The sequence below is a fragment of the Streptomyces sp. NPDC025833 genome, assembly GCF_055558055.1.
Window position 1 is genome coordinate 532294 of sequence record NZ_JBVHNF010000001.1, and the last position, 57204, is coordinate 589497.

At 73.3% G+C, this 57204-nt stretch carries 46 protein-coding genes and 2 pseudogenes (1 of these 48 only partly in view); 15 read left to right on the plus strand and 33 right to left on the minus strand.

The genetic code is table 11. From position 1 onward, the window contains the following. Window positions 1-141 precede the first annotated feature (141 nt). The gene (locus ACZ4K2_RS02310) at window positions 142-927 is read right to left on the minus strand and encodes an SGNH/GDSL hydrolase family protein (protein ID WP_467472819.1); all 786 of its coding nucleotides are present in this window, start codon (window positions 925-927) and stop codon (window positions 142-144) included. A 352-nt stretch (window positions 928-1279) separates the two neighbouring features. Here ACZ4K2_RS02310 and ACZ4K2_RS02315 point away from each other — a divergent pair, with 352 nt between their 5' ends. Continuing rightward, window positions 1280-2077: a tyrosine-protein phosphatase gene (locus tag ACZ4K2_RS02315; RefSeq protein WP_467472233.1), complete on the plus strand. Its 798-nt coding sequence runs from the start codon at window positions 1280-1282 to the stop codon at window positions 2075-2077. An 85-nt stretch (window positions 2078-2162) separates the two neighbouring features. Here the strand turns inward: ACZ4K2_RS02315 and ACZ4K2_RS02320 are convergent, their stop codons facing one another. The 21 genes and pseudogenes from ACZ4K2_RS02320 to ACZ4K2_RS02420 all read right to left on the minus strand — a co-directional run bounded on the left by ACZ4K2_RS02320 (window position 2163) and on the right by ACZ4K2_RS02420 (window position 24397). Continuing rightward, window positions 2163-3380, minus strand: a complete 1218-nt coding sequence (locus ACZ4K2_RS02320; RefSeq protein ID WP_467472230.1) for an IS110 family RNA-guided transposase — start codon at window positions 3378-3380, stop codon at window positions 2163-2165. A 273-nt stretch (window positions 3381-3653) separates the two neighbouring features. Then, window positions 3654-3776, minus strand: a complete 123-nt coding sequence (locus ACZ4K2_RS02325) for a DUF6126 family protein (protein WP_467472228.1) — start codon at window positions 3774-3776, stop codon at window positions 3654-3656. Beyond that, a complete protein-coding gene (locus ACZ4K2_RS02330) occupies window positions 3773-4396 on the minus strand; it encodes a helix-turn-helix domain-containing protein (RefSeq protein WP_467472225.1) in 624 nt (207 codons plus the stop codon). Before ACZ4K2_RS02330 ends, ACZ4K2_RS02325 begins: the two co-directional genes overlap by 4 nt. Before the next feature lie 59 nt (window positions 4397-4455). Beyond that, window positions 4456-5841 carry an aspartate aminotransferase family protein gene (locus tag ACZ4K2_RS02335; RefSeq protein WP_467472223.1) on the minus strand — a complete coding sequence of 462 codons (1386 nt, stop codon included), beginning with the start codon at window positions 5839-5841 and terminating at the stop codon, window positions 4456-4458. Beyond that, window positions 5838-7733, minus strand: a complete 1896-nt coding sequence (dxs, locus tag ACZ4K2_RS02340) for a 1-deoxy-D-xylulose-5-phosphate synthase (protein WP_467472220.1) — start codon at window positions 7731-7733, stop codon at window positions 5838-5840. The genes ACZ4K2_RS02335 and dxs overlap by 4 nt, the downstream gene beginning before the upstream one ends. A gap of 76 nt (window positions 7734-7809) precedes the next feature. After that, window positions 7810-8607 (minus strand): annotated as a pseudogene (locus ACZ4K2_RS02345) (flavodoxin-dependent (E)-4-hydroxy-3-methylbut-2-enyl-diphosphate synthase); the annotation flags it as partial. A gap of 4 nt (window positions 8608-8611) precedes the next feature. Beyond that, window positions 8612-9634 (minus strand): adenosyl-hopene transferase HpnH, encoded by a 1023-nt coding sequence (gene hpnH, locus ACZ4K2_RS02350; RefSeq protein ID WP_467472216.1) that lies wholly within the window; start codon window positions 9632-9634, stop codon window positions 8612-8614. A gap of 5 nt (window positions 9635-9639) precedes the next feature. Then, complete coding sequence (locus tag ACZ4K2_RS02355; protein ID WP_467472212.1) at window positions 9640-10281, minus strand: phosphorylase family protein; 642 nt, start codon at window positions 10279-10281, stop codon at window positions 9640-9642. A 1-nt stretch (window position 10282) separates the two neighbouring features. Next, on the minus strand, window positions 10283-12313 hold the full coding sequence (gene shc / locus ACZ4K2_RS02360) for a squalene--hopene cyclase (RefSeq protein ID WP_467472209.1): 2031 nt from the start codon (window positions 12311-12313) through the stop codon (window positions 10283-10285). A 117-nt stretch (window positions 12314-12430) separates the two neighbouring features. Beyond that, complete coding sequence (locus tag ACZ4K2_RS02365) at window positions 12431-13495, minus strand: polyprenyl synthetase family protein (RefSeq protein ID WP_467472817.1); 1065 nt, start codon at window positions 13493-13495, stop codon at window positions 12431-12433. Window positions 13496-13563: 68 nt separating this feature from the next. After that, window positions 13564-14988, minus strand: a complete 1425-nt coding sequence (gene hpnE / locus ACZ4K2_RS02370; protein ID WP_467472206.1) for a hydroxysqualene dehydroxylase HpnE — start codon at window positions 14986-14988, stop codon at window positions 13564-13566. Next, the gene (locus ACZ4K2_RS02375; RefSeq protein WP_467472204.1) at window positions 14985-15113 is read right to left on the minus strand and encodes a DUF6380 family protein; all 129 of its coding nucleotides are present in this window, start codon (window positions 15111-15113) and stop codon (window positions 14985-14987) included. Before ACZ4K2_RS02375 ends, hpnE begins: the two co-directional genes overlap by 4 nt. Next, window positions 15113-16075: a presqualene diphosphate synthase HpnD gene (hpnD, locus tag ACZ4K2_RS02380; protein ID WP_467472202.1), complete on the minus strand. Its 963-nt coding sequence runs from the start codon at window positions 16073-16075 to the stop codon at window positions 15113-15115. The genes ACZ4K2_RS02375 and hpnD overlap by 1 nt, the downstream gene beginning before the upstream one ends. Next, entirely contained in the window at window positions 16072-16968 is an 897-nt protein-coding gene (hpnC, locus tag ACZ4K2_RS02385; RefSeq protein ID WP_467472199.1) for a squalene synthase HpnC, read from the minus strand. The genes hpnD and hpnC overlap by 4 nt, the downstream gene beginning before the upstream one ends. A 361-nt stretch (window positions 16969-17329) precedes the next feature. Further along, window positions 17330-18109 carry an ABC transporter ATP-binding protein gene (locus tag ACZ4K2_RS02390; protein WP_467472196.1) on the minus strand — a complete coding sequence of 260 codons (780 nt, stop codon included), beginning with the start codon at window positions 18107-18109 and terminating at the stop codon, window positions 17330-17332. Beyond that, entirely contained in the window at window positions 18102-19031 is a 930-nt protein-coding gene (locus ACZ4K2_RS02395; protein ID WP_467472194.1) for an ABC transporter permease, read from the minus strand. The genes ACZ4K2_RS02390 and ACZ4K2_RS02395 overlap by 8 nt, the downstream gene beginning before the upstream one ends. Before the next feature lie 103 nt (window positions 19032-19134). Further along, window positions 19135-20007, minus strand: coding sequence for a glycosyltransferase family 2 protein (locus ACZ4K2_RS02400; protein ID WP_467472815.1), 873 nt, complete (start codon window positions 20005-20007; stop codon window positions 19135-19137). Window positions 20008-20015: 8 nt separating this feature from the next. Further along, on the minus strand, window positions 20016-20795 hold the full coding sequence (locus ACZ4K2_RS02405; protein WP_467472191.1) for a CDP-alcohol phosphatidyltransferase family protein: 780 nt from the start codon (window positions 20793-20795) through the stop codon (window positions 20016-20018). Further along, a complete protein-coding gene (locus ACZ4K2_RS02410; protein WP_467472188.1) occupies window positions 20773-21834 on the minus strand; it encodes an iron-containing alcohol dehydrogenase family protein in 1062 nt (353 codons plus the stop codon). The genes ACZ4K2_RS02405 and ACZ4K2_RS02410 overlap by 23 nt, the downstream gene beginning before the upstream one ends. Beyond that, window positions 21822-22574 carry a phosphocholine cytidylyltransferase family protein gene (locus ACZ4K2_RS02415; protein WP_467472186.1) on the minus strand — a complete coding sequence of 251 codons (753 nt, stop codon included), beginning with the start codon at window positions 22572-22574 and terminating at the stop codon, window positions 21822-21824. The genes ACZ4K2_RS02410 and ACZ4K2_RS02415 overlap by 13 nt, the downstream gene beginning before the upstream one ends. Beyond that, the gene (locus tag ACZ4K2_RS02420; protein WP_467472183.1) at window positions 22571-24397 is read right to left on the minus strand and encodes a DUF5941 domain-containing protein; all 1827 of its coding nucleotides are present in this window, start codon (window positions 24395-24397) and stop codon (window positions 22571-22573) included. Before ACZ4K2_RS02420 ends, ACZ4K2_RS02415 begins: the two co-directional genes overlap by 4 nt. A 265-nt stretch (window positions 24398-24662) precedes the next feature. Here ACZ4K2_RS02420 and galE point away from each other — a divergent pair, with 265 nt between their 5' ends. The 3 genes and pseudogenes from galE to idi all read left to right on the plus strand — a co-directional run bounded on the left by galE (window position 24663) and on the right by idi (window position 27062). Beyond that, entirely contained in the window at window positions 24663-25634 is a 972-nt protein-coding gene (galE, locus tag ACZ4K2_RS02425) for a UDP-glucose 4-epimerase GalE (protein ID WP_467472181.1), read from the plus strand. Between the two features lie 88 nt (window positions 25635-25722). Further along, a pseudogene (locus ACZ4K2_RS02430) lies at window positions 25723-26293 on the plus strand (cation diffusion facilitator family transporter). 175 nt (window positions 26294-26468) lie between these two features. Beyond that, window positions 26469-27062: an isopentenyl-diphosphate Delta-isomerase gene (gene idi, locus ACZ4K2_RS02435; RefSeq protein ID WP_467472179.1), complete on the plus strand. Its 594-nt coding sequence runs from the start codon at window positions 26469-26471 to the stop codon at window positions 27060-27062. A 15-nt stretch (window positions 27063-27077) separates the two neighbouring features. Here idi and ACZ4K2_RS02440 read toward each other — a convergent pair whose 3' ends face one another. Beyond that, window positions 27078-27608: an ATP-binding protein gene (locus tag ACZ4K2_RS02440; protein ID WP_467472177.1), complete on the minus strand. Its 531-nt coding sequence runs from the start codon at window positions 27606-27608 to the stop codon at window positions 27078-27080. Window positions 27609-27816: 208 nt separating this feature from the next. Between ACZ4K2_RS02440 and ACZ4K2_RS02445 the strand changes: the two genes are divergently transcribed. Both ACZ4K2_RS02445 and ACZ4K2_RS02450 read left to right on the plus strand, forming a co-directional pair. Further along, entirely contained in the window at window positions 27817-28572 is a 756-nt protein-coding gene (locus ACZ4K2_RS02445; protein ID WP_467472175.1) for an enoyl-CoA hydratase/isomerase family protein, read from the plus strand. A 115-nt stretch (window positions 28573-28687) separates the two neighbouring features. Then, window positions 28688-31120 carry a Tex family protein gene (locus ACZ4K2_RS02450; protein WP_467472173.1) on the plus strand — a complete coding sequence of 811 codons (2433 nt, stop codon included), beginning with the start codon at window positions 28688-28690 and terminating at the stop codon, window positions 31118-31120. Window positions 31121-31202: 82 nt separating this feature from the next. Here ACZ4K2_RS02450 and ACZ4K2_RS02455 read toward each other — a convergent pair whose 3' ends face one another. Continuing rightward, window positions 31203-32843 (minus strand): ABC-F family ATP-binding cassette domain-containing protein, encoded by a 1641-nt coding sequence (locus ACZ4K2_RS02455; protein WP_467472171.1) that lies wholly within the window; start codon window positions 32841-32843, stop codon window positions 31203-31205. Between the two features lie 195 nt (window positions 32844-33038). On the opposite strand from ACZ4K2_RS02455, the gene ACZ4K2_RS02460 reads away from it, so the two are divergent. Further along, window positions 33039-33953: an FAD-dependent oxidoreductase gene (locus tag ACZ4K2_RS02460; protein WP_467472814.1), complete on the plus strand. Its 915-nt coding sequence runs from the start codon at window positions 33039-33041 to the stop codon at window positions 33951-33953. A 1007-nt stretch (window positions 33954-34960) separates the two neighbouring features. Here ACZ4K2_RS02460 and ACZ4K2_RS02465 read toward each other — a convergent pair. Then, window positions 34961-36907 (minus strand): Xaa-Pro dipeptidyl-peptidase, encoded by a 1947-nt coding sequence (locus ACZ4K2_RS02465; RefSeq protein ID WP_467472169.1) that lies wholly within the window; start codon window positions 36905-36907, stop codon window positions 34961-34963. A 177-nt stretch (window positions 36908-37084) separates the two neighbouring features. Here ACZ4K2_RS02465 and ACZ4K2_RS02470 point away from each other — a divergent pair, with 177 nt between their 5' ends. After that, complete coding sequence (locus ACZ4K2_RS02470; protein ID WP_467472166.1) at window positions 37085-38572, plus strand: M1 family metallopeptidase; 1488 nt, start codon at window positions 37085-37087, stop codon at window positions 38570-38572. A 211-nt stretch (window positions 38573-38783) separates the two neighbouring features. On the opposite strand, the gene ACZ4K2_RS02475 is transcribed toward ACZ4K2_RS02470, so the two are convergent. Then, window positions 38784-40250 (minus strand): amino acid permease, encoded by a 1467-nt coding sequence (locus tag ACZ4K2_RS02475; protein ID WP_467472163.1) that lies wholly within the window; start codon window positions 40248-40250, stop codon window positions 38784-38786. A 233-nt stretch (window positions 40251-40483) separates the two neighbouring features. Here ACZ4K2_RS02475 and ACZ4K2_RS02480 point away from each other — a divergent pair, with 233 nt between their 5' ends. Beyond that, window positions 40484-41194 carry a helix-turn-helix domain-containing protein gene (locus ACZ4K2_RS02480; RefSeq protein ID WP_467472160.1) on the plus strand — a complete coding sequence of 237 codons (711 nt, stop codon included), beginning with the start codon at window positions 40484-40486 and terminating at the stop codon, window positions 41192-41194. On the opposite strand, the gene ACZ4K2_RS02485 is transcribed toward ACZ4K2_RS02480, so the two are convergent. Genes ACZ4K2_RS02485 through ACZ4K2_RS02495 form a run of 3 tightly spaced genes read right to left on the minus strand, consistent with a single transcriptional unit; the run spans window position 41180 to window position 45829 of the window. Continuing rightward, a complete protein-coding gene (locus tag ACZ4K2_RS02485; protein ID WP_467472158.1) occupies window positions 41180-43363 on the minus strand; it encodes a 3-hydroxyacyl-CoA dehydrogenase NAD-binding domain-containing protein in 2184 nt (727 codons plus the stop codon). The genes ACZ4K2_RS02480 and ACZ4K2_RS02485 overlap by 15 nt on opposite strands. A gap of 40 nt (window positions 43364-43403) precedes the next feature. Further along, window positions 43404-44618 (minus strand): acetyl-CoA C-acetyltransferase, encoded by a 1215-nt coding sequence (locus tag ACZ4K2_RS02490; RefSeq protein WP_467472156.1) that lies wholly within the window; start codon window positions 44616-44618, stop codon window positions 43404-43406. After that, entirely contained in the window at window positions 44615-45829 is a 1215-nt protein-coding gene (locus ACZ4K2_RS02495; RefSeq protein WP_467472154.1) for a CaiB/BaiF CoA transferase family protein, read from the minus strand. Before ACZ4K2_RS02495 ends, ACZ4K2_RS02490 begins: the two co-directional genes overlap by 4 nt. 324 nt (window positions 45830-46153) lie before the next feature. On the opposite strand from ACZ4K2_RS02495, the gene ACZ4K2_RS02500 reads away from it, so the two are divergent. After that, on the plus strand, window positions 46154-47335 hold the full coding sequence (locus tag ACZ4K2_RS02500) for a saccharopine dehydrogenase family protein (RefSeq protein ID WP_467472152.1): 1182 nt from the start codon (window positions 46154-46156) through the stop codon (window positions 47333-47335). Window positions 47336-47381: 46 nt separating this feature from the next. Here ACZ4K2_RS02500 and ACZ4K2_RS02505 read toward each other — a convergent pair whose 3' ends face one another. Next, the gene (locus tag ACZ4K2_RS02505; protein ID WP_467472150.1) at window positions 47382-48128 is read right to left on the minus strand and encodes an endonuclease V; all 747 of its coding nucleotides are present in this window, start codon (window positions 48126-48128) and stop codon (window positions 47382-47384) included. Window positions 48129-48728: 600 nt separating this feature from the next. Continuing rightward, entirely contained in the window at window positions 48729-49874 is a 1146-nt protein-coding gene (locus tag ACZ4K2_RS02510; RefSeq protein WP_467472148.1) for an FAD-dependent monooxygenase, read from the minus strand. Window positions 49875-50044: 170 nt separating this feature from the next. Between ACZ4K2_RS02510 and ACZ4K2_RS02515 the strand changes: the two genes are divergently transcribed. Further along, window positions 50045-50380: an ArsR/SmtB family transcription factor gene (locus ACZ4K2_RS02515; RefSeq protein ID WP_467472146.1), complete on the plus strand. Its 336-nt coding sequence runs from the start codon at window positions 50045-50047 to the stop codon at window positions 50378-50380. A 765-nt stretch (window positions 50381-51145) separates the two neighbouring features. On the opposite strand, the gene ACZ4K2_RS02520 is transcribed toward ACZ4K2_RS02515, so the two are convergent. Beyond that, on the minus strand, window positions 51146-51484 hold the full coding sequence (locus tag ACZ4K2_RS02520; protein ID WP_467472144.1) for a plasmid stabilization protein: 339 nt from the start codon (window positions 51482-51484) through the stop codon (window positions 51146-51148). A gap of 76 nt (window positions 51485-51560) precedes the next feature. Beyond that, the gene (locus tag ACZ4K2_RS02525; protein ID WP_467472141.1) at window positions 51561-52643 is read right to left on the minus strand and encodes a WD40/YVTN/BNR-like repeat-containing protein; all 1083 of its coding nucleotides are present in this window, start codon (window positions 52641-52643) and stop codon (window positions 51561-51563) included. Between the two features lie 257 nt (window positions 52644-52900). Between ACZ4K2_RS02525 and ssgD the strand changes: the two genes are divergently transcribed. The 4 genes from ssgD to ACZ4K2_RS02545 all read left to right on the plus strand — a co-directional run. Further along, window positions 52901-53317 (plus strand): spore wall synthesis regulator SsgD, encoded by a 417-nt coding sequence (ssgD, locus tag ACZ4K2_RS02530; RefSeq protein WP_467472139.1) that lies wholly within the window; start codon window positions 52901-52903, stop codon window positions 53315-53317. A 333-nt stretch (window positions 53318-53650) separates the two neighbouring features. Next, window positions 53651-55276 carry an ABC-F family ATP-binding cassette domain-containing protein gene (locus ACZ4K2_RS02535; protein WP_467472137.1) on the plus strand — a complete coding sequence of 542 codons (1626 nt, stop codon included), beginning with the start codon at window positions 53651-53653 and terminating at the stop codon, window positions 55274-55276. Between the two features lie 155 nt (window positions 55277-55431). Next, window positions 55432-56208 carry a dimethylargininase gene (gene ddaH / locus ACZ4K2_RS02540; protein ID WP_467472135.1) on the plus strand — a complete coding sequence of 259 codons (777 nt, stop codon included), beginning with the start codon at window positions 55432-55434 and terminating at the stop codon, window positions 56206-56208. A gap of 229 nt (window positions 56209-56437) precedes the next feature. Further along, on the plus strand, window positions 56438-57204 hold the 5' portion of the coding sequence (locus ACZ4K2_RS02545) for an acyl-ACP desaturase (protein WP_467472133.1). 208 nt of this gene lie beyond the right edge of the window; the window shows 767 of its 975 coding nt (coding positions 1-767); it begins with the start codon at window positions 56438-56440; the stop codon falls past the right edge of the window.

Below are 57204 nucleotides of genomic sequence, written 5' to 3' on the forward strand. Positions count from 1 at the left end.
CGTACCCCCCCCCCCCCCCCCCCCCCCCCGCCCGCCGCCCCCCCCCCGGGGGCCCCGCCCCCCCCCCCCCCGGGGGGGGGCCGGGGCGGGGGGGGGGGGCGCCCGGCCCCACGGCCGGCGGTGTCGGCGCTGTCGGAGGTGTCAGGCGACGGAGGCGATCCGCAGCTTGATGGCGTCCGGCGAGAGGGCGCCCTTGGCGATCACGTGGTCGCCGGAGGACTCGCCGCGCAGCCTCCGTCCGATCCAGGGGACGAGGAATTCGCGCGCCCACTGGACGTCATCGCGGCGGATCTCCAGGGTCCCCCTCGGCGGCAGCGGCGGCCACGCCTGCTCCGGGTCGGCCGGGACGTCCAGGCCGAGGGCCTGCCCGGCCCGCAGCGCCACGCGCGTGTGCCCCTCGGGCGAGAGGTGCAGCCGGTCGCTGTCCCAGGCCCTGCGGTCCTGCACGGACTTCAGGGACCACAGGTCGAGCACCGGGCAGCCGTACCGGTCGGCGATGGCACGTACGTGTCCGTTGTACGTGGCGATCTTGCCGCGCAGGTGCTTGAGCACCGGGACGCCGCGGGTGTCGAAGCCGGTCGTCACCAGCACGGTGCCGGCGGCCTCGGTCAGCCGGGCCACGGCGCGTTCGAAGCGCTCGGCCACTTCGTCGGGGTCGGTTCCGGGGCGGATGATGTCGTTGCCGCCCGCGCAGAAGGAGACCAGGTCCGGGGCCATCTCGATGGCCCGCGGGAGCTGGCCGGCCACGATCTGGTCCAGCAGCTTCCCGCGCACGGCGAGATTGGTGTACTGGAAGTCGCCCTCGGGGCGCCGGTCGGCGAGCAGGACCGCGAACCGGTCGGCCCAGCCGACGAAGGCCCCGTCGGGCCCGGGGTCGCCGACGCCCTCGGTGAAGCTGTCCCCCACCGCCACGTACGACCCGATCACTGATCTGTTGTCATTCTTCGAATCGTCTGCCACGTCGGGCCATGATTCACCTTGGGATGTGACCTACGCGACCGTAGGCGGGGGTTGACGAGCGGTGAGATGAGCCACTCGGGAGAATTCCCGGTTTCAGGAATACGGCCGTGCGCGGGGCTGTTGGAGCCGCGAACACCGGAGGCCGTTCCTCCGGGGCCACGGGGCCCGGGCGGCGCTTTCGGGCACCGGCTCCGGCGCCGGCCGCGGACCGGCCGGCCGTGCCCGTGGACGACTCGCCGTCTGCGGAAATCGATGTCGTATGGTCGACGGAGCGCCCGCCGGCGAGCCGCGCCGACGGGGCCGACCGGGAGGAGCCCCCGTGACGCAGCAGGTCCCGTCGACCGAGCCGGAGCTGGCAGGAGTCCGCAATTTCCGTGACGTGGGCGGGCTGCCCACCGTGGACGGGCGGCGGGTGCGCCACGGAGTGCTGTTCCGCAGCGGTCACCTCGCGCACGCCACCGCGCGGGACGCCGCCTTCCTCGCCTCCCTGGGCCTGCACACGATCTTCGACTTCCGCAACGCCGCCGACCAGAGACTCGAGGGGCCCGACATCGAACTGCCCGGCGTGCGCAATGTGAACCTGCCGCTGAGCGACCCGGCCGACGGCGCCGAGTTCTGGAAGATGGTGCGTGACGGCGATCTCGACCAGCTGCGCGTCCTCCTCGACGACGGCAGGGCGGCGGCCCGGATGACCGCCTCCTACCGGACGATCGTCAGGGAGCGGACCGGCGAGCACTCCCGGGTGCTGCGGGCGCTCGCCGAGGACAGCGTGCCCGCGCTCATGCACTGCGCGGCCGGCAAGGACCGCGCGGGCATCTCCGTCGCCGTGACCCTCCTCGCGCTGGGCGTGGAGCGGGACGCGATCGTCGCCGACTACCTGGAGTCCAACGCCAAGCACCGCCGCTACAAGGTCAGCCGCAGCGGCAGCGCGGACACCGCGTACACCCCCGAGGTGATGGAGCTGCTCGACCCGCTCTTCGACGCCCGCGCCGAGTACCTGGAGGCGGCCTTCGCGAGCATCGAGGAGACCTGGGGTGACACCGAGACCTATCTGACCCGGGGGCTCGGCCTCACGTCCGGGTCCCGCGAGCGGCTGCGCGAGCGCCTGCTGGACTGACGGCGGCGGGCCGCGGGGGGGGGTGCCTCTATGTCTTCCGTCAAGGCGCCCCTGTCGGGTTTGGTGTGGTTCGGTGTTGCTGGGGTTATGCGGCGAGCTCGACGTCTGTCGGTGTCCGGGATTCGTAGAAGGTGCCGTCGCGGAGCAGGGCGAACAGGACGCTGATGCGTTGACGGGCGAGGCGGAGGAGGGCTTGGGTGTGGGTCTTGCCGCGGGCTCGTTGCTTGTCGTAGTAGGCGCGGGAGGCGGGGTCGGCGTTCATGCAGGCGAAGGCGGACAGGAACATGGCCCGTTTGAGTTGCCGGTTGCCGCCTCGGGGTGCGTGTTCGCCGTGGATCGAGGTGCCCGACGACTTCGTGGTCGGGGCGAGACCGGCGTAGGAGGCGAGGTGGGCGGCGGTGGGGAAGCTGGTGCCGTCGCCGACGGTCACCAGCAGGACGGCGGCGGTCCTGACGCCGACGCCGGGCATCGACGTCAGGACCGGGGAAAGAGGGTGAGCCTCCAGCAGGGTGTTGATCTGGGCTTCCATCGCCCGGCGCTGGGTGTGGACGGCGGCAAGGGAGGCGGCCAGAGAGGGGATGACGATGTCGAGGGTGCCGGTGCCGGGGACGACGACGGTCTGCTCGTCCAGGGCGGTGAAGACGTCGTCGATGAGCCGGGATGCCATGCGCGGGGCCTTGGGCCGGATCACCTCCACCAGTCGGCGGCGCCCGGCCTTGCGTAGGGCGGCCGGGGAGCCGTAACGCTCCAGGAGCCACGTGACGGCCTGGTGGTCGAGCCGTGGGCCGAGGACGCGTTCGAGGCTGGGATGGAACTGGGTGAGCAGGCCGCGTATGCGGTTGGAGGTGCGGGTGGCCTCGGCCGCGAGGTCCTGGTCGAAGCCGACGAGCACGGTCAGCTCGGCGGTGATCTCGTCGGTCAGCTCCAGCGAGCGCAGGGTGTGCGGCATGGTGCGGGCCGCGTCCGCGATCACGGCGGCGTCCTTCGCGTCGGTTTTCGCCTCGCCCGGATACAGGTCGGCGATCCGGCGCATGGCCAGGCCGGGCAGGTAGGCGACCTTGCAGCCGGCGTCCCGGGCGACGGTCAGCGGGAGGGCGCCGATGGAGGCGGGCTGGTCCACGATCACCAGGACGGTGCCGAACTTGGCAGTCAGCTTGTCGAAAACGGCCCGCAGTTTCGGCTCGCTGTTGGGCAGCTGCTTGTCGAGGACCTTCTTCCCGGCCGGGGTCAGCCCGTGGCCGTGATGGGCGCTCTTGCCGACGTCCAGGCCGAGGAACACTCCCACGTCTTCGGTGTAGAACATCGCGTCCTTTCCGGGGTGTTGCAGGTGCCGGCCTCGGCGTCGGTGTCGTACTGGCGCATCCACGTTATGCAGACCTGCCATCCGCGAGCTGTCCGGCGTTGCGCCGGACCGGGTGGCGGTCGGACCTCTGATCAGCGTCTCCGACGGCACCTGCCGGACCCGGTGACACCACCCCCCAGGTCATCCGTTCGACAGGGGGACACAGTCATGCCGGGCCCGGAGGCCAGCGGCCCCATTGCGGAACCGCGAAGAACATAACGGGGGGCAGGGCCGTCAGTTCTTGGCGCCGACCGCGAACAGCAGGTAGAGGAACGCGGCCAGGACGTGCCCGAGGGCGATGTAGATGAGCAGCCGGACCCACAGGGCGCGGGGGAACTTCGTCTCGAAGTTGCTCATGGCAGTTCTCCGGTCAACGGGCCCAGGCACAGCGTGGCCGTGGGACTCTGCAGCAGGGTGTGGACGAACAGCAGCTCCACGCCGTCGTGGTCCTCGGCGGCGAGGCGGTGCGGGGTGAGGGAGTCGAAGTGCGCGCTGTCACCGGCGGCGAGCAGGTGCGCGGCGTCCCCGAGCCGCAGGCGCAGGCGGCCCTTGAGGACGTAGAGCCACTCCTCGCCGGGGTGGACGCGCACGATGTCGCCCTGGGAGCCGTAGGGCACGCGCACCCGCAGCGCCTGCATGCCGCGGCCCGGCGCCCCGGCCTGGAGGTAGGTCCAGCCGCCCGCGCGGGTCGGCTCCATGTCGGCGGAGCGGATGATCGCGTCGCGGTCGGTGACCCGCTCGCCCAGCAGTTCGGAGACGGTCGTACCGTAGATGCGGGCGAGCGCGAGGAGCATCGGCAGCGACGGCTGACGGTGCCCGGTCTCCAGCCGGGAGAGGTGGGCCGGGGAGAGGCCGGCGGTACGGGCCGCGGCCTCCAGGGTGAGGCCGGCCCGCCGCCGCAGTGCCCGCAGCTGCGGCGCGACGGCGGGAAGGCCGTCGTCCGGAGCTGCGGGCGGCGCGGGATCTGAGGCGTTCATGCCTCCATTAAGGCCGAAACTTGCCTCACTGGCAATTTTCTTGCCTCCCAGGCAAAACGTCAGCGGTTCGCCACCGCCTGCTTGATCAGCGTCTTGCCGAAGTCCCACATCAGACCGCCGCCGTTGTGCGCGTCGTCCATCACGGCCGTGAAGGCGCCCACGAAGCGGTCCACGTCGGCCTCGTCGACGACCAGCGGCGGAATGAGCTTGATCACCTCCAGGTGGTCGCCGGAGACCTGGGTGAGGATGCGGTGCTTCTGGAGCAGCGGTACGACGACCATCTGGGCGAACAGTCCCTTGCGGGCCGTCTGGAGCATGGTCCACCGGCCCCGCAGCTTCAGCGAGGACGGTCTGCCGAACTCGATGCCGATCATCAGGCCCCGGCCGCGGACGTCGGCGAGCAGCTCGTACCTGTCGATCAGCGCGGTGAGCCGGGACTTCAGCAGCTCACCGGTCCTGCGGACACCGGCGACGATCTGCTCGTTCTCCATGACGGAGAGCACGGCGAGTCCGCACGCCATCGCCTGGGCGTTGGCGCCGAAGCTCGCCGAGTGCACCAGCACGCGGTCCATCGACGAGTAGACCTTCTTGAAGATCCACTCGCGGCCGAGGGTGGCACCGACCGGCACGTAGCCCCCGGACAGCGCCTTGGCCACGCAGACCAGGTCCGGCTCCACGCCCTCCTCGTGCTGGTAGGCGTAGAAGTCGCCGGTGCGGCCGAGACCGGTCTGCACCTCGTCGGCGATGAGCAGCGCCTTGTGCCGGTGCAGCAGCTCCTGGGCCGCGCGCAGGTAACCGGGCGGCGCCTCGTGGACGCCCTTGCCCTGGATCGGCTCCACGATCAGGGCGGCCACGTCTCCCTTCTTCAACTCCCGGGCCAGGGCGTCCAGATCACCGAGGGGCACGGCGGTGTCGGGCAGCAGCGGCGCGAACCCGTCGCGGAAGCCGCTCTCGCCGTTGACCGAGAGGGAGCCGGTGGTCAGCCCGTGGAAGGCGTGGTCGCAGTACAGGACGCGGGGCCGGCCGGTGGCGTACCGGGCGAACTTCAGGGCCGTCTCGACCGCCTCGGTGCCGCTGTTGCCGAAGAACACCCGGTCCAGGTGCGGGCTGTGCGTGAGGAGCCGCTCCGCGAGGAGGCCCGGGAGCGGCTGGCAGTCGAAGCGGGTGAGGTCGGCGAGGTCCAGGTCCAGCACGTCGTGCAGCGCCTTGCGGACGACCGGGTGGTGCCGGCCGAGGCCCATCACCCCGAACCCGGCGAGCATGTCGAGGTGGTCGTTGCCGTCCGCGTCGAAGAAGTGCGCCCCCTCGGCGCGCTCGTAGACCCGGTCGAAGCCGATGGTGTGGAGCATGCGCGGGAGCTGCGGGTTGAGGTGCTTCGCGTGCAGCTCGTAGCGTTCGGCTCCGCGCTCGGCGAGCAGGGCGCCGAGGTCGAACTCGGTGGTCATTCACTCTCCTTGGCTGGGCCCGCGTCCTTGACGGCCAGACTGCCGCTGATCCGTCCGGCGATCTCGACGGGCGTGAGGCCGATGTCGGCCAGCACCTCGCTGCGCTTGGCGTGCGCCAGGAACTGCTCCGGGATGCCGAACCGCCGTACCGGCACGTCCACGTCGGCGTCGCCGAGGGCCAGCGCCACGGCCGAACCCACGCCCCCGGCCCGGCTGTTGTCCTCGACGACGGCCACCAGCCGGTGCCGGGAGGCGAGCTCGGGCAGGGCGGGGTCCACGGGCTTGACCCAGCGCGGGTCCACCACGGTGCAGCCGATGCCCCGGGCGGCCAGCAGGTCCGCGGCCTGGAGGCAGACCGGGGCCATGACGCCGACGGCCACCAGCAGGACCTCGGGATGGTCGGCGCGGTGCAGGACGTCCATGCCGCCGACGTGGCCGACGGCCGGGATGTCCGGGCCCACGGACTCCTTGGGGAACCGGACCAGGGTGGGCGCGTCGTCCACGGCGACCGCCTCGCGCAGCTGGGCCCGCAACTGGCCGGCGTCGCGCGGCGCGGCGATCCGCAGGCCGGGGACGACCTGGAGGATCGACATGTCCCACATGCCGTTGTGCGAGGCGCCGTCGGTGCCGGTGACGCCGGCCCGGTCCAGTACGAAGGTCACCCCGCAGCGGTGCAGGGCGACGTCCATGAGCAGTTGGTCGAAGGCGCGGTTGAGGAAGGTGGCGTAGACGGCGACGACCGGGTGCAGCCCGCCGGTGGCGAGGCCGGCCGCGGAGACGGCCGCGTGCTGCTCGGCGATGCCCACGTCCCACACCCGGTCCGGGAAGCGCTCGGCGAACCCGCCGAGCCCGACGGGTTGCAGCATGGCGGCCGTGATGGCGACCACGTCGTCCCGCTCCTCGCCGATCCGCACCATCTCGTCGCCGAACACCGAGGTCCAGGAGGGCCCCGCGGACGGCGTCAGCGGCGCGCAGGTCAGCGGGTCCATGACGCCGACGCTGTGGAAGTGGTCCTCCTCGTGCGCGAGGGCGGGCTCGTAGCCGCGGCCCTTGACGGTGAGGCAGTGGACCACGACGGGACCGTGGAAGCGCTTCGCGCGGCGCAGCGCCGACTCGACGGCCCTGATGTCGTGGCCGTCGATCGGTCCGACGTACTTCAGCCCCAGGTCCTCGAACATGCCCTGCGGCGCGAAGGCGTCCTTGAAGCCCTTCTTCGCGCCGTGCAGGGACTCGTAGAGGGTGCCGCCGACGACCGGGGTGCGCTGGAGCACCTCCTTGCCCCAGGCGAGCATCTTCTCGTAGCCGTCGGTGGTGCGCAGGGTGGCCAGGTGGTTGGCGAGGCCGCCGATGGTGGGGGCGTACGAGCGTTCGTTGTCGTTGACGACGATGATCAGCGGCCGGTCCTTGGCCGCGGCGATGTTGTTCAGCGCCTCCCAGGCCATGCCGCCGGTCAGCGCGCCGTCGCCGATGACCGCGACCACGTGGCCCCGCTCGCCCCGCACCCGGTTGGCCTTGGCGAGGCCGTCGGCCCAGCCGAGCGCGGTGGAGGCGTGGCTGTTCTCGATGACGTCGTGCTCGGACTCCTCGCGGGAGGGGTAGCCGGACAGGCCGCCCTTGCCGCGCAGCTTGGAGAAGTCCTGACGTCCCGTCAGCAGTTTGTGGACGTAACTCTGGTGGCCGGTGTCCCACAGGATGCGGTCGACCGGGGACTCGAAGACCCGGTGGAGCGCGAGTGCGAGTTCCACCACGCCCAGGTTGGGTCCGAGGTGCCCGCCGGTCCGCGACACCGCCTGCACCAGGAACTCACGTATCTCTCCGGACAGTTCGCCGAGTTCCGCCTCGGACAGCGCCTTCAGGTCACGTGGTCCCCGGATGCTTTCCAGAATCGTCACGCTCGGGCCCCCTCTCGGTCCGTGCCTTGCCTCAACTCGACTGTTCCGCCGGGCTCGTCCGCTCGGCGAGCTTCATGGCCTCCTCGATCAGGGTCTCCACGATCTTCGACTCGGGGACGGTCTTGACGACCTCGCCCTTGACGAAGATCTGGCCCTTGCCGTTGCCCGAGGCGACGCCGAGGTCGGCCTCGCGGGCCTCGCCGGGGCCGTTGACGACGCACCCCATCACCGCCACCCGGAGCGGGACCTCCATGCCGTCCAGGCCCGCAGTGACCTCTTCGGCGAGCTTGTACACGTCCACCTGGGCCCGGCCGCAGGACGGGCAGTCGTGCTCCTCGAAGAGCGACGCCTCCCACAGGGCGGACTCCACCAGGGCCTCGGGGGTGGCCCTGCCGTACTTCCGCAGCAGACGGCGGTCCAGGGAACCGGCGTTCACACCGATGCGGATCGGGGTGCCGTGGTCCTTCGCGACGCGCGCGATCTCCTTCACCTTGTCGTCGAACTGCTTGATGTTGCCCGGGTTCACCCGGACCGCGGCGCAGCCCGCCTCGATGGCGGCGAAGACGTACTTCGGCTGGAAGTGGATGTCCGCGACGACCGGGATCCGCGACTTGCCCGCGATGGTGGCCAACGCGTCCGCGTCGTCCTGCGTGGGGCAGGCGACGCGGACGATCTGGCACCCGGAGGCGGTCAGCTCGGCGATCTGCTGGAGGGTGGCCCCGATGTCGGACGTACGGGTCGTGGTCATCGACTGGACCGAGACCGGCGCGTCACCGCCGACCGCCACCGGCCCGACCTGGATCCGCCGCGACACCCGCCGCGGCGCGACCGGGCGGGCCGGCACCTCCGGAACACCCAGGGGAACGGCGGTCACCGCCTCACTCCCGGTTCCCGGACACGGTCTCCCGCATGGCCCGCAGCGACTCCTTCAGCGAGCCCATGGTGGCGAGGACCGCGGTGGGCTCGTACCCGCAGTGCGCCATGCAGTTGTCGCAGCGCGGGTCCTTGCCCCGGCCGTACTTGTCCCAGTCGGTCTTCTCCACGAGTTCCCGGTACGTCGGCACGTAGCCGTCGCTCATCAGGTAGCAGGGGCGCTGCCAGCCGAAGAGCGAGTAGTTCGGGATGGCCCACGCGGTGCACGGGAAGTCGACCTTGCCCTCCAGGAAGTCCAGGAAGAGCGGGGAGTGGTTGAGCCGCCACTTCTGGCGGTTGCCGCCCGCGAACGCCTTCCGGAACAGCTCGCGGGTCTGCTCGACGCCGAGGAAGTGCTCCTGGTCGGGTGCCTTCTCGTAGGCGTAGGCGGGCGAGATCATCATCTCGTCGACCTGGAGGTCGTCGTTGAGGAAGTTGAGCACCTCGACGATGGTCTGCGGGGTGTCGGTGTTGAAGAAGGTCGAGTTGGTGGTCACCCGGAAGCCGCGCCGCTTGGCCTCCTTGATGGCCTCCACCGCCTCGTCGAACACGCCCTCCTTCGCGACGGACTCGTCGTGCCGCTCCCGCAGCCCGTCGATGTGCACCGCGAACGCGAAGTACGGGGAGGGTGTGAACTTGTCCATCTTCTTGCGCAGCAGCATCGCGTTGGTGCACAGGAAGACGTACTTCCGCCTGGCCACCAACTGGCGGACGATCTCGTCGATGTGAGGGTGCATCAGGGGCTCGCCGCCCGCGATGGACACCATCGGCGCACCGGACTCCAGCACCGCGCCCACGGCCTGGGCCACCGGCATGCGCTGCTTGAGCACACCGGCCGGGTGCTGGATCTTGCCGCAGCCCTCGCACTTCAGGTTGCAGGCGAAGAGCGGTTCCAGCTCCACGATGAGCGGGAACTTGTCCCGCCTGCGCAGCTTCTGTTCAGCCAGGTACGTAGCGACCTTGATGGACTGGCGCAGCGGCATGGCCATCTGGCTCACCTCCGAGGGAGCAACAGGGAACGGTGCCATTCGAAAAATGCGGGAAGGATGGACCGGAGGACGCGGAAGGCCGTTATCCCACCGCGCACCGTGCCGATCCGGACGAGTTCGTGTTCGGGAGCGTCCACGACGACGCGGACGGCCGCGACCGGGCGCTCGCCCGTGCGGACGGCGGCCAGGAGCGTGGCCGCCGACTCCATGTCCACCGCGATCGCTCCGGTGGCGAGCAGGTCGGACCGCTCGGGACCCCGGACCACGTGGTCGGAGCCGGTGAGCGGACCGGTGTGGACGGTGCGCCCGGGCAGCAGGCGCACCAGTTCCTTGACGAGCAGTTCGGTACCCAGGCACGGGACGGTCCCGCGCGGGTCCCGGGTCTCCTCGGCGACGACCAGGTCGCCGGGGTGCATGCCGGGGGCCAGACCGGCGCAGAAGCCGGTGGCCAGCACGGCCGTGTCGGCCGGTGCCGGGCCGGTGAGCAGCCGGCTGACGGAGCGCTCCGCCGCGCGGGGCCCCATGCCCGTGCGGACGAAGGTCACCGGCCCGCCCGCACCGCCGCGGTCGCCGGTGCGCAGGGCGAGGTGCTCGATGCCGAGGGCGCAGGCGATCAGCAGGGGTGCCGGGGCGGGCTGGTTGCTCAATTCACTCCCCCTCGGCCTGCGCGGCAGCCTTCTCGGACCGGGCGAGCAGGTTCCGCTCGAAGGGGTCCCCGTGCAGGTACCGGCCGAGGGCGGTGAGCGGGAACACCTGCCGGTACAGGTGGTAGTTGATGGAGAAGTCCCACGGGAAGCCGGTGCCGGTGAAGTACGGCTCGTCCCAGGAGCCGTCCTCCCGCTGGGTCCCGGTCAGCCACCGGACGCCGCGTTCGACGGCCGCGGAGTCCTTCTCGCCCGCCGCGAGGAGCGCCATCAGCGCCCACGCGGTCTGCGAGGCGGTGGAGGCGCCCCGGCCGCTCCACTCCTTGACGTCGTCGTAGGAGCGCAGGTCCTCGCCCCAGCCGCCGTCGTCGTTCTGGATGGCCTCCAGCCAGACCACGGCCCGCCGGATCGCCGGGTGCGAGCCGGGCAGCCCGGCCGCGGTGAGCGCGGGGACGACCGACCCGGTGCCGTACACGTAGTTGACCCCCCAGCGGCCGAACCAGGAGCCGTCGGCCTCCTGGTTGGCGAGCAGCCAGTCGATGCCGCGCCGGGTCCGCGGGTCGTCGGCCAGGCCCTCGGCGGCGAGCATCTCCACGACGTGCGCGGTGACGTCCGCCGACGGCGGGTCGATGACCTCGCCGAAGTCGCAGAACGGCAGCCGGTTGGGGAACGGGCTGGTGTTGTCGACGTCGAAGGCTCCCCAGGCGCCGTTCTTCGACTGCATGCCGAGGTTCCAGCGGACGCCCCGGGCGATCGCGCGGTCCACGCGCTCGGGGTCGTGGTGCCGGACCCGGCGCAGCGCGAGGGCCACCTCGGCGGTGTCGTCGATGTCGGGGTAGTTGTCGTTGTGGAACTCGAACGCCCAGCCGCCGGGCGGGAGTCCGGGACGCTTCACGGCCCAGTCGCCGGGCCGGACGATCTCCTCGCCGAGCATCCAGTCCGCCGCCTTGACCAACTGCGGGTGGTCCACGGGCAGTCCGGCGTCCACCAGGGCGATGGTGGCCAGGCAGGTGTCCCACACCGGGGACTGGCACGCCTCGATCATCCGGGCGCCGTCCGCGCGCCGCACGGCGAACCGGTCCAGCGAGGCGAGGCCCTCGCGCAGCACCGGGTGGTCCAGGTCGTAGCCGAGCAGGTGCAGCGCGATGACCGAGTAGACGGCCGGGGGCTGGATGCCGCCCCAGCAGCCGTCGTTCTCCTGCCGTTCGATGATCCAGCGGGCCGCCGAGTTCATCGCGGCCCTGCGCAGCCGGCGCACCGCGACCTTGCGGTAGCCGCGGACCACCTTGTCGAGGCGCTGGAAGAGGCCGTCCCAGGACACCGCCGGGGCGAGCCGCTGCGGCGGGTTGGGGTTCGCGGGGTCGGTGTGCAGCTCGTCCAGCGGGAAGGGCGCCGGGCGCACCGGGCGCTTGGCGGAGACGATGGTGAGCGGCACGATGGTCTGCCGCGCCCAGCACCCGAAGTTGTAGATGTTGAGCGGGAACCAGGTGGGGAAGTAGATCAGCTCCGGCGGGAGTTCGGGCAGGTCCTCCCACTTCCACCAGCCGAACAGGGCGAGCCAGATCCGGGTGAAGACCCGGGCCGCGGCGATGCCGCCGCGCTCGCGGATCCAGGCGGACGCCTGCGCCATGTGCGGGGCGTCCGGCGCGTCGCCGGCCAGGCGCAGGGCGACGTAGGCCTCGATGGTGGTGGACAGCTCGCCGGGTCCGCCGTAGAAGGTGGCCCAGGTGCCGTCGGGGCGCTGCTCGCCGCGGATGAACTTCGCGGCGGCCTGCACGGTGTCGTCGTCCAGGATGCCCAGGAACTGGCGGAGCAGCAGGTCCTCGGCGTCCATGGTGACGTTGGTCTCCAGGTCGCCCTTCCACCAGCCCTGGGCGTCCTGCTGGGCGAGCAGGAAATCGGTGGCGCGCCGTGCGGCGCCGGCGGCGGCTTCCCGTACCCCGGCCGCCGCGGACGGGGTGAGAGTGGTGTCGCTGGCCGCGGCAGCTCGGGGTGGCAAGGTGGCCCCGGCGCTTCCGTCGGTCGTCGCTGTCATGGCTTCCCCTTCGTGCAGTCGTGCGAGTCGTGCTGCTGTGGGTCCGCCGTCGGCCGGTGTCCGCAGGCTCTGCGGCACCGGCCGGCGACTACGCGAGGTGAGTTCGGCCGATAGGGATCATCTCTTTCGTACGACGACGAAGTCGGCGAGTGCCGTGAAGGAGTCCCGCACCCGGTCGGGCATCCGGACGGCGTCGAGGGCTTCGATGGCGATGGTGTGCTGGCGGCGCGCCTCCCCCGCCGTCCAGTCCCGCCCGCCGGCCTCCTCGATGAGGGCGGCGCGGGCCGCGAACTCCTCCTCGGAGAAGTTCTCGAAATCGCTGCTCTTGGCGTCGGCGGCGAGGATCTCGCCGAGCCGCTCGGAGGCGGGGCCGCCGGCCGCGAGGGCGGCGACCACGGGCAGGGACTTCTTGCGCTGGCGCAGGTCGCTCCAGGTCTGCTTGCCGGTGGCCCCGGGGTCGCCCCAGATGCCGAGCAGGTCGTCCACGGCCTGGAAGGCGAGGCCGAGGTGGTAGCCGTACCGTTCCAGCGCGTCGGCGGTGGCGTCGTCCGCGCCGCCGAGCACCGCGCCGATCGAGGAGGCGCAGGCGAGCAGGGCGCCGGTCTTGTTGCCCTCCATCTCCAGGCACTCCTCGACGCTGACGCGGTCGCGGTGCTCGTAGGAGATGTCCTGGGCCTGGCCGTCGATCAGGGCGCGGGTGGCGGCGGTCAGCCGGCGGGTGGCGCGGCCTGCCTCGACGGTGCCGAGTTCCAGCAGGACCTCGTTGGCGAGGGCGAACAGGGCGTCGCCGACCAGGATGGCCTGGGCGGGGCCGTGCACCTTCCAGACGGTGTCGCGGTGCCGGCGCTGCTCGTCGCCGTCCATCAGGTCGTCGTGCAGCAGCGAGAAGTTGTGCACGAGCTCGACGGCGACCGCGCCGGGGACGCCCGCCTCGGGGGCGCCGCCGGTGACCTCGGCGGAGAGCACGGCGAGCGCGGGGCGGACGGCCTTGCCGCCGTCGCCGTCGGCGGGGTTGCCGGCGGCGTCGATCCAGCCGAAGTGGTAGGCGGCGACGGTGTCCATGGGCGGCGCCAGGCGGTCTACGGCCGTGCGCAGCACCGGCGTGGCCAGCGTCCGTCCGCGCTCCAGGAGCGCGGTCACGTCGACCGCGGGCCTCCTGGCGGGGGTCGCTGCCGGGGGCACAGTGGGCACAGTCTCTCCTCTTGTTGCGGTACCGGGGGTGCGGGCGCCTGCCGCCTGCCGGTCGGGCATCAGGCCGCCTCCTCGAACTCGAAGAGGTGGCGGGGGCGGGGGCGGCCCAGGGCGCCGAGCGCGGCGTCGGCCGCGCTCACCCCGCTGCGGACCGCGCCCTCCATGGTCGCGGGCCATCCGGTGGCGGTCCACGCTCCGGCCAGGTACAGGCCGGGGGCCTTGGTGCGGGCGCCGGGCCGCAGCCGCCCGACGCCGGGGGCGGGGGCGAACGTGGCCGTGCGCTCCCGGGTCACGAAGAAGTCCGTCACCTCGGCGGTGCGCGCGCCGGGGATCAGCCGCTCCAGCTCGGGCAGGTAGCGCTCGCGGAGTTCGGCGACCGGTGTGTCGATCTCGTCCTGCGCCGTCGACTGGGAGAGCGCGAGGTACTGGCCCGTGCGCAGTCCGGAGGCGCGGGTGCGGTCGAACACCCACTGCACGGGGGTGCCGAGGGCGGCGAAGAAGGGGCGCGCGAGCACCTCGCGGTCGTAGACGACGTGCACGTTGAGGATGGGCGCGGTGCCGATCCGGAGCAGCCGTCCGGGGTCGTCGAGGGCGCCGGGCGGCAGCAGGTCGTGGGCCTCGCGCTGGGGTACGGCGAGGACGACGGCGTCCGCGGTGAGGGTCTCGCCGGGGACGCGGACGCTCCAGGCGCCGTCGCCGTCCCGGGAGACGGAGGTGACGCGGGTGCGGACCTCGGTGCGGACGCCCGCGGCGTCGAGCGCCTCGCGGGCCAGCCGGTCGTGCAGGTCGCCCAGCGGGACGTGGGCCCAGCCGATGTCGGCCGCGCCCGGGTCGGACAGCAGGCCGGTCTTGAACACCATCGCGGCGAGCCCCAGCGAGGCGTCGCCCGCGACCGCGTTGAGGGTGGCGACCCCGACCAGGTCCCACAGGGCCTCGACGGCGCGCGCCGACTGCCCGTGCGCGGCCAGCCAGCCACCGAAGTCCTGGGTGTCCAGCGCCGGGTCGGCGGGGTCGAGGCCCTTCAGCGCGAGCGCGGCGCGCCCGACGGCCGCGCGCTCGGCGAGCGAGAGGTGCGGGTAGGCGGCCAGGCTGCGCCCCAGGTGGAGGGGGACGGGCAGCGGGTCGCGGCGCAGCCTGCCGAGCCGCCGTCCCTCGGGCCGGGCGGCGTCGACGACGGGCACGTCCAGGCGGTCCTGCACGGGCGCCAGCGCCGCGCCCTCGATGCGGTCGAGGAACCAGCGGTAGGCGGTGCAGCAGCGCAGGTACACGTGCTGGCCGTTGTCGACGGTCAGTTCGCCGCGCCGGAAGGAGAAGGCGAGGCCGCCCAGCCTGGGCCGGCCTTCGAGCAGGGTGACCCGGACGCCGGCGTCGGCGAGGGCCAGCGCCGCGGTGGTCCCGGCGAGACCGCCGCCGACCACGACCGCACTGCGGGCCGCCGGCCCCGGGCTGCCGGCCTGCGCCTGTGCGGGTGAGCCGTCGCTCATCGTGCGTCCTTCCGTGCGTGCCGAGCGTGCTGGTTGAACGGTGCACGCCCGGCCGTCGCAGTCAGGGACGCCACGCCGCGGCCGGGGGTTGCCTGCCGCGTACCGTGCGGTCGGGTGCGGCCCATCAGGCGCGCCTCCTGACGGAGCGCCGGGTGACGTGGCGGGTCACGTGCCGGGTGTCGAGGCCGGACAGGCCGCGCACGGCGACGTAGGCCTTCTCGTGTCCCGGCAGCGAGACCCGGCCGCGCAGCACGGCCTCCGGGTCGCGCTCGATGCGGTCCAGCAGCCGGCGGTAGATGCCGGCCATCGCGGCCACGCAGGCGCCGCTGCGCCGGTCGAGCATGGGCAGCAGGCGGTAGCCCTCGGCGAAGAGGGCGCGGGCGCGCCGCACCTCGAAGTGGACGAGGCCGGCGAAGTCGGAGCCCTCCGGCGGGGTCGGCGCGCGGAAGCCCGCCGAGCAGCCGAACTTGGCGAGGTCGTCGGCGGGCAGGTAGGTGCGGCCGCCCTCCGCGTCCTCGCGGACGTCGCGGAGGATGTTGGTGAGCTGGAGGGCGAGGCCCAGCGTGTCGGCGTACTCGGCGGCGCGCTCGGCGCCCCGCGCGCCCGGCTCGGTGCCGAAGACGCCGAGCGAGAGGCGGCCGATGGCGCCGGCGACGCACCGGCAGTACACCTTGAGGTCGTCCCAGGTCTCGTAGGTCTCGCCGCGCAGGTCCATCTGGACGCCGTCGATCAGCTCGTCGAGGCCGCCGAGCGGGATCGGGAAGGCCCGCGCGGCGTGGCTGAGGGCGACGGCCACCGGGTCGGTGTCGTCCTCCTCGATCCCGCCCTCGCGGATCCGGGCGAGCAGCGCCCGGGTGTCCGCCAGCCGCGTCAGCTTGACCTCGCCGGCGAGGTCGCCGTCGCCGATGTCGTCCACGCGCCGGGAGAACGCGTAGAGCGCCGACATGGCGCGTCGCTTGGCCGTCGGCAGCAGCCGGATGCCGTAGGCGAAGTTACGGGCCTGCTGCCCGGTGACGGCCTCGCAGTAGCTGTAGGCGGCGAGTACCGGCGCGGACACGTGCGGCGCGGAAGCCACGGCCCCGATCACCCCTTTCCTCGCAGGATCACGCCCGCCTCGCGCAGCAACTGGACCTTGCCGGGTCGGGGCGGGCCGGGAAGTACGTCGTATTCGGCGGCGGCGATCGCTTCGATCGCCGCCCTTCCCCCCGCCACGAACCCCGCGAGCAGCAGCTTCAGCCTGCCGTGGACGCTACCCACGAGGGGGGCGCCTTCATTCAGCAGTTCTCGGGCGCGTTGTGCTTCGTATGCAACCAGGGCGCGCACCGATGCGCCCGTGGTTTTCGCGGCGAGGTCCGCTTCCCGGACGTGGAAGCGCGACATGTCCTCGGCGGGGAGGTAGATCCGGTCGTGGCCGAGGTCCTCGGCGACGTCCTGGAGGTGCTCGACGATCTGCAGCGCGGTGCAGATCGCGTCGGACAGCCGGATCCGTTCGGGGGTCGACGTGCCGGTGACGGCGAGGACGAGGCGGCCGACCGGGTTGGCCGAGAGCTCGCAGTACGCGAGGAGGTCGTCGTAGGTCTCGTAGCGGGTGACGAGCTGGTCCCGGCGGTTGGCGGCGATCAGCCCGAGGAAGGGCCCGGGGGTGAGGGCGCGGCGGCGGACCGTGGGCTGGAGGCGGCGCAGCAGGGGGTGGTGCGGGGTGCCGTCGAAGACGCGGCGCAGGTCGGCCTCGAAGGCGTCGAGGAGGACGAGCCGGTCCTCGGCCTCGGTGGCCGACACGCCGAGCAGCCGGGCGTCGGCTCCGCCGGGGGCGAGGTCGCCGTCGCCGATGTCGTCCACCAGGCGGGCGAAGCCGTAGACGGCCATGAGGTCCTGGCGCCAGGCCCGGGGCAGGAAGAAGGGGGCCACGGGGAAGTTCTCGCCGGCGGCCTTGTCCAGTGTGGCGCGTTCCAGGCCGGGCGCCGCGGTGGTGCCCGTCATCGCACGCTGTCCGGGACGGGGACGGCACATGCTGGGCTGAGCTGGGGAGTCTCCATAGCCAATTGCCGTCACATCTCCCGTTCTACACTGCCGACCCAATACACACTATTTCGGACACGCCGCCCCGCAATCCGCAGGGATGCGCCCACGCGGGACGGCGCGCATTATCGCCCCACTTGCCGGTTTCCGGCACCGGTACAGCTTACGTTGTACAACGCCGCGCGGACCGTCGGGGTGTCCCGCACATCACAACAACACACCGATTGGCTCCAAAATTCCTTACCGCAGCGGGAGTTGGCACTTCTTTCGCGTACGAAGGGCCCCACCGGACGAATTCCGGCGGGGCCCTGGCCGAAACGGGTCACTTGCCCGTGAACTTCTCGTACTCCTTCAGGACCTCGTCGGTGGGTCCGTCCATCCGCAGCTCACCGCGCTCCAGCCAGAGCACGCGGTTGCAGGTGTCCCGGATGGACTTGTTGTTGTGACTCACGAGAAAGACCGTTCCGGCCTCTTTGCGCAGTTCCCGGATGCGGTCCTCCGAGCGCTTCTGGAACTTGCGGTCCCCGGTGGCCAGCGCCTCGTCGATCATGAGGACGTCGTGGTCCTTGGCCGCGGCGATGGAGAACCGGAGCCGGGCCGCCATTCCGGAGGAGTACGTCCGCATCGGCAGGGTGATGAAATCCCCCTTTTCGTTGATGCCGGAGAAGTCGACGATGTCCTGGTAGCGATCCCTGACCTGCTCCCGGGACATGCCCATCGCGAGTCCGCCCAGAATGACGTTCCGCTCGCCCGTCAGGTCGTTCATCAGGGCCGCGTTCACACCCAGCAGGGACGGCTGGCCGTCGGTGTAGACCTTGCCCTTCTCGGCGGGCAGCAGGCCGGCGATGGCGCGCAGCAGGGTGGACTTGCCGGACCCGTTGGAGCCGATCAGCCCGACGGCCTCGCCGCGGTAGGCGACGAAGGACACCCCGCGCACGGCGTGCACCTTGCGCACGCCGCGCTCCTCGCCGCGCTTGACGATCCGGCTCAGGGCCGCCGTGGCGCTGCCCTTGCCGGTCTTGGCACCGTTGACCCGGTAGACGATGTGCAGCTCGTCCGCGATGACCGTCGGACGCGGGTCCTGGATGTTCTGCTCAGCCACGGCCGTACCGCTCCTCCGCCTTCCAGAAGTACACGAAGCCGCCGGCGAAGAAGGCCACGGCCCAGAACAGGGCGACGGCCCACACGTGCGGCGGCAGGTTCGAGGATCCGTAGCCGTCGATCAGGGCGAACCGCATCAGGTCCATGTAGACCGCGGCCGGGTTGAACTGGAGCACCCGGACGATCCACTCCGGGCGCCCCTCCAGCATCTTGTTGATCGAGAACATCACGCCGGAGGCGTACATCCAGGTGCGCAGGATGAACGGCATCAGCTGGGCGAGGTCCGGCGTCTTGGCGCCCATGCGGGCCACGACCAGCGCGAGCCCCGTGTTGAACAGGAACTGGAGTGCCAGCACCGGCACGATCAGCAGCCAGGACAGGCCCGGGTAGCTGCCGAAGCCGATGGCCACGACGAACAGCACGAGCATCGAGAACAGGAGCTGCTGGAGCTGCTGGAGCGCGAAGGAGACCGGCAGGGAGGCGCGCGGAAAGTGCAGGGCGCGCACCAGGCCGAGGTTGCCGGAGATCGCGCGGACGCCCGACATGATCGAGCTCTGCGTGAAGGTGAACACGAACACGCCGGTGACCAGGAACGGGATGTACACCTCCCGGGACATGCCGCGGCTGGCGTGCAGGATCAGCCCGAAGATGAAGAAGTAGACGGCCGCGTTGAGCAGCGGCGTGGCCACCTGCCAGACCTGGCCGAGCTTGGCCTGGCTGTACTGGGCGGTCAGCTTCGCCTGGGAGAAGGCGAGGATGAAGTGCCGGCGGCCCCAGAGCTGGCTGATGTACTCCCGGAGCGAGGGCCGGGCACCGCTCACGGAGAGCCCGTACTTCGCGGCCAGCTCGGCCGCCGTCAGTCCCGCGTCGGGCGACGGGGCCGCGCTCACCGCGACCGTGCCGTCGTGCGTGGTCTCACTCACAGGGGGATACTTTCGTCTTCGGGTTCGTCTGCCGCGTGCCGCCGTGTCGGCGGACACGTGTCCATGAGCCGTCCGGCGGGCGCGGCCCGCCGGGTCGAGCTTGTCAGATGACCGGGGGGCGGCCCAGTCGGGTGAGTCGCCACACCGTACGCCACCGCATCGGGCGGCGGGGGCCGCACGGGGTGGCCCAGCCCTCGCGGAAGCCGCCGAACCAGGCCCGCAGGGCCGGCCGCGAGGGGCGGCGCAGCAGGGTGAGCAGCATCCAGACCCCGAGGTAGACCGGGACCAGGAGGGCGGGGAGGTTGCGGCGGGCGAGCCAGACGCGGTTGCGGGCGACCATGCGGTGGTAGACCGCGTGCCGCGAGGGCGCGGTCGTCGGGTGGTACAGCACCATGTCGGACCGGTAGTCGATCATCCAGCCCGCGTCGAGGGCCCGCCACGCCAGGTCGGTCTCCTCGTGCGCGTAGAAGAACGCGTCCGGCAGCCCGCCGACCTCCGCGAAGACGCGGGTGCGGACGGCGTTGGCGCCGCCGAGGAAGGTGGTGACCCGGGAGGAGCGCATCGGGTCGGAGGCGCGCAGCCGGGGTACGTGCCGGCGCTGGGTCTCGCCGGTGGCGGGGTCGGCGATGCGGAAGCTGATGATGCCCAGCTCGGGGTCGGCGGCGAAGGCCCGGCGGCACAGCTCGGCGGTGTCCTGGCGGGCGAGGAGGCCGTCGTCGTCGAGGAAGAGCAATATGTCGACATCGCGGCCGCCGGGCCCGAAGGCCTCTATGCCGACGTTGCGTCCGCCGGGGATGCCCAGGTTCTCGGGCAGCTCCAGGGTCCGCACGCCGTCCGGCACGTCCGGGACGGGCGCGCCGTTGCCGACGACGACCACCTCGACCGGGGCGCCGTCCTGCGCGGCGACCGAGTCCAGCAGGGCCCGCAGTTCCCCGGGCCGGTTGCCCATGGTGATGACGACGGCGCCGACCTTCATCGGCGTGCTCACTTCAGCCTGCTGGAGGCGAGGATGGACACCAGGTGCAGCAGGGTCTGGAGCAGCGCGATGCCGGCGAGGACGGCGGTGCCGAGGCGGGTGAAGAACAGGTCGCCGCGGACCTGGTCGACGATCGCGAGGACCAGGATGAGCAGCGCGGCCTCGATGCCGAGGATGAGCCGGTGGAACTTCAGGGCCGCGGCGGCCCGCCGGGCCAGCGCCATGCCGGAGGAACGCGGTTCGGAGGCGGCCTCCTGCACCGGCGGCTTGCCGGCCTGGTGCCGGGCGACGCCGACCAGGTCGGTCTCGGCCTTGATCAGGATGGCGCCGAGCGCGGCGAGGGTGCCGAGGAAGGCCCACAGCCAGTCGATGCGGCCGGTGCCCCACAGGTCGGCGGCGCGCAGGCCGAGGCCGACCAGCACGGCCGCGTCGGTGAGGTAGGCGCCGACGCGGTCCAGGTAGACGCCGTTGAGCGAGTACTGCTTCTTCCAGCGGGCGATCTCGCCGTCGACGCAGTCCAGCAGCAGGTAGAGCTGGGTGGCGACCACGCCGAGCACGGCGCCCGCGATCCCCGGCACCAGCAGGGCCGGGGCCGCGAGCACACCGCAGACGGTCATCAGGTACGTGAGCTGGTTGGGCGTGACCCTGGTGCCGACCAGGTAGCGGTCGACGCGCAGGGACACCTCTCGCATGTAGAGGCGTCCCCCCCAGTGCTCACCGCTGCGCCGGTCCTTCACCCCCGCGGGGTGGACGACCGGACGGAGTTCAGCTACCGATGGCCTTGACATAGTCGGCGTAGGTGTCCTTGATCTGATTCGTCTTGAGGTCGAGGTGTTCGAGGATCGTGTAGCGGCCGGGCCGGGTCTCCGGGGCGAACTCCACGGCGCGGACGAACTCGTCCACCGTGAAGCCGATCTCCTCCGGCAGCACCGGGAGCCCGTGCCGGCGCAGCACCTCGGCCATGTACGCCGACTCCTCGTGGGCTCCGCGCAGGTACATCGCGAACGCGGCGCCGAGGCCGCACTGCTCGCCGTGGGCGGCGGCGCGCTTGGGGAAGAGCAGGTCGAAGGCGTGGTTGATCTCGTGGCAGGCGCCGGAGGAGGGGCGGGAGTCGCCCGACACGGACATGGCGATGCCGGTGAGCACCAGCGATTCGGCCAGCACCTGGAGGAAGCCGTCGTCGCCGGTGCCGCCGGGGTGCCGGAGCACCGCCTCGCCGGCCTGCCGGGCCATGGCGGCGGCCAGGCCGTCGATCTTCTCGCCGTTGACCTGGTTGGCCAGCTCCCAGTCCGCGACCGCGGAGATGTTGGAGATGGCGTCACCGATGCCGGAGCGCACGAACCGGACGGGGGCCTCGCGGATCACGTTGAGGTCGATGACGACCGCGATCGGGTTCGGCACCCCGTACGAGCCGCGGCCCGCGTCGTTGTCGAGGGTGGCGACCGGCGAGCACAGGCCGTCGTGGGCGAGGTTGGTGGCGACGGCGACCAGCGGCAGGCCCACCCGGGCCGCCGCGAACTTGGCGCAGTCGATGATCTTCCCGCCGCCGAGGCCGACGACTGCGTCGAAGCGGCCGGCCTTGATGTCGCCGGCCAGCCGGATCGCGTCGTCGATGGTGCCGCCGCCGACCTCGTACCAGGTGGCGCCCGGCAGCGAGGGGGCGATCCGTTCGCGCAGCCGGGCGCCGGAGCCGCCGCTGACGGCGACGGCGAGGCGGCCGGACTGCGAGATGCGCTCGTCGGCGAGGACGCACGCCAGGTCGTCGAGGGCACCCGGACGGATGTCGACGACGACCGGCGAGGGGATCAGCCGGGTCAGTACTGGCACGCGATCTCCCGTCCGCGCGCGAGATCGTCGTGATTGTCGATCTCCACCCACCGCACGTCGCCGATCGGCGCCACGTCGATGCGGAAGCCCCGGTTCACCAGCTCCTGGTAGCCGTGCTCGTAGAACTGCTGCGGGTCGGTCTCCCAGACCGTCTTCAGCGCGTCGGCCAGCTCCGGCGCGGCGTCGCCCTCGATCAGGGTGACGCCGATGTACTCGCCGGTGGCCTCGGCCGGGTCCATCAGCTTGGTGATCCGCGTCATGCCCCGGGCGGGGTCCACGACGACCTTCATCTCCTCGTCGGCCAGGTTCTTCACCGTGTCCAGGGCGAGGATGATCCGCCGGCCCTCGCCGCGGGCGGCGAGCAGCGTCTTCTCGACGGAGACCGGGTGGACGGTGTCGCCGTTGGCGAGGATCACGCCGTCCTTGAGGGCGTCACGGCCGCACCACAGGGAGTAGGCGTTGTTCCACTCCTCGGCCTTGTCGTTGTCGATGAGGGTGAGCTTGAGGCCGTACTTCCGCTCCAGGGCCGCCTTGCGCTCGTACACGGCCTCCTTGCGGTAGCCGACGATGATCGCGACCTCGGTCAGCCCGATCTCGGCGAAGTTGCCGAGGGTCAGGTCGAGCACCGTGATCGAGTCCTCTATGCCCGCGGGCCCCACCGGCACCAGCGCCTTGGGCAGGCTGTCGGTGTAGGGGCGCAGACGCCGTCCGGCGCCGGCCGCCAGCACGAGGCCGATCATGCGGGTTCTCCTTCATCGTGTACGGCGGGCGCCCCAGCGGACACCCAGAAGCGGATGCTCTCGACGAGCACCACCAGGGCGACGGCCACGGCGAGGACCGTGAGCGCGACCTGGAACTGCGCGGCGGTCAGTACCGCGGCCAGGACGGCGACGAGGAGTGTCCGCCCCTCGTGCCCCCCGATCACGCGCACCAGCCAGGCCGGGGGCGCTCCGGCGTCACCGCGGATGCGGTACACCGTGTCGTAGTGATGGTAGGCGACGGCGGCCACCAGGCCGAAAGCCGCGGGAAGCGCTCCGTTCGCCCCCGCTTTACCGGCCAGGGCGAGCACGGTGCCGTACTCGGCGGCCCGGAAGAGGGGCGGGACCAGCCAGTCGAGGGCGCCCTTGAGGGGACGGGCCACGGCGAGGGCCGAGGTGAGCACGTAGACGAGGGCGCCGGCGACCGGGAGCACTCCGCCGAAGGAGGTGAGCGCCGAGCAGGCGACGACCGCGGCGCCGCCGAGCAGGGCGGCTGCGGGCACGGCCGTGCCGGGCAGACCGCGCCGCGCCACGCGTGCGACGGCGCCCGCGAGCGGACCGGAGTCGGCGAGGTCGGCGAGCGCCTGCGCGGCCCGGTCGGTGCGCCGGGCCCTGCGGGTCACCGAGCGCAGCACGCGGCCGGCCGTGGTGTAGGAGGCGGCGAAGGCGCAGCCGACGAGCAGGACGTAGAAGGTGATCCGCGGGGTGGTGGCCGCGGTGAGGACCGCGATCATCGCCCAGCGTTCGCCGATGGGCAGGACGATCATGCGGCGCAGCCAGACCGTCCAGCCGACGCTGTCGAGCCGGTCGGAGAGCGCGGCGGTGGGGCTGGTGTTGGCGGTGGCGTCGTGGTTGGCCTCGTTGAAGGAGAAGTCGACCACGTGCCGGCAGGTCTGGAGGACCATCGCGCCGAGGGCGAGGGCCCAGACGTCGTCGCCGCCGCGGGCCGCGCCGAGGGCGAGACCGGCGTAGTAGGCGTACTCCTTGGCCCGGTCGAAGGTGGCGTCGAGCCAGGCGCCGAGCGTGGAGTACTTCAGCGCGTAGCGGGCGAGCTGGCCGTCGGTGCAGTCCAGGACGAAGGAGGCGATGAGCAGCACGCCGGCCGCGACGAACCCGGCGCGGGTGCCGGTCGCCGCGCAGCCGGCCGCGACGAGCGCGGTGAGCAGCGAGGCGGTGGTGACCTGGTTCGGGGTCAGGCCGCGGCGGGCGCACCAGCGCGCGAGGTAGCGCGAGTAGGGGCTGATCAAGAATGTGGTGAAGAAGCCGTCCCGGGACTTCACGGCCGACTTCAGGCGCACGGCCTCGTCGTCGACGGCGGCGACGGCCTGGCGTGCCTCGTTGCGGGCCTGGGGGTCGGCCGGTACGGCGGCGACGAGGCTGCCCAGCTCGGGCCGGTGCACCGCGCCGCCGTCGGCGTCGAGCGCGGCGACGACCCGGTCGGCGAGGCTGTCCACGGCGAGCGCGGGGGCGCCGCCCGGCGCCTCGGCGGCCGGTCCGCCGGCGGCGGAGGTCTCGCGGGCCACGGCCCGGGTGAGCTGCTGCCGGGCGGCGGGCTGGGCGGTGACGGCGCCGGGGACGGCGGCGAGCGGGAAGCGCGGGTCGGTGAGGCCGAGGCGCAGCGCGTGCGGGTGGCCGACGAAGCGGGCGTCGACCAGGGCCACGCGCCGGTCGGCGGGCACGGCCGCGAGCAGGGTCTCCGCCTCGGCCGCGCCGGCGGCCATGCGCACGTCGAAGCCGAGGGACCGCAGATCGTTCTCCAGTGACGATCCGGGGACCGGCTGACCGGTGACGATGGCCGTCGACAACCGAACTCACTCCCTGGGTGCCGGCGCTCGGGCGCCGGTCTTCTGCGTGGTGGGGCGCCCTGCCTGCGGCGCCCGGGCGGCATGTCGGCTGAGGCTATCGGATGGTCCGGAGTCCGTGTTCACCGGCCGTTCACGGTCCGGCCCACGGGGCCTGACGCGGCCTTCGCCGCGATCATCATCGGGGATCCGGGGCCCGGCCCACAAACCCATGGGGGCAGACCCGGGCAACCGGGACAGCGGCCGGGTCCGCATAGGGTGGGCGACCATGACGTGGCTGATCACCGGCGGAGCCGGATACATCGGAGCGCACGTGGCGCGGGCCATGGCGGGCGCCGGGGAGAGCGTCGTGGCGCTGGACGACCTGTCGGCGGCGGTGCCCTCGCGGCTGCCGGCGGACGTTCCGCTGGTCCGGGGCTCGACGCTGGACGGGCCGCTGCTGAGGCGGGTCCTCGCGGAGTACGGCGTGACGGGCGTCGTCCACCTCGCGGCGCGCAAGCAGGTCGCGGAGTCGGTGGCCGCGCCGACCCGCTACTACCGGGAGAACGTGGGCGGCCTGGCCACGCTGCTGGACGCGGTCGCGGAGGCGGGCGTAGGCCGGCTGGTGTTCTCCTCGTCGGCCGCGGTGTACGGCAACCCGGACGTGCGGCTGATCACTGAGGACACCCCGTGCGCCCCGGTGAACCCGTACGGCGAGACCAAGCTGGCCGGGGAGTGGCTGGTGCGGGCGGCCGGGCGGGCGCACGGGATCTCCACGGTCTGCCTGCGCTATTTCAACGTGGCGGGCGCGGCGGCGCCGGAGCTCGCGGACACCGGTGTGTTCAACATCGTGCCGATGGTCTTCGACCGGCTCACCCGCGGGGACGCCCCGCGGATCTTCGGCGGCGACTACCCGACGCCGGACGGCACCTGCGTCCGGGACTACATCCACGTCGCCGATCTGGCGGAGGCCCACCTGGCGGCGGCCCGGCGGCCGGCCGCCGGCGACAGCGCGGGCGATCTGACGCTGAACGTCGGCCGGGGCGAGGGGGTCTCGGTGCGCGAGCTGATCACGGTGATCGGCGAGGTCACCGGCGACCGCCGGGCGCCCGTGGTCGAGCCCCGCCGCCCGGGGGACGCGCCGCGCGCGGTGGCCTCGGCGGAGCGGGCCGCCGAGACCCTCGGCTGGCGGGCCCGGCGCGGTGTCCGGGAGATGATCGAGTCGGCCTGGGCGGGCTGGCGCCTGCACCACGCCGGGTAGCGCGGAGCGCCGTCCGGCAGGCGCCCCGGAGCGCCGCCGGGCCCCGGCGGCGGGCTGTTCCCCGCGTGCCGCCCAAGGCGCCCGCACCCTGACCTGCGGAACGTTTCCGCAGGTCAGGGCGGACGACAACGGTGCCGTCGAGACCGCCGGGGGCCCGGCTGCGGACTCGTTCGCGCTGATCGCGGACGCGGCCCACAGGGCGACCGACGCGGTGGGCCTCGGCATGGCGCTGCTCGCCGTCCACTTCGTTCAGCCGCCCGCCCAGCACCAACCGCACCTTCCGCGGTGCTCCTGTCGGCGGCGGTGGTCCTGGCCACCGGCCGGCAGCCGGCCGACCCCATCGCCTCGCCGGTCATCGGGCCGATGATCGTCCCGCGGACCCTGAAGCTGCTGCGCGAGACGCTGGAGCTGCTGCTGGAGGCGGCCCGCTGGACTGCGTGGAGGACGTGCACGAACTACACGCCTGGACGATCGCCTCGGGCCTGCCGGTGCTGTCGGCGCACCCGGTGGTCGGCACCGACGCCCTGAACGCCATCGGGCACGAGAAGATGCCGCACGAGCTCCAGGCCTGCCCGGGCCACCACTTCGACGTGAGGCACCGCACCTTCCGGCTGGAGCCGGGCGGGCACGCCGAGCACGAGGCACGGCTGTGCCACTGACCGGTGCGCACTGTCGTTCGGCGCACCCCGCACGGTTCCCGGCCGCGGCCGCCGGGCACGATGTCCTACCGGGTCCGGCTCCCCGGAGCGCGCCGCGCGCGAAGGCGCGGACGTGCCGGAAGCGCCGGATCCGTACGGCAGACTTGGGGTGCCAGGACCGAAGCGAAGGATGAGTATGCCGATCACACCCGCCACCGAGACGCACGACTCCTCGAACGGCACCGCAGAGGCGATTCTGCTGGAACTCGTCGACGAGAAGGGCGTGACGATCGGCACCGCGGAGAAGCTCGCCGCGCACCAGCCGCCGGGACTGCTGCACCGGGCGTTCTCGGTGTTCCTCTTCGACGAACAGGGCCGGATGCTGCTCCAGCAGCGGGCGCTCGGCAAGTACCACTCCCCCGGCGTGTGGTCCAACACCTGCTGCGGCCACCCGTACCCCGGCGAGGCCCCGTTCGCGGCGGCCGCCCGGCGCACCCACGAGGAGCTGGGTGTGTCCCCGTCGCTGCTCGCGGCGGCCGGCACGGTCCGCTACAACCACCCCGACCCCGTCTCCGGCCTGGTCGAGCAGGAGTTCAACCACCTGTTCGTCGGCCTGGTGCAGGCGCCGCCGGTGCCGGACGCCGAGGAGGTCGCCCAGGCCGCCTTCGTGACGGCGGCCGAGCTGGCCGACCGGCACGAGCGGGAGCCGTTCTCGGCCTGGTTCATGACCGTGCTGGACGCGGCCCGCCCGGCGATCCGGGAGCTGACGGGTCCGTCCGCGGGCTGGTGAGCCCGCCCGGTCCCGCTACGCCGGCGCCACGGGCCTGAGCGGCAGGGCCGCCCAGATCACCTTGCCGCCGCTCGCGGTGTGCTCCACGTCCAGCACTCCCCCCGCCTCGCGGGCCACCTCGCGGACCAGGAGCAGCCCCCGGCCGCCGGTCTGCCCGTGGTCGGCCTCCAGGGCGGTCGGCCGGTAGGGGTGGTCGTCCTCCACGGACACCCGCACCCACTCGGCGCCCACGGCCACCTCCACGGCGAGCACCGGCGACAGCAGCGCGGCGTGCCGGACCGCGTTGGTGACCAGCTCCGAGACGATCAGCAGCAGCCCGTGCACCAGGTCCTCCGGGACCGGTACGCCCTGGCGCGTCAGCAGGTCCCGCACCGCGTGCCGGGCCTGCGGGACCGAGGCGTCCACCGCGGCCGCCGTGAACCGCCAGACGCCCTCGTACGGCAGCGGTTCGGGGGGCCGTCCGCCGTCCCCCGCCGGGCGCGGGCCGTCCCCGCGCCCGTGGTCGTCCCTCGTCCGGTCTCCGCCCTCGCGCTCGATTGTCACCACACGTCGAGTGTTGGTAACGATGTGCTCCCGCCCGGCTGCCTGAACAGAAGTCAGCGGGTTTCGGACGGTTTCCGACCGACTGCGCGCGAGCCGGTCGCGGGCGGGACTGTTTCCGGTGCCCCGGGCGCCGGTTCGCGAACTGGTCGGCTTGTACGGGAACGGTTCCGCGGCCCGGCGGGACGGCCCACCCGGCCGATACGATCATCGTATGGAGCCCCAGCTGACGCACCAGGTCGCCGACTCGGTCGCCACCGTGGTGATCCGCCACCCCGCCAAGCGCAACGCCATGACGACGGCGATGTGGCGGGCCCTGCCCCCGCTGCTGGACGAACTGGCCCGGGATCCGCGGGTACGGGCGCTGGTCCTGACCGGGGAGGGCGGCACCTTCTGCGCTGGCGCGGACATCTCCACGCTCCGCGGTTCCCCGGAGGAGGCGCAATCCCTCGCGGTGGCGGCCGAGGAGGCCCTGGCCGCGTTCCCCAAGCCGACCGTCGCCGCGGTCCGCGGGCACTGCGTCGGCGGCGGGGCGCAGCTCGCGGCGGCCTGCGATCTGCGCCTGGCCGAGGAGGGCGCGCTGTTCGGGGTCACACCGGCGCGCCTCGGTGTCGTCTACCCGGCCTCCGCGACCCGCCGGCTGGTCGCGCTGGTCGGCCCGGCCACCGCCAAGTACCTGCTGTTCACGGCCGAGTTGATCGACACCGGGCGGGCCCTGCGCGCCGGCCTGGTGGACGAGGTGCTGCCCGGGGGCCGGCTGGCCGAGCGGGTCGCGGAGCTGACGCGCGTCCTCGTGTCCCGCTCGCAGCTCACGCAGGCCGCCGCGAAGGAGTTCGTGGACGGCCGCACCGACCGGGACGCCCACTGGACCGCCCAGGCGCGCGCGGGCGGTGACACCGCGGAGGGGGTCGCCGCCTTCCTGGAGCGCAGGCGGCCGTGCTTCACCTGGAGCGTGCCCACGACCGGGTGAAGCGGCCCGCCCGCGCGGGGCCCGCGCCCCGCCGGGAGAGCGCCCTGATCCCCGGTCGCCGGTGCCACCTGCCACAATTGCCGCGCAACCTCAGTGGAGAAGGCGGTACGGGATCGTGACGACACCCGGGTCCATCGGAGCAGGGTCCATCGAAAGCAGGATCGCCGAGGAGCTCGGCGTACGGGAGCGGCAGGTGAAGGCCGCGGTGGAACTGCTCGACGGCGGTTCCACGGTGCCCTTCATCGCTCGCTACCGCAAGGAAGCGACCGAGATGCTCGACGACGCGCAGCTGCGCACCCTGGAGGAGCGGCTGCGCTACCTGCGGGAGCTGGAGGAGCGGCGGGCCGCGATCCTCGACTCGGTGCGGGAACAGGGCAAGCTCACCGAGGAGCTGGAGGCGCGGATCCGCGGCGCCGAGACCAAGGCGCGGCTGGAGGACGTCTACCTCCCCTACAAGCCCAAGCGGCGCACCAAGGCGCAGATCGCGCGCGAGGCGGGACTGGAGCCGCTCGCGGAGGGGCTGCTGAGCGACCCGTCCGTGGAACCGGCCGAGGCCGCCGCGGCGTTCGTGGACGCGGACAAGGGGGTGGCCGACCCCCAGGCCGCGCTGGACGGCGCGCGGGCGATCCTCACCGAGCGGTTCGCCGAGGACGCCGACCTCATCGGCGAGCTGCGCGAACGCATGTGGGTGCGCGGGCGGCTCGTGGCGAAGGTGCGCGAGGGCAAGGAGGAGGCGGGCGCCAAGTTCGCCGACTACTTCGACTTCGCCGAGCCGTTCACCGAGCTGCCCTCGCACCGCGTCCTGGCGATGCTGCGCGGTGAGAAGGAGGAGGTCCTCGACCTCGTCCTGGAGCCGGAGGAGGCCACCGAGGGACCCTCGTCGTACGAGGGCGTCGTCGCCTCCCGGTTCGGGATCGCCGCGCGGGGCCGCCCGGCCGACAAGTGGCTGGCGGACACGGTCCGCTGGGCCTGGCGCACCCGCATCCTGGTCCACCTCGGCATCGACGTGCGCCTCAGGCTGCGCACGGCCGCCGAGGACGAGGCGGTGAACGTGTTCGCGGCGAACCTGCGGGACCTGCTGCTCGCCGCCCCGGCCGGCACCCGCGCGACGCTCGGTCTGGACCCCGGTTTCCGCACGGGGGTGAAGGTCGCCGTGGTCGACGCCACCGGCAAGGTGGTCGCCACGGACGTGATCCACCCGCACGTGCCGGCCAACAAGTGGGACGACGCGCTCGCCCGGCTGGCCCGGCTGGCCCGGGAGCACGCGGTCGAGCTGGTCGCGATCGGCAACGGCACCGCGTCCCGCGAGACCGACCGGCTCGCCGGCGAACTGATCGCCAAGCACCCCGAGTTGAAGCTCACCAAGGTGATGGTGTCGGAGGCGGGCGCGTCGGTGTACTCCGCCTCCGAGTACGCCTCGCGGGAACTGCCCGGCATGGACGTGTCGCTGCGCGGCGCGGTCTCCATCGCGCGGCGCCTCCAGGACCCGCTGGCCGAACTGGTGAAGATCGACCCGAAGTCGATCGGCGTCGGCCAGTACCAGCACGACCTGTCCGAGGTGAAGCTCTCCCGCTCGCTGGACGCGGTCGTCGAGGACTGCGTGAACGGCGTCGGCGTCGACGTCAACACCGCGTCGGTGCCGCTGCTGTCGCGGGTGTCCGGCATCTCCTCGGGCCTCGCCGAGAACATCGTGGCGCACCGGGACGCGAACGGGCCGTTCACCTCCCGTTCCGGGCTGAAGAAGGTGGCCCGGCTCGGTCCGAAGGCGTACGAGCAGTGCGCGGGCTTCCTGCGCATCCGCGGCGGCGACGACCCGCTGGACGCCTCCAGCGTGCACCCGGAGGCGTACCCGGTGGTGCGCCGCATGGTGAAGACCACGGGGCAGCAGGTCGCGTCCCTCGTCGGCAACACCGGCGTGCTGCGCTCGCTGCGGCCGGCCGACTTCGTGGACGACACCTTCGGCCTGCCGACCGTCACCGACATCCTGAAGGAGCTGGAGAAGCCGGGCCGCGACCCCAGGCCGGCCTTCAAGACCGCCACCTTCAAGGAGGGCGTGGAGAAGATCTCCGACCTGTCCGCCGGGATGGTCCTGGAGGGCGTGGTGACCAACGTGGCCGCCTTCGGGGCGTTCGTGGACGTCGGCGTCCACCAGGACGGCCTGGTGCACGTGTCGGCGATGTCGAAGTCGTTCGTCAAGGACCCGCGCGAGGTCGCCAAGCCCGGTGACATCGTCAAGGTGAAGGTCCTGGACGTGGACATCCCGCGCAAGCGCATCGCCCTGACCCTGCGCCTGGACGACGAGGCCGCGCCGCAGGGACAGGGGCAGGGACAGGGACAGGGACAGGGCGAAGGCCGGCAGCAGCGCGGCGGCGGTGCCCGCCCGCCCCGGCAGCGGCAGGGCGGCGGCCAGCGCCAGGGCGGCGGCCAGCGGCAGGGCCGTGGCGGTGGCGACCGCGGTGGCCGGCAGGCGCCGCCGCCGGCCAACAGCGCGATGGCGGACGCGCTGCGCCGGGCGGGGCTGCTGAACCCGAACGACAAGCGGCGCTGAGCCGCCGGGCGGGGCCGCGCACACCGCGCGCGGCCCCGCCCGCCTCTCCCCCGCCGTGTGCCGGGAGGACGGAACCGTACGGCTAGCGCTCCGTCACCTTGCCGTCGGCGACCTCCAGGCGCCGGGTCACCCGGACCGCGTCCAGCATGCGCCGGTCGTGGGTGACCAGCAGCAGGGTGCCCTCGTAGGCGTCGAGGGCCGATTCGAGCTGCTCGATGGCCGGCAGGTCCAGGTGGTTCGTCGGTTCGTCCAGGACGAGCAGGTTGACGCCCCGGCCCTGGAGCAGGGCGAGCGCGGCGCGGGTGCGTTCGCCCGGGGAGAGGCTCTCGGCGGGGCGCGGCACGTGCGCGGACTTCAGGCCGAACTTGGCCAGCAGGGTCCGGACCTCGACCGGTTCGGTGTCGGGGACGGCCGCGCAGAAGGCGTCGATCAGGGTCTCGGGCCCGTGGAACAGCTTGCGGGCCTGGTCGACCTCGCCGACCAGGACGCCGGAGCCGAGGGCCGCGTGCCCGGAGTCGAGCGGGACCCGGCCCAGCAGCGCGCCGAGCAGGGTGGACTTCCCGGCGCCGTTGGCCCCGGTCACCGCGATCCGGTCCGCCCAGTCGACCTGGAGCGTGACCGGCCCGAAGGTGAAGCCGCCGCGCCGCACCTCGGCGTCCCGCAGGGTCGCCACGACCGCGCCCGAGCGCGGGGCGGAGGCGATCTCCATGCGCAGTTCCCACTCCTTGCGCGGCTCCTCCACCACGTCGAGGCGCTCGATCATGCGCTGGGTCTGCCGGGCCTTGGCCGCCTGCTTCTCGCTGGCCTCGCTGCGGAACTTGCGGCCGATCTTGTCGTTGTCGGAGCCCGCCTTCCGCCGCGCGTTCTTGACGCCCTTGTCCATCCAGGCCCGCTGCGTCTGGGCGCGGTCCTGGAGGGCGGCCTTCTTGTCGGCGTACTCCTCGTAGTCGTCGCGGGCGTGCCGGCGGGCCACCTCGCGCTCCTCCAGGTAGGACCGGTAGCCGCCGCCGTAGAGGTTGACCTGCTGCTGGGCCAGGTCGAGTTCGAGGACCCGGGTGACCGTGCGGGTGAGGAACTCGCGGTCGTGGCTGACCACGACGGTGCCGCCCCGCAGGCCGGTGACGAACCGCTCCAGCCGCTCCAGGCCGTCCAGGTCGAGGTCGTTGGTGGGCTCGTCCAGGAGGAAGACGTCGTAGCGGGACAGCAGCAGCGAGGCGAGGCCGGCACGGGCCGCCTGACCGCCGGAGAGCGCGGTCATCGGCTGGTCCAGGCCGACCGCCAGGCCGAGGGAGCCGGCGACCTCCTCGGCGCGCTCGTCGAGGTCGGCGCCGCCGAGCCCGAGCCAGCGCTCCAGGGCGGTCGCGTAGGCGTCGTCGGCACCGGGCGCGCCGTCGACCAGGGCCTGGGTGGCCTCGTCCATGACCCGCTGGGCCTCGGCGACACCGGTGCGGCGGGCCAGGAACTCCCGGACGGTCTCCCCCGGCCTGCGCTCCGGTTCCTGCGGCAGGTGGCCGACGGTCGCGGCCGGCGGGGACAGCCGGAGCTCCCCGTGCTCGGGCCGGGTGAGCCCGGCGAGCATCCGCAGCAGGGTCGACTTGCCCGCGCCGTTGGCGCCGACCAGCCCGATCACGTCGCCGGGCGCGACGACGAGGTCGAGCCCGGAGAACAGGGAGCGGTCGCCGTGCCCGGCGGCGAGGTTCTTGGCTACGAGGGTGGCAGTCATCAGGACGCCGATCCTAACGGCGCCGCGGTCACGGCTCCGCCCGGTGTCGCGGCGGGCATGGCTCCGTACGGTGTCGCGGCGCGCGTGGCTCCGCCCCGTGTCGCGGCGGCCGGGCGTGTGGAGCCGTGACCGGCCTGCCGGGTCCGCGGGCGCAGGGCCTATCGTCCTGACGTGGACAGTGAGCCGAGTGACGAAGTGATCGTGGTCGGAGGCGGGGTCACCGGCCTGACGACGGCCGTGCTGCTGGCCGAGGCCGGGCGGCGGGTGCGGGTGTGGGCGCGGGAGCCGGGTGGGCGCACCACCTCCGCGGTCGCGGGCGGCCTGTGGTGGCCGTACCGCATCGAGCCGGAGCCGCTGACCGGTGCGTGGGCGCTGGAGTCCCTCGGCGTGTACGGGGAACTGGCGGCCCGGCCCGGGGAGACGGGGGTGCGGCTGGTCGAGGGGGTGCACGACGGGACCCGGCTGGAGGAGCTGGGCCCCTGGGCGGGCCGGGTGCCGGGGCTGCGGGCGGTGCCCGGCGGGCTGGCGGCGCGGCTGCCGGTGATCGACATGCCGGTGCACCTGGAGTGGCTGCGGCGGCGGCTGGTCCGGGCGGGGGGCGCGGTGGAGGTGCGCGAGGTGACCGACCTCGCCGCGGTGCCCGCCGCCGTGGTGGTCAACTGCACGGGGCTCGGGGCCCGTTCGCTGGTGCCGGACCCGGCGGTGCGTCCCGTGCGCGGGCAGCTCGTCGTGGTGGAGAACCCGGGGGTCACCGACTGGTTCACCGCCGTGGACCACTCCTCGGCCGCGTCCACCTACTTCATCCCGCAGCCGGACCGGCTGCTGCTGGGCGGCACGGCCGAGGAGGACGACTGGTCCCTGGAGCCCGATCCGGCGACCGCCGCGGCGATCGTCGCCCGGTGCGCGGCCGTCCGGCCGGAGATCGCCGGGGCCCGGGTGCTCGCGCACCGGGTGGGGCTGCGGCCGGCCCGGGAGGCGGTACGGCTGGAGCGGCAGCCCCTGCCCGGGGGCCGTGCGCTGGTGCACAACTACGGCCACGGCGGCGCCGGCGTCACGGTCGCCTGGGGATGCGCACGGGAAGCGGCGGAACTGGCGTTCCCGGCCCCGTGAGCCCTGGACCACCACGGCGCGCTCCGCTTCCCGCGCGCGGGGCGGGGACGGCACGGTCGCCGCACCGCACCCCGTTCCCGCAGCGCGCCCGCCGCACTCTGCGCCGAGCGGCCGCAGGGGCCCCACGGGCGATGCGTGACGGCTCGCCCCGCCGCCCCCACACCGGCCCCCGAAGCCCCGCCGCGCCTTAGGCCGGCACACGCTACCGCCCGGCGGCCGGCCCGCCGCCGCTTCCCGCTGCGCCGCACAAACCCGGCGGGCGATGCGTGACACGTCCCCGCCGGCCCCGGACCGCCACCGCGCCCTGAGCCGGCACGCGCGAGCGCCCGGCGGCCGGCCCGCCGCCGCTTCCCGCTGCGCCGCAGGGAGCCCCGCGATGCGTGACACGTCCCCGCCGGCCCCGGACCGCCACCGCGCCCTGAGCCGGCACACGCGACCGCCCGGCGGCCGGCCCGCCGCCGCTTCCCGCTGCGCCGCAGGGAGCCCCGCGATGCGTCATGGCCCGCCCCCGCCCCCGCCACCTGCCCGCCGAACCCCTGGACCGCTACCCCACCCCGAACCGGCACGCGCGAGCGCCGCACAGTCGACCCGCCGCCGCTCCCCGCCCCGCCGCACAAGCCCGGCGGGCGATGCGTGACACATCCCCGCCTGCCCCGGACCACCACCGCGCCCTGAGCCGGCACACGCGACCGCCCGGCGGCCGGCCCGCCGCCGCTTCCCGCTGCGCCGCAGGGAGCCCCGCGATGCGTCACGGCTCGCCCCCGCCACCTGCCCGCCGAACCCCCGCACCATCGCGAGCCGGCTCGCGCGACCGCCGGGCGGCCGGCCCGCCGCAGGGCACGCTGACGACGCGTCACGGCTTGCCCCGCCACCTCCACGCCGGGCCCGGGGCAGCCGGCCCGTCGCCGCGCCACGGCCGCCTCCCGCCCCGGCGCGCCGCGACTCGTGCCCGTGGCGTGGGTGCCGGGTCGGCGCCGGGGCACGGGGGTGTCCGGCCCGGCGGGTGGTCAGGCCGTCGGGATGTGGTGGTCGGTGTGGCGGGGGCGCAAGCCGGGCAGCGGGGTCGGCGTGGCGGCGGGCGCGTGGCCGGCGGTGGCGCGGGCGAAGGCCGCCGCGCCGCCCACCAGCGGTACCCGCGCCGTCGTGCGGGACAGGTCGACGGTGAGCGTCGGCCTGGTGGACGGGGGGTCGATGAGGTCCCGGTCCGTGCCGGCGACGATCAGCGCCAGGCGGTGCCCGGCGGGGACGACGTGGTCGGTGGCCGCGAGGCGGACGGTCATCGTGTAGGCCCTGCCCGGCGTCAGCGGGACGCCCCTGGCCGCCGAGGCGTGGTGGCCGAGGTCGGCCCAGCCGCGGCTGACCACGGTGTGGTCGACCGCCGCCGTCCTGGCCCGGGTCTCCTTGAAGCAGGCGCTGTCCCCGGCCGTGCTCGCGCCCCAGCAGTCGCGCCGGGACAGGGTCGTGATGCCCTCGCCGCCGTCGGCGTAGTCGCGGATGGTGTCCGGGCCGACGTCGACCAGGACGGCGGACAGGTGGGCGGATGCGGTCGTCGGCGTGGCGGTGACCGTCACCTCGGCGGAGCCGGCCAGGCGCAGGTCGCGGGTGAGGGGCGCGGTGAGGAAGCCCGCCTTCTCGGGCGTGGACGCGGTGAGGTGCGCGGCCCAGTCGGTCTCGTTCAGCGCCGGGTCGTCCCGGAAGGTCTCGGTGCCGGTGGCGCGGCGCAGTCCGAGGGTGCCGACACCGGCCAGGCTGCCGGGGGCCGGGCGCAGGACGGCGGCGCGGGTGCCGCGCGGTGGCCAGGCGGCGGAGGTGACCCACTGGTCGGGGTGGCGTTCGACGTCCGCCGCCGGCTCGCGGTCGACGCCGTTGTCGTAGCCGAGGAGTTCGTGGTCGAACCAGCGGTGCAGGGTGTCGACCCAGGCGCCGCGCCGGTAGTCGAAGGGGTCGACGTGGCCGGTCTGGGACAGCCAGATCTTGCGCTTGACGCCGTGCCGGGCGAGGGCGTCCCACCACTGGCCGAGGTGCTTGGTGCGGACGTTGAGGTCCTGCATGCCGTGCACCAGGAACACGCTGGCGCGCACCCGGCCCGCGTCCCTGACGTAGTCCCGCTCGGCCCACAGCCGGGTCAGGTCGCCGCTGCGCGGACTGCCCTCGACGAGCCTGCGCCGTACGTCCGCGCAGTGGGCGTGGGCGTCCTGGTTCTCGACGTAGTCCGCCAGTTCGTCGGGGCCGCCCTCGTAGAGGGGGGCGCCCTGGGCGAAGTAGTAGTCGTACCAGGAGGAGATGGCGCTGATCGGGACGATGGTCCGCAGTCCCTTGACGCCGGTGGCGGCGACCCCGTTGGCGATGGTGCCGTCCCAGCTCTTGCCGATCATGCCGGTCCGGCCGTTGGTCCAGCCGGCCGTCACCGGGGTGCCGCCGGTGCGGCTGGTGTAGGCCCGGGCGCGGCCGTTGAGCCAGTCGACGACGGCCTTGGCGGAGAGGACGTCGGACCGGCCGCCGACGTCGACGCAGCCGCCGGAGCGGTTGGTGCCGGCGAGGTCGACGCCGACGAAGGCGTAGCCGCGGGGCACGAAGTAGTTGTCGTAGAACAGCGGCATCCGCACGACGCGGCCGGCGGCGTCGTACGTCTTGAGCTGGCTCTCGTTGCCGCGTCCGCAGCAGGAGTAGTACGGGCTGGCGTCCATGACGACCGGCACCTTGCGCCCCTGCCGGGCCGGTTCCGCGGGCCGGACGATGTCGGCCGCGACGCGGTCGCCGCGTCCGTCACCGTCCTCGTCGAGCCCGGTGTCCACCCACACGGACTCGCGGACGGCGTGGGCGTAGGAGTAGACGGGCCGGCTCTCGCGCGGCACGGCCCGGGCCGCGACCGGGGTCGGGAACACGGCCGCCAGGGCGGCGACGGCGGCGCTCGCCAGGGCTCTCCGGATCGTCGTGCGTGTGCGTTTCGGCATGCGCGGACGGTACTGCGGGCGGCCCGTGCGCAGAAGACGGCCCGTTGCTCGTGTCGGCCGAATGGCGATCGTGTGACGAGTGGTGCCGTGGACAGGCCCGGGGGCGCTGGGACTGAATAAGGTCGGCGAACAGAATTCTGGCGAACGGACTTTCCGTCCCGACGACTTGGAGCTGACGTGCACCGCAGAATCATCGCGCCGGGCGCACTGGCGGCGGCCTCCGTCCTGCTGGCGATCCCGGCATCGGCCGCGGCCGGCACCCCCGGCGCGCCGGGCATCGGCGACCCCTACTACCCGTACTACGGCAACGGCGGCTACGACGTCTCGCACTACGACCTGAGGCTGCAGTACCAGCCGAGGACGGACGAGTTGCAGGGCACGGCGACGATCCTGGCGAAGACGACGCAGGACCTGTCCCGCTTCGACCTGGACTTCCTGCTGGACGTGAGCGAGGTGCGGGTCAACGGCGCGCAGGCGGCTTTCACCAGGTCCGGCCAGCACGAACTGGTCGTCACCCCGAAGACGCCGCTCGCCAAGGGCACGACGGCCACGGTCGTGGTCCGCTACAGCGGGGTGCCGTCGACGAAGAGCGCCTACGGTGTCACCACCTGGCACCGGACGCCGGACGGCGCGGTGGCCGCGGACGAGCCCGAGGCGGCCTGGTGGTGGTTCCCGAGCAACGACCACCCGAGCGACAAGGCGACCTACGACGTGTCGGTGTCCGTCCCGGACGGCACCCAGGCCATCTCCAACGGCACGCTCCAGGCGACCAGCTCCAAGCTGGGCTGGACCCGCTACTCCTGGCGGCAGAACAAGCCCCAGGCCACCTACCTGGCCACCCTCGCGGTCGGGAAGTTCGACATCACCACCGGCACCTCCGACGGCGGCGTGCCCGTCCTCAACGCCTACAGCAAGGACCTGGGCGACAACGACGGCGCCGCCCGGGCCAGCGTGGAGCGCACCGGGGAGCTGGTGGACTGGCTGAGCGGCTACTTCGGGCCGTACCCGTTCAGCTCGGTGGGCGGTTACGTCCCGAACACCACCACCGGGTACGCGCTGGAGACGCAGTCCCGCATCTACTACAGCCCGAGGCAGTTCGCGAACGGCTCCAACACGTCCGTGGTCGTGCACGAGCTGGCCCACCAGTGGTACGGCGACTACGTGTCGCTGAAGGGCTGGAAGGACATCTGGATCAACGAGGGCTTCGCCCGGTACGCGCAGTGGCTGTGGTCCGAACACGAGGGCGAGGGCACCGCGCAGGAGCTCGCCGACTACGTGTACGCCTCGCACCCGGCGGACGACGCGTTCTGGACGGTGGCGCCCGGTGACCCCGGCGCGGACCACCAGTTCGACTCCGCCGTCTACGACCGCGGTGCCCTGGCGATCCAGGCGCTGCGGAACGCGATCGGTGACGACGCGTTCTTCGCGATCCTCAAGGGCTGGCCGAAGGAGCACGCCTACGGCAACGCCTCGGTGGCCGACTTCCGGAAGTACGCCGAGAAGATCTCGCGCAAGCCGCTCGGGGCGCTGTTCGACACCTGGCTGTTCCAGCCGTCGAAGCCGGCCGCGCCGTCGGCCCGGGCGCTGGTGAAGGCCGGGGCGGCGGTGGCGCAGCCGAAGTCGTGGAAGAAGATCCAGGCGACGAACGACGTGCACGGGCGCTGACCCGGACGTGCCGTCGCGGACGGCGCGGCGGCGGTGCCGTACCGGGGACCGTCCTCCGGCACGGCACCGCCGCGGGGCGTGTCACCGCGGCGCGAGGACTTCGTGACCGCTGTGGGAGGGGGTGCCGGGCAGGCCGCCCGGCGCTCGTCGCCGGCGGCGGCCGGGGCCGGCGCTCTCGCGGGGCGGGCCGCAGGCGGCCCGCCCCGGGCCGTCACTCCGCGGGGGCGACGGGCTCGCGGCGGGCGTGCTCGCCCACCCGGCGGCGGACGCCGAACCAGCCGGCGACCAGCATGACCGCGAGCACCGGGATGAGCAGCAGGGTCCTGCGGCCCACCTCGTGGTCGTTCCACATCATGCCGAGGCAGACCAGCAGGAAGGTGATCGTGGCGATCTCCGTGACCGGGCTGAACCCCAGCCGGAAGTGCGGGCGCGTCACCCGGCCCGCGCGGGCGCGGCGGACGAACACCATGTGGCAGAGCATGATGATCACCCAGGTGCTGATGATGCCGAGGGAGGCGACGTTCAGCACGATCTCGAAGGCCTGGCTGGGCACCAGGTAGTTCAGGCCGACGCCGAGGACGCAGACGGCGCAGGTCAGCAGGATGCCGCCGTAGGGGACCTGGCGGCTGCTCATGCGGGCGGTGAACTTCGGCGCGGATCCGGCCGTGGCCATGGAGCGCAGGATGCGGCCGGTGGAGTACAGGCCGGAGTTCAGCGAGGACATGGCGGCGGTCAGCACGACCAGGTTCATCACGTCGCCGGCCGCCGGGACGCCGATCTTGGACAGCACGGTCACGAACGGGCTCTCGTCGCCGGAGTACACCGAGCCGGGCAGGAGCAGCGCGAGGAGCACGACCGAGCCGACGTAGAACAGGGCCACGCGCCACATGATCGAGTTCACCGCGCGCGGGACGACCTTCTCCGGCTCGGCGGTCTCGCCGGCGGCCACGCCGACCAGCTCCAGGGCGGCGTAGGCGAAGATCACGCCCTGCATGACCAGGATGGCCGGCATCACGCCGTGCGGGAAGAGGCCGCCGTGGTCGCTGATGACGCTCAGGCCGGGGGTGTGGCCGCCGACCTTGTGCTGGGTCGCGAGCAGGAAGATGCTGATCAGCATGAAGCCGACGATGGTCGCGACCTTGATGATCGCGAACCAGAACTCCATCTCGCCGAAGATCTTCACCGAGATGAGGTTCACGGTGAGGACGACGGCGAGGGCGACCAGCGCCAGCACCCACTGCGGTATCGAGGTGAACAGGCTCCAGTAGTGCGTGTAGAGCGCGATCGCGGTGATGTCGGCGATGCCGGTGGTCGACCAGTTCAGGAAGTACATCCAGCCGGCGACGTAGGCGCCCTTCTCGCCGAGGAACTCGCGCGCGTAGGACACGAAGGATCCGGAGGAGGGCCGGTAGAGGACCAGCTCGCCGAGGGCGCGGACGACGAAGAAGGCGAAGACGCCGCATACCAGGTAGGCCAGCGCGAGCGCGGGTCCCGCGTTGTGGAGACGTCCGCCGGCGCCCAGGAGCAGCCCGGTGCCGATCGCGCCGCCGATGGCGATCATGTTGACGTGGCGGGGCTTGAGGTCCTTGCTGTAACCGGCGTCGCCCGCGTCCGCGGGCGCCTGGGCCGCCGGGGGGTGGGGGGCGGCCTCTGCCGGCTCCACGGCTTCCTTGGTCACGGGTGGTTTCACTTCCTGGTGCGCCCGGGCCGCGCGGGCCCGGGGTTCGTGCAGGTCTTGGCCCGCACCACCCTCGTGTCGCGGTACAGACCAAGACAGCAGCTTCCCCCAGAGGCCCGTGGGTACGCGGTGGCCCATGTCACGAAGCGTCGCTTCTCACACGACCCCCTCATGATCCACGCGACGTCCACGAAGGGTTTCACCGTTCCGGTGGGACAGCGATACTGGCACGCATGACGACCGAGGCCGGGGACGCGACGCCCCTCACCATCGACGAGCTGGCCGCCCGGGCGGGCGTCACGGTCCGCACCGTCCGCTTCTACGGCAGCAAGGGGCTGCTGCCCCCTCCGGTGATCGGGCCGCGCCGGGTCGGGCAGTACGGTCCGGACCACGTGGGGCGGCTGGCCCTCATCGAGGAGCTGCGGCAGCAGGGCATGACCCTCGCGGCGATCGAGCGGTACCTGAAGCAGCTCCCTGACGGCCTGACCCCGCACGACCTGGCCATTCACCGGGCGGTCGTCGCGTCCTGGGCGCCGGACGCGGTGGACACGGTGTCCCGGTGCGAACTGGACCGGCGGGCGGGGCGGGCGCTCACCGCCGAGGAGCTGGAGCGGCTGGCGGCGATGAGCGTCGTCGTGGCGGTGGACGGGGACACCTTCCGCGTCGACTCCGGGCTGCTCCGGCTCGGCGTGGGGCTCCTCGACGTACCGCTGTCGCAGGAGGTGATCCTCGCGGCGCGCTCCGTGCTCATCGAGCACTCGCGCGCCGCGGCCCACGAACTCTCCCGGCTGTTCCGCGGCGCGGTCGCGGAGCGTGACGCCCAGGACGTGCGGTCCCTGTCCGCGCACATGCACCCCTTGGTGGTGCAGGCCCTGCTCACGACGTTCCAGCGGTCGCTGCGGGAGGAGCTGAGCGAGTGGGTGGGCGGATCAGGGGCGGGCTGAGTCGCCGAACCGCTCCCCCTTCCCGGCCTTCTCCACGAGCAGCGCGGGCGGGGTGAACCGCTCGCCGTAGCGCTCGGCCAGCTCGCGCGCCCGGGCCGTGAAGCCGGCCGGGCCCCCTTCGTAGCCGTTGATGTACTGCAGGACGCCGCCGGTCCAGCCGGGGAAGCCGATGCCGAGGATCGAGCCGATGTTGGCGTCGGCGACCGAGGTCAGCACCCCCTCCTCCAGCAGGCGCACGGTGTCGAGCGCCTCGGCGAAGAGCATCCGCTCCTGCATGTCGCGGAAGGGGATCTCGTGGCCCGGCTTGGTGAAGTGCTCGCGCAGGCCCGGCCAGAGCCCGGTCCGGGCGCCGTCCTCGGCGTAGTCGTAGAAGCCGGCGCCGCCGCTGCGGCCGGGACGGCCGAACTCGTCCACCATGCGGTCGACGACCGCCTCCGCCGGGTGCGCCGTCCAGGTGCCGCCCGCCTCCTCCACGGCCCGCTTCGTCTCGGTGCGGATCTTGCGCGGCAGGGTGAGGGTCAGCTCGTCCATGAGGGAAAGCACCTTGGCGGGGTAGCCGGCCTGGGCGGCGGCCTGCTCCACGGAGGCGGGCTCGATGCCCTCGCCGACCATGGCGACGCCCTCGTTGATGAACTGGCCGATCACCCGGGAGGTGAAGAAGCCGCGCGAGTCGTTGACGACGATCGGCGTCTTGTTGATCTGCCGGACCAGGTCGAAGGCGCGGGCGAGGGCCTCGTCGCCGGTGCGCTCGCCCTTGATGATCTCGACCAGCGGCATCCTGTCGACGGGCGAGAAGAAGTGCAGCCCGATGAAGTCGGCCCGGCGCTGCACGCCCTCGGCGAGGGCGGTGATGGGCAGCGTGGAGGTGTTGGAGCACAGCAGCGCGTCGGGGGTGACGACCGACTCGATCTCCTGGAACACCTTGTGCTTGAGGGCCGTGTCCTCGAAGACGGCCTCGATGACCGCGTCGCAGCCCGCGAGGTCGGCCGCCTCCGCGGTGGGCGTGATGCGGGCGAGCAGCGCGTCGGCCTTCTCCCGGCTGATGCGGCCCTTGGCGACGGCCTTGGCGCACAGCTTCTCCGAGTAGCCCTTGCCCTTGACGGCCGCCTCCAGGGAGACGTCCTTCAGGACGACCTCGATGCCCGCGCGGGCGCACGCGTAGGCGATGCCCGCGCCCATCATGCCTGCGCCGAGGACCGCGACCCGGCGGACCTGGCGGGGCTCGACGCCCCGTGGCCGGCTGACGCCTGAGTTGACCGCCTGGAGGTCGAAGAAGAACGCCTGGATCATGTTCTTCGCGGTCTGCCCGGCGGCCAGCTCGACGAAGTAGCGGGCCTCGATCACCTGCGCGGTCTCGAAGTCGACCTGGGAGCCCTCGACGGCCGCGGCGAGGATGTTGCGCGGGGCGGGGTAGGGGGCGCCGCCGGTCTGCTTGCGCAGGTTGGCCGGGAAGGCGGGCAGGTTGGCGGCGAACTTCGGGTTGGCCGGCGTGCCGCCGGGGATCCGGTGGCCCGGCTGGTCCCAGGGCTGCCGGGACTCGGGGTGGGCGTCGATGTGGGCGCGGGCCCTGGCGAGCAGTTCCTCGGGGGTGGCGGCGACCTCGTGGACGAGGCCGTTCTCCAGGGCGCGCCGGGCGTTGTACTGCTGTCCCTGGAGGAGCACCTTCAGCAGGGCGTCCGTGATGCCCAGCAGCCGTACGGTGCGGACGACGCCGCCTCCGCCGGGGAGCAGGCCGAGGGTGACCTCGGGGCAGCCGATCTTGGTGCCGGGGGCGTCGAGGGCGACGCGGTGGTGGCAGGCGAGGGCCAGTTCGAAGCCGCCGCCGAGGGCCGCTCCGTTGATCGCCGCGACGACCGGCTTGCCGAGGGTCTCGATGCGGCGCAGGTCGCGCTTGAGGGCGAGGCCGCCGTCGAACAGCTCCTGCGCGGTGCCGGGGGTGACGCGGATGAGGTCGCGCAGGTCGCCGCCGGCGAAGAAGGTCTTCTTCGCGGAGGTGAGGATGATGCCGCGGATCGAGTCCCGTTCGGCCTCCAGCCGGTCGGCGGTCGCGGCGAGGGAGGTGCGGAACGCCTCGTTCATGGTGTTCGCGGACTGGTCGGGGTCGTCCAGGACGAGGGTGACGACACCGGTGTCGTCCTGCTCCCAGCGGATGGTGGTGCTCTCGGTCATGACAGTCGTCTCCGTTGTCTCGCTTGGTTCCGCGGGGAGGTCAGACGCGTTCGACGATGGTGGCGATGCCCATGCCGCCGCCGACGCACAGTGTGGCGAGGCCGTAGCGCTTGTCCTGGCGTTCCAGTTCGTCGACGAGCGAGCCGAGGATCATGGCGCCGGTCGCGCCGAGCGGGTGGCCGAGGGCGATGGCGCCTCCGTTGACGTTGACCTTGTCCAGGGAGAGGCCCATGTCCTTCACGAAGCGCAGGACGACCGCGGCGAACGCCTCGTTGATCTCGACCAGGTCGATGTCGTCGATGGTGAGTCCGGCCTTCGCCAGGGCCTTGCGGGTGGCCGGGGCGGGGCCGGTGAGCATGATGGTCGGCTCGGAGCCGGAGACGGCCGCGGCGACGATGCGCGCGCGGGGAGTGAGGCCGTGGCGCTCGCCGGCCTCCCGGGAGCCGACGAGGACGAGCGAGGCGCCGTCCACGATGCCAGAGGAGTTGCCCGCGTGGTGGACGTGGTCGATCTTCTCCACCCAGTGGTACTTCTGGAGGGCGACCGCGTCGAAGCCGCCCAGGTCGCCGATGTCGGCGAACGACGGCTTGAGCTTGGCGAGGGAGTCGGCGGTGGTGCCGGGGCGCGGGTGCTCGTCGTGGTCGAGGACGACCAGGCCGGCGCGGTCCCTGACGGGGACCACCGAGCGGTCGAAGCGGCCTTCCTTCCAGGCGGTGGCGGCGCGCTCCTGGGACAGGGCCGCGTACTCGTCGACGTCCCGGCGGGAGAAGCCCTCGATGGTGGCGATCAGGTCGGCGCCGATGCCCTGCGGCACGAAGTTGACGGCGAGGTTGGTCATCGGGTCGTTGAACCAGGCGCCGCCGTCCGAGGCCATCGGGACCCGGGACATGGACTCGACACCGCCCGCGAGGACGAGGTCCTCCCAGCCGGAGCGGACCTTCATCGCGGCCGTGTTGACGGCTTCGAGGCCCGAGGCGCAGAAGCGGTTCTCCTGGACGCCCGCGACCGTGTCCGGCAGTCCGGCGGCGATGGCGGCGATCCGGGCGATGTCGGAGCCCTGGTCCCCGACGGGGCCGACGACGCCGAGGACGATGTCGTCGATCGCGGCCGGGTCCAGGCCGGGGAAGCGGTCGCGGATCTCGTGGATGAGGCCGACGACCAGATCGATGGGCTTCGTGCCGTGCAGGGCGCCGTTCGCCTTGCCGCGTCCGCGCGGGGTGCGGATCGCGTCGTACACGTACGCTTCGGTGCTCACTGGTGTGCCTTTCGGGAGGTGGGCCGGGCGGGAGGGCGGGATCGGCCGCCGTCGGCGACCCGGTCGCCGGGGTCGTCGGCGGGGTGTGGCGGGAGTCCCCAGTCGCGGACGACCGCCGCCGTGTCCGCGCCGGGGCGGGCGGGGCCGGTGCGGACGGTGGCGGGGGTCGCGGAGAAGCGGGGGGCGGGGGCGGGCTGGGTGATGCCGTCGTGGTCGGTGAAGGTGCCGCGGGCGGCGAGGTGCGGGTGGGCCGGGGCCTCGCGCAGGCCCAGGACGGGCGCGACGCAGGCGTCGGAGTCCGCGAAGACGGCCGTCCACTCGGCGCGGGTGCGGGACCTGAAGGCGGCGGCGATCCGTTCGCGCAGTTCGCCCCAGCGGGTCCAGTCGGTGCGGGCGGACGCCAGGCCGTCGAGCCCGAGCAGGCGCAGGAACTCCTCGTAGAACTTCGCTTCGAGGGCGCCGACCGCCATGTACCGGCCGTCGGCGGTCTCGTAGGTGCCGTAGTAGGGGCAGCCGCCGTCCAGGAGGTTGGCGGCGCGCCGGTCCTGCCAGCCGCCCGCGGCGAGCATGCCGTGGATCATCGCGGACAGGTGGGCGGTGCCGTCGACGATGGCCGCGTCGACCACCTGGCCGGTGCCGGTCGCGCGCGCGTGGTGCAGGGCGGCGAGGACGCCCACGACCAGGTAGAGGGAGCCGCCCGCGTAGTCCCCGAGGAGGTTGGCGGGCGCGACCGGGGGCTCGTCCGGGCGGCCGATCATGCCGAGGGTGCCGGTGAGCGCGATGTAGGCGATGTCGTGGCCGGCGCGGTGGGCGAGGGGGCCGTCCTGGCCCCAGCCGGTCATCCGGCCGTAGACCAGGCGGGGGTTGCGGGCGCGGCAGTCGTCGGGGCCGACGCCGAGCCGCTCGGCGACGCCCGGGCGGTAGCCCTCGACGAGGACGTCGGCCCGCTCGGCGAGGTCGAGGACCCGGGCGGGGCCGTCGGGCGCCTTCAGGTCGACCAGGATCGAGCGCTTGTTGCGGTTGGTGACGTCGCGGGCCGGGTCGATGCCGAGGCCCACGCCGCCCGGGCGGTCCACCCGGACCACGTCGGCGCCGAGGTCGGCCAGGAGCATGGCGGCGAACGGGCCCGGCCCGATGCCGGCGAGTTCCACCACGCGCACGCCGTGCAGCGGTCCGGTGCCCGGCGCCGGCGGTGTCCCTGGCGTAGTCATGCGTCCAGCCCCCAAGCGTGTGTGACACAACTGATGTAACACCGGTGATGCTAGGAAGGCGTTCCATCGGGCACAAGACCTGAACGAGCAAGCGCTTAGCCAAGTGCCCGGTGGACGGGATTCACCCGGACGGGTGAGGTCACGGGTGAGGTCCGCCCGGCGGCCCCGGCCGCGCCCCGGGGGCTTTCTCCCGCTTCTTCCGGGCATTCCTGGCTACGGCCACCGCTGCCTCCGGGCTGGTCGTCGGACTGCGCACTCCTCACGCTAGCCTCGGCCACCGACAGCGGCGCGGGCTGCGCGGCGGGCACACGACCAAGGGGTGTCATGAGCAGGATGAGCAGGACGGACCGTCCCTATGACCTCGTGCTCTTCGGAGCGACGGGCTTCGTGGGCACGCTGACGGCCCACTACCTCGCCGCGCACGCGCCGCACGGCCTTCGCTGGGCGGTCGCCGGGCGCGACGAGCGGAAGCTGGAGAAGCTGCGCGCGAGCCTGCCCGGCGGCGCGGACGTCGGCGTGCTCCGCGCCGACGTGGGCGAACCGGCCGGACTGCGTGCCCTGGCCGGGCACGCGCGCGTGCTCGCCACGACCGTGGGTCCGTACGTGCTGCACGGCGAGGAACTCGTGGCCGCCTGCGCCGACACCGGTACCGACTACCTGGACCTCACCGGCGAGCCGGAGTTCGTCGACCTGATGTACGTCCGGCACGACGCACGCGCGCGCGAGACGGGCGCGCGCCTGGTGCACGCCTGCGGCTTCGACTCGGTACCGCACGACCTGGGCGCGTACTTCACGGTCCGGCAACTGCCCGAGGGCGTGCCGCTGACCGTGGACGGCTACGTCACCGTGCACGCCGCCTTCTCCGGCGGCACCCTCGCCTCGGCGCTGAACCAGATGGCCCGCGGCGGCCGGATGCTGGCCGCGTCCCGGGACCGGGCCCGGCACGAGCCCCGGCTGCCCGGCCGCCGGGTGGCGGCGCCGGCCGGCGCGCCGCGGTTCGCCCCGGAGGTCGGGGCCTGGGCGCTGCCGCTGCCCACCATCGACCCGCAGGTCGTGCGCCGTTCGGCGCGGGCGCTGGAGCGGTACGGCCCGGACTTCCGCTACCGGCACTACGCGGCCGTGCGGCACCTGCCGGTCGCCCTCGGCGGGGTCGCCGCGGTCGGGGCGGTGACGGCGGCGGCCCAGTTGCCGCCCGTGCGGCGCTGGCTGTCGGACCGGCTCCGGCCGGGCGACGGGCCGGGCCCGCAGAAGAGGGCCGAGAGCTGGTTCACGGTGCGGTTCGTCGGCGAGGGCGGCGGACGGCGCGTGTACACGGAGGTCGCGGGGGGCGATCCCGGGTACGGCGAGACGGCGAAGATGTTCGCCGAGGCGGCCCTGTGCCTGGCCTTCGACGACCTCCCGCCGACGGCCGGCCAGGTCACCACGGCCGAGGCGATGGGCGACGCGCTGATCACCCGGCTGCGCGCGGCCGGCATCACCTTCCGGGTGGCGGCGCGCCGCGGATGACCCGCGGGGCCGGTGCCCCGGGTGGGGGCGGGGACACGGCGGAGGGTCAGGAGGCCGGTGGCCCTGGTGGGGCCGGGTCACGGGGGCGGTCGCCGGACAGGGTCGCGGTCGCCTGTCGCAGTGCCTGCCGGCACAGGGCGTCGGCCCGGCGCGTGGTCTCCGGCAGCCGGTACCGCGGGGTCAGCGCCAGGGTGTGGGCCACGGCACCGGCCAGGCTCACCCGGTGGCCGACGGAGACGAAGACGGGTTTGACGCCGGCCCGGGTGCGCAGCGCCCGCCCGACCTCCTCGCCGTCCGTGTCAAGCAGCGGCGCGGAACCGCCCCGGTCCGGCGCCGGGTCGTCGTGGGTGAAGGTGAACGGGTTCTTGGCGACGCCGATCGCCGACATGCCGGTGACCACGCCCAGGTGGCTCGCCAGGCCGAACCGGCGCGGGTGGGCCAGGCCGTAGCCGTCGCACACGACCAGGCCGGGCGGGCACGGCAGCCGGTCCAGGGCGGCGCGCACGGTGGGGATCTCGCGGAAGGCGAGGAGCCCGGGCACGTACGGGAAGGAGACGCGGCCGACGGCCGTCGCCTCCGCGACGACGTCCAGGGTGGCCGCGTCCAGGACGACGGCCGCCGCCGCGACCAGGTCGAGATCGTCGTCGTAGGCCACGTCGACCCCGGTGACGTGTCCCGCCCCGGGCGGCGGTCCCGGCTCGTCCAGCACCACGCGTCCGCGCAGCTCGTCCTGGACGGCGCGGGCCTCCTGCTCGGTGGCGGGCCAGCCCGCGGGTACGCCGACGATCATCATGCCGGGTGACTTTACGGGGCCACCTCGCACCCGTGTATCGGCAGGGCATGCTCAGGGGTGAGTCCGGCGGGGCGGACCCGCCGACTGCGGGCGGGCGGGTCGGCCCAGCCCGGGCGGGCCCTTGCGGGCCCGTCACCCCGCGCCGTCCCGCACCCGGCGGGGCGGGTCACCGTGCCCGCCGCGCGAAGCAGGCGGGTTCGCTGATCTCTGGCCGGGGAGTCGCGGGAACCCACGCGTGAGTAATTCCTCGACGGCCTTGAGTACGGCGGGTTCGGGGTCTGATGCTGGTGCGCTGGTGTACTCGACCGCCACGAGTTCCCCGCGAGCAGTCCACGAGTTCCTGTCAGTGAGCTTTCTCCGACCGCAGACTGAGGCGTGACGAAGGGCGGGGATGGTCTTCACGATGGCGGTGACTCGGTTGGTGCCACAGCGGAGTCCGCGGGAGGCGCCAGCCCTTCGGGGCGGCCATGGCATGCTCGCCGAGGCAACGGCGATGGCCTGTCACTCCTAGCCGGGCTCGTCGGACATGGCGGCGCCGGCCCGGTTGGGAGCTACCGCCGAGCTGCGCACCGACCGGTGACGGGTCGGCGCGGACCCGGTCTACCGGTTCGCGGCTTCGCGAAAGGCGATCCGGTTCGTGCGACCGACCGCGCGGCCCACCGCGTTGCGCAGCGCGAGGCCCGGCCGGGTGCGGGGCACCATGAGCCTGGAGAGCGGACCGACGCGTCGCTGCCGCGGGCCTACCTCACGGCGGAGCCGCGACTCGTAGGCGGCGAAGGCGCGGGCGTGATCACCGGGATGGGCGGCGAGCTCTTCTGCGAGGGCGTACGCGCCCGCCATCGCCATGCTGGACCCGTCACCCAGCAGGGCTGTCGCCGCCGCCGCGTCCCCGAGCAGTACGACCCGTCCGCGGGACCACGAGGGCACCCGGACGGTGGTCAGGGGGTCGAAGAACGGAGCCGGGTGGTCGAGGAAGGCTGCCACGAGTTCCGGTGCCCGCCACCGCACGTCGGCGTAGGCGTCGGCCACGGTCTGCTTGTGAAGGGCGATGTTCTTGCGGTCGTGGGGCGCCGCCGGCTGTGCGGCCCGGAAGGTGAAGATCGCGAGCGGGGTGGTCCGCGAGGGGTGGAGGACCAGCATCCGGTTCGGCACGGTCAGCATCGTCATCTCGGTCGGGTCCTCGATGGCGTCGGGTCCAAGCGGGACGGTCGCGCCGTACAGGCCCAGGTCGCTCGCGAACTGCCGCTCGGGCCCGAAAACCAGGCGCCGTACGGTGGAGTGCATCCCGTCGGCACCGACTACCAAGTCGAAGCGCCGTGGCTCGGACCGCCGGAAGGTGACGTCCACCCCGGCTTCATCCTGGTCGAGAGCGGTGACCGTGTCGTCGAACAGGAACTCGGCCTCGGTCTGCGCCGACCGGTGGAGCACCTTGGACAGGTCGGCTCGGGTCACCTCGACCGTCGGCGCCTTGTCCGAGGTGAGCGGGAGTTGCAGGATTCGCCTGCCGCCGGGATCGAGCAGCGTCAGCGACCGATTGCGGGTGGCGAGCTCGCGGAGCCGCGGGAGGATGCCCATGCGCTCGACGACCGGGATCGCGGGCCCCTTCACGACGATCGCGCTACCACCGGAGCGCAGCTGCCGGGCTTGTTCGACGACCGTCGGCCGGTATCCATTCCGGGAGAGCCAGTACGCGAGTGCGGGCCCTGCGATTCCGGCACCGATTATCAGCACCTCGGGCTTCTTCATGACGATGACCTCTCGGCGTGTCGATGACCAGGTCCCTGGCGAGTGCCGGGCCGGGTCTGAGGGAGCGGCGGCACGGGGCGGTGCAACCGGACTGAGGTACGATTTATTTCGTACCTCAGGGAAGCACGTCCTTCAGGTACGATGCAAGTCATACTTGAAGGAGGTGCCGCGTGGCCAGGAGGAACCTGGACGGCCCGCAGGCCGATGCGCTCGATCTGGGTGCGGTGTTTCGTGCCCTCGCCGACGAGCACCGTCGTTCGGTGATGACGGCGTTGGCCACCGACCCCAGCGACAGCGAGCGAGGCTGCAACTCGTTCGATCTTCCGATCTCGAAGCAGACCCAGACCCACCACTTCCGGGTCCTGCGCGAGGCAGGCCTCATTGACGAGATCGACTACGGCAACCGCAAGGGCATCCGACTACGACGCGCGGACATCGAGAAGAGATTCCCCGGGCTCCTCGCGCTCCTGGGAGCAGGGCCCCCGGCCGATACCGCTCCTCACTGAGCACAGCCGAGCACAGCGGAGGGAAGTCCGATTCGGCTCCGAGCCGCGAGCTCGACCGGATCCGGCTCGCGCCCGGCTCGCAGGTAGCCGGGCACGAAGGGGCTCGGCGTCGCTTCGACCACCGTTCCGCGCTCTGACGGCGGGTCCTCTGCGGCTGCTCGACGGGGACTTCCCCGATCGGGTCTTTCGCATCTGGCACAGCTCCGAAGCCCGCACCCCGGAGATGTGGATCAACCTCGCCATCACGTGATCCCGGCACACCACCGCCGCCTCGAACCACTGGAAGATCTCGTGGGCGTAGCGCTGCTCCAGGACTGCGAAGAAGTGGTCGATCCGGTTCAGCTTCGATCGCACCGTCGGTGTGCCTGGCGTTTGCCGACATCGGCGAGGTACCCGTCGACGTGGCGGGGCGTCAGCCGCCACAACACCACATGGTAGTGGTCGCACACTTCGATCACCGGCTTCGTCAGCCCGTCCGGAGTGGAGGACGCCAGACCCGCCACACCTCGCGTCCGGAGAACAGCCCACCATCCGGAGAGGCGGATGCAGGAGCCCATCGAGCCTCAAGCCGTAATGGAACGACGCGCCGATCAGCCCCTCAGGGGACCCGCCCGTACTCCAGTTACATCCCACCGCGCGGGCCGGAGCCTTCCAGGACGCGCGAGCCGTCGCGGGCGCGTCGCCCGGGGCCACCCGCACCCCATCCGAGCAGGGCGCGCGGGCCGGCGTGGACGTGTCGCCCGGGGCCGGCCCGCGGCCCGGCCGTCAGTGCTTCTTGTCGTCCAGGGCGCGCTGGAGCTCGTCCTTGTTCATGTGCGACCGGCCTTCGATGCCGCGCTGCCTGGCCTCGTTGTAGAGCTGGTCGCGGGTCGGGCCGTGCGAGCCGACGCGGTTGCCCGACCGCTGACCGCCGCGCTTGGCGGACGACATGTCCTGGGTCGAGCTGCGGCTGGCGGTCTTGGACTCACCGGCGCGGGCGCGTTCCTTGTTCACCGTCCGCGCGGCGATCTCCTCGGCGCGTCCGGTGCTCTCGCCCCGGTCCTGCGCGCTCTTCTTGATGTGCTCGTACTGGCGTTCGCGCTTGGGGCTGGAACCGGCAGGCATGATCGCTCCTCTCCTCTGCGGGCACCGGAGCGAGTACCCGCCTCGGGCGCCGCCTACCTCGCGCTTCCGGCCCGGCTCAGCGTTCCAGCCGCGCCGCCCGCCCCTGCTCGCCCGCGGCCCAGCAGCTCCGGTCGGGGGCGCAGGCCACGGTGTCGTAGGAACCGGTGTCGACCGTCCGCCAGCTCCGGCCGCCGTCGGTGGTCAGATCGGTGCCGGTCGGGCCGACGGCCAGCGCCGCGGTGCGGCTGTGCGGGAGCCAGGCGGCGCCCGAGCGGTAGGCGGGCGGAGGGGTGGCGGCGGCCCGCCAGCCGCGGCCGCCGTCGCCCGTGACCGCGGCGGCCCGGGGCGAGGGCCGGCCGGGGCGGTAGTCGCCGCCGACCGCGATGCCGTGGGTGCGGTCGCGGAAGGCGAGCGCGAAGACCCCCTTCGCCGGGTCGCCCGCCGGGATCGGCGTGTCGGCGGCCGTCCAGGTCAGCCCGCGGTCGGCGGAGTGCAGCACGCGCGCGCGGGCACCGCCGCCGGTGGCGATCCAGGCGTCCTTGGGGCCGGAGGTGACCAGGCACTGGCCGCTCGCGGCGAAGCCTGCCTCACCCTCCAGCGCGGCCGGCATGCCGGCCGCGGGCAGCACCCGCCAGGTGCGTCCGCCGTCGGCGGTGGACAGGACGCGGAACCTGCCGTCCACCGGGTCGCCCAGGGCGAGGCCGTGGCGGCGGTCGAAGAAGGCGAGGCAGTCGTAGAAGGCCCGCGGGTCGGCGTTGCGGAAGGACTCCGTCCAGGTCGTGCCGCCGTCGTCGGTGCGGTAGACGCGGGACGCCTCGCCCTCGCCGATGGCCAGGACCACCGCGTGCCGCGCGTCGAACGCCGTGACGTCCCGGAACTCCAGCCCGGCCGCCCCCGGCGGGGAGACGTTCCGCCAGCGCGCGCCGCCGTCCGTGGTGCGCAGCACGGTGCCGCCGGTGCCGGCCAGCCAGGCGGTCCTCCGGTCGACGGCCGCGAGGCCGCGGAACCGGGTCTGCGGGGCGCCGGTGTCCTTCACCGCCCAGTGCGCGCTCCCCCGGCCGGCGCCGCCGTGGTCCTGGGGCCGGGCCTGGGCCGCCGGTACCGCCGGCGCGGCCAGTGCCGCCGCCCCCGCCACCCCCACCGCCACCAGCCGGTTCATCCGTCCCCCGCGTCGCGTGCTCCCCAAGCGCCTCATGGCGGGCGAAGCTAGTCCAGTCGCCCGCACCCGTCCAGAGGGCCGCCCGGACCGGCGTACGGCCGGGCCGGAGCGGTGACGACGGTGTGCCGCCCGTGCATGAACGCGGTGACCGAGGTCACTCGTCGCGTGTGTGCACGCGACGGCCGATTCCGTCGTCTCTTCCAGTGCCGGGTGCCGCACACCCGCGTGCCATCCAGTCGTCACGAGGGAGCAAGGCGTTGTCCACCGTCATCGAGCAGCCGGTAGAGGCCCGTCTCGTCGCCGCCGCACCGCGCATGCCGAGCATTCCCGCCACGCTGCGCTACGACCGGAGCGACCCGTACGCGGTCCGCATGTCGTTCCCCGCGCCGGCCACCCTGGAGGGTGTCGACGTGTGCTGGACCTTCTCCCGCGAGCTGCTGACGGCCGGGCTCCAGGGGCCCGAGGGCCACGGCGACGTGCGCGTGCGGCCGTACGGGTACGACCGCACGGTGCTGGAGTTCCACGCCCCGGAGGGCACCGCGGTCGTGCACGTGCGCTCGGGCGAGATACGGCGGTTCCTGGCGGCCTCCGACGAGCTGGTCCCGGCCGGCCTGGAACACCTCCAGCTCGACCTGGACCACGACCTGGCCGAGCTGATGCGGGACGCCTGCTGAACGCCCCGCGCGCGTGAGGGCGCGTGCGGCCCGCCGCGCCCCGGGCGCCCGGCGGGCCCGCGGAATACCGCGTTGACACCCCTGTCCGCCCCTCGTACGTTGTGCAGCGGTTCTGTTGCCGTCGATCGGAGAAGGACGTTGCTCGTCTGAGGTCCTGAGGCACCGCGTCGCACCGGTGAGGTGTGCGCGGCGTACGACCTCGGCGTCCCGAGCCGTCCTTCCGGCACAGGCCCCTCTTCTTTCCGGCCTCGACGTGCCCAGGCCCCTTCGGTTTCCGCCTCGCGGTGTCTCGACACGCGTTCACCCGACCGCACTCCCGCTCGCGAGGCGCCCATGTCTGCTTCCCTCACCTGTACCTCCCTCTCCTTCACCTGGGCCGACGGCACCGCCGTCTTCGACGGCCTGGACGTCGCCTTCGGCCCCGGCCGGACCGGGCTCGTCGGCGTCAACGGGTCCGGCAAGTCGACCCTGCTCAAGCTGCTGACCGGGGAACTCACCCCGGCCGGCGGCAGCGTCAGGGCGGCCGGCGAGATCGGCTGCCTCCCGCAGAACGTCACGCTCGACACCGCGCTCCGCGTCGACGAGGTCCTCGGGATCGCCGAACGGCGGGCCGCGCTGCACGCCATCGAGGCGGGCGACGCCGCCGAGGAGCACTTCGAGGCCCTCGGCGACGACTGGGACGTCGAGGAACGCGCCCTGGTCACGCTCGGCGGACTCGGCCTCGGCCACATCGGCCTGGACCGGACCGTCGGCGAGGTGTCCGGCGGCGAGTCGGTGCTGCTGCGGCTCGCCGCGCTGCTGCTGCGCCGCCCCGGCATCCTGCTGCTCGACGAACCCACCAACAACCTCGACCTGTACGCGCGCCGGCGGCTCCACCAGGCCGTCGCCTCCTGGCCGGGCGTGCTGGTCGTGGTCAGCCACGACCGGGAACTGCTCGACCTGGTCGACCGGATCGCGGAGCTGCGCTCCGGCGAGGTCACCTGGTACGGCGGCAACTTCTCGGCCTACGAGGAGGCGCTCGCCGTGGAGCGGGAGGCGGCCGGGCGGACGGTGCGGGCCGCCGAGTCCCACCTCCGCAAGCAGAAGCGCGAAATGGTCGACGCCCGGGTCAAGCTGGCCCGCCGCAAGCGGTACGGGCAGAAGATGTACGAGCAGAAGCGGGAGCCGAAGATCGTCATGGGCAACCGCAGACGCGCCGCCCAGGAGTCCGCCGGCAAGCACCGCATCCTGCACGAGGAGCGGCTCGCCGAGGCCAGGGAACGGCTGGACGAGGCGGTGGAGGCCGTGCGGGACGACGACGAGATCCGCGTCGAGCTGCCGTACACGGCCGTGCCGCCCGGTCGGCGGGTCCTCACCCTGGAGCACCTGGAGATGGCCCACCACGCGCGCGTGGACGGCGTGCTCGACCTGCGCGGCCCGGAGCGGATCGCGCTCGTCGGCCGCAACGGCGCCGGCAAGACGACGCTGCTGCGGACCGTCGCCGGTGAACTGGCCCCGGTGCGCGGCACGGTGACGGCGCACGTGCCGCTCCGGTTCCTGCCCCAGCGGCTGGACGTGCTCGACGACGGCCTGTCGGTCGCCGAGAACGTGGCCCGGTTCGCGCCGGGGGCGGACGGCAACCGGATCCGGGCCCGTCTCGCCCGCTTCCTGTTCCGGGGCGCCCGGGCCGACCAGAAGGCCGCCACGCTCTCGGGCGGCGAGCGGTTCCGAGCGACCCTGGCCGCGCTGATGCTCGCGGAGCCCGCACCGCAGCTCCTGCTGCTCGACGAGCCGACCAACAACCTCGACATGGCCAGCGTCCGGCAGCTGACCACGGCGCTGGAGTCGTACGAGGGCGCCCTGGTCGTCGCCGGCCACGACCTGCCGTTCCTGGAGTCGATCGGGATCACGCGGTGGCTGCTGATGGAAGGGGGGAAGCTGACCGGGACGGCGCCCGGGGCGCTCGCGGGCCCGGCCTGACCGGCGCCCGGCCGGGAGACCCCGGACACGGCCCGGCGGCGGGGTCGCCGCCGGGCGGTGCGCGCCGCATGATGGCGGTCCGGCGCCTCGTACGGGGGCGCCGGACACCGCATCGCCACCGCCACCGCTACCGCCACCGATGCGAAAGGCCCCTCGTGCCCGGCAGGAAGGCCCTCGTCCGCCGCCCCGGTCCCCGCCTCGCCGACGGCCTGGTGACGCACGTCGAGCGCCGGCCGGTCGACCTCGCACGCGCCGCCGGGCAGTGGGAGGGTTACGTCGGCGCCCTGCGCGCGCACGGGTGGGAGACGATCGAGGTCGGACCGGCCGACGACTGCCCGGACGCGGTGTTCGTCGAGGACACCGTCGTGATGTTCCGAAACACGGCGCTGATCACCCGGCCGGGCGCCGAGTCCCGGCGGGCGGAGACCGCCGCCGTCGAGGAGGCGGTGGCCCGCCTCGGCTGCCCGGTGCACCGGATGCGGGAGCCGGGCACGCTGGACGGCGGCGACGTCCTCAAGGCCGGCGACACCGTGTACGTGGGCCTCGGCGGGCGGACCGACGCGGACGGTGTGCGGCAGTTGGCCGCGGCCTTCGACCCGCTGGGCGCCCGCGTGGTGGCCGTGCCCGTGAGCCGGGTGCTGCACCTGAAGTCGGCGGTGACCGCGCTGCCCGACGGCACGGTGATCGGGCACGCTCCGCGGGTGGACCGGCCCGCGCTGTTCCCGCGCTTCCTGTCCGTGCCGGAGGAGCCGGGCGCGCACGTGGTGCTGCTCGGCGGCGGCAGACTGCTGATGGCGGCGAGCGCGCCGCGGACGGCGGAACTGCTGACCGGACTCGGCCACGAGGTGGTGACCGTCGACATCGGCGAGTTCGAGAAGCTGGAGGGCTGTGTGACCTGTCTCTCCGTACGGCTGCGCGAGTTGGACGCCTGACCGGGTGACACCCGTGCCCCGGCAGCCCCGCGACCTGGGGTACCGCGGCCGTTCGGCCTACCCGCCGACAGCCTGGCCGGGCAGGCTGATCAGCGGTTCTTTACAGGCGTCTTAACCTACGGCTTCGTAACCTACGGATTCGTAGCCTACGATCACGTAGGTTTCCCGGCACCGCTCGCCGGACCGTCCCCTCGCCGTCCCCCTCGCACCGCGTCCCCCTGGAGTTCCCGTGACGATCACCTCCCCCCATCTCGGCAGCCCGTCCGTCTGGACCGACGCGCGCCTGCTGTACGCACTGGAGGAAGTGGTCGAGAAGGAGCTGAACCGGCACCTGCAGGTCGCCAAGGACTGGATGCCGCACGAGTACGTCCCCTGGGGCGACGCCCGCAACTTCCCCGGCTTCTTCGAGGACGGCGAGCCCTGGGAGAAGGCGCAGTCCCCGGTGACCGAGATCGGCCGGACCGCCCTCGTGGTCAACCTGCTGACCGAGGACAACCTGCCGAGCTACCACCACGAGATCGCCTCGCTGTTCGGGCGCGACGGCGCCTGGGGCACCTGGGTGCACCGCTGGACGGCCGAGGAGGGCCGGCACGGCATCGTGATGCGCGACTACCTGCTGGCCTCGCGCGCGGTGGACCCCGACAAGCTGGAGCAGTTCCGCATGTCCCACATGAGTGAGGGCTTCGAGTCGGACAACCGGCACTCCATGCTGCACTCGGTGGCCTACGTCGCCTTCCAGGAGCTGGCCACCCGGATCTCCCACCGCAACACCGGCCACCAGTCGGGCGACCCGGTCTGCGACCGCATGCTGGCCCGCATCGCGACCGACGAGAACCTGCACATGGTCTTCTACCGCAACCTGCTCAAGGCCGCGTTCGAGCTGGCCCCCGACCTGACCATGCAGGCGGTCCGGGACGTCGTGGTCAACTTCCGCATGCCCGGCCACGGCATCCCCGGCTTCGAGCGGGCGGCCGCGCAGATGGCCATCGGCGAGGT

What these genes read in the sequence shown, in the direction of transcription:
- ACZ4K2_RS02500 (WP_467472152.1), top strand. Translation starts at nt 46,154, where the DNA reads ATGAGCAGGATGAGCAGGACGGACCGTCCCTATGACCTCGTGCTCTTC.
- ACZ4K2_RS02325 (WP_467472228.1), bottom strand. Translation starts at nt 3,776, where the DNA reads ATGAGCAACTTCGAGACGAAGTTCCCCCGCGCCCTGTGGGTCCGGCTG.
- ACZ4K2_RS02495 (WP_467472154.1), bottom strand. Translation starts at nt 45,829, where the DNA reads ATGACTACGCCAGGGACACCGCCGGCGCCGGGCACCGGACCGCTGCAC.
- ACZ4K2_RS02405 (WP_467472191.1), bottom strand. Translation starts at nt 20,795, where the DNA reads ATGTCAAGGCCATCGGTAGCTGAACTCCGTCCGGTCGTCCACCCCGCG.
- idi (WP_467472179.1), top strand. Translation starts at nt 26,469, where the DNA reads ATGCCGATCACACCCGCCACCGAGACGCACGACTCCTCGAACGGCACC.
- ACZ4K2_RS02445 (WP_467472175.1), top strand. Translation starts at nt 27,817, where the DNA reads ATGGAGCCCCAGCTGACGCACCAGGTCGCCGACTCGGTCGCCACCGTG.
- ACZ4K2_RS02520 (WP_467472144.1), bottom strand. Translation starts at nt 51,484, where the DNA reads ATGCCTGCCGGTTCCAGCCCCAAGCGCGAACGCCAGTACGAGCACATC.
- ACZ4K2_RS02400 (WP_467472815.1), bottom strand. Translation starts at nt 20,007, where the DNA reads ATGAAGGTCGGCGCCGTCGTCATCACCATGGGCAACCGGCCCGGGGAA.
- hpnC (WP_467472199.1), bottom strand. Translation starts at nt 16,968, where the DNA reads ATGACGGGCACCACCGCGGCGCCCGGCCTGGAACGCGCCACACTGGAC.
- ACZ4K2_RS02465 (WP_467472169.1), bottom strand. Translation starts at nt 36,907, where the DNA reads ATGCCGAAACGCACACGCACGACGATCCGGAGAGCCCTGGCGAGCGCC.
- galE (WP_467472181.1), top strand. Translation starts at nt 24,663, where the DNA reads ATGACGTGGCTGATCACCGGCGGAGCCGGATACATCGGAGCGCACGTG.
- ACZ4K2_RS02535 (WP_467472137.1), top strand. Translation starts at nt 53,651, where the DNA reads ATGTCTGCTTCCCTCACCTGTACCTCCCTCTCCTTCACCTGGGCCGAC.
- ACZ4K2_RS02525 (WP_467472141.1), bottom strand. Translation starts at nt 52,643, where the DNA reads ATGAACCGGCTGGTGGCGGTGGGGGTGGCGGGGGCGGCGGCACTGGCC.
- ACZ4K2_RS02485 (WP_467472158.1), bottom strand. Translation starts at nt 43,363, where the DNA reads ATGACCGAGAGCACCACCATCCGCTGGGAGCAGGACGACACCGGTGTC.
- ACZ4K2_RS02335 (WP_467472223.1), bottom strand. Translation starts at nt 5,841, where the DNA reads ATGACCACCGAGTTCGACCTCGGCGCCCTGCTCGCCGAGCGCGGAGCC.
- ACZ4K2_RS02480 (WP_467472160.1), top strand. Translation starts at nt 40,484, where the DNA reads ATGACGACCGAGGCCGGGGACGCGACGCCCCTCACCATCGACGAGCTG.
- hpnH (WP_467472216.1), bottom strand. Translation starts at nt 9,634, where the DNA reads ATGGCCATGCCGCTGCGCCAGTCCATCAAGGTCGCTACGTACCTGGCT.
- ACZ4K2_RS02375 (WP_467472204.1), bottom strand. Translation starts at nt 15,113, where the DNA reads ATGGGCCGCACCCGACCGCACGGTACGCGGCAGGCAACCCCCGGCCGC.
- ACZ4K2_RS02330 (WP_467472225.1), bottom strand. Translation starts at nt 4,396, where the DNA reads ATGAACGCCTCAGATCCCGCGCCGCCCGCAGCTCCGGACGACGGCCTT.
- ACZ4K2_RS02510 (WP_467472148.1), bottom strand. Translation starts at nt 49,874, where the DNA reads ATGAAGAAGCCCGAGGTGCTGATAATCGGTGCCGGAATCGCAGGGCCC.
- ACZ4K2_RS02505 (WP_467472150.1), bottom strand. Translation starts at nt 48,128, where the DNA reads ATGATGATCGTCGGCGTACCCGCGGGCTGGCCCGCCACCGAGCAGGAG.
- ACZ4K2_RS02455 (WP_467472171.1), bottom strand. Translation starts at nt 32,843, where the DNA reads ATGACTGCCACCCTCGTAGCCAAGAACCTCGCCGCCGGGCACGGCGAC.
- shc (WP_467472209.1), bottom strand. Translation starts at nt 12,313, where the DNA reads ATGACAGCGACGACCGACGGAAGCGCCGGGGCCACCTTGCCACCCCGA.
- ACZ4K2_RS02415 (WP_467472186.1), bottom strand. Translation starts at nt 22,574, where the DNA reads ATGATCGGCCTCGTGCTGGCGGCCGGCGCCGGACGGCGTCTGCGCCCC.
- hpnE (WP_467472206.1), bottom strand. Translation starts at nt 14,988, where the DNA reads ATGAGCGACGGCTCACCCGCACAGGCGCAGGCCGGCAGCCCGGGGCCG.
- ACZ4K2_RS02320 (WP_467472230.1), bottom strand. Translation starts at nt 3,380, where the DNA reads ATGTTCTACACCGAAGACGTGGGAGTGTTCCTCGGCCTGGACGTCGGC.